This window comes from Pseudomonas sp. AMR01, from assembly GCF_041946035.1.
Lineage (GTDB): Bacteria > Pseudomonadota > Gammaproteobacteria > Pseudomonadales > Pseudomonadaceae > Aquipseudomonas > Aquipseudomonas antarctica_B.
In genome coordinates this window covers 1-57,671 of the sequence record NZ_JAUTYR010000012.1, presented here as the reverse complement: position 1 = coordinate 57,671, position 57,671 = coordinate 1, and the positions used below count along the sequence as shown (strand labels likewise).

47 protein-coding genes (1 of these 47 running past the window's edge) are annotated in these 57,671 nt (G+C 60.1%); 21 read left to right on the top strand and 26 right to left on the bottom strand.

What is annotated here, in order from left to right:
- The 3 genes from Q7C20_RS13430 to Q7C20_RS13420 all read right to left on the bottom strand — a co-directional run.
- Positions 1-553: the 5' portion of an aspartate/glutamate racemase family protein gene (locus Q7C20_RS13430; protein WP_375067934.1), read on the bottom strand. It extends 176 nt beyond the left edge of the window; 553 of the gene's 729 nt are visible here — the first part of the coding sequence; the start codon lies at positions 551-553; its stop codon lies off the left edge, out of view.
- Between the two features lie 13 nt (positions 554-566).
- Entirely contained in the window at positions 567-2,081 is a 1,515-nt protein-coding gene (locus tag Q7C20_RS13425; RefSeq protein WP_375067933.1) for an NCS1 family nucleobase:cation symporter-1, read from the bottom strand.
- 483 nt (positions 2,082-2,564) lie between these two features.
- The gene (locus Q7C20_RS13420; protein WP_375067932.1) at positions 2,565-3,299 is read right to left on the bottom strand and encodes a phosphoadenylyl-sulfate reductase; all 735 of its coding nucleotides are present in this window, start codon (positions 3,297-3,299) and stop codon (positions 2,565-2,567) included.
- Between the two features lie 149 nt (positions 3,300-3,448).
- On the opposite strand from Q7C20_RS13420, the gene thrH reads away from it, so the two are divergent.
- Positions 3,449-4,066, top strand: coding sequence for a bifunctional phosphoserine phosphatase/homoserine phosphotransferase ThrH (thrH, locus tag Q7C20_RS13415; protein ID WP_375067931.1), 618 nt, complete (start codon positions 3,449-3,451; stop codon positions 4,064-4,066).
- A 139-nt stretch (positions 4,067-4,205) separates the two neighbouring features.
- Here the strand turns inward: thrH and Q7C20_RS13410 are convergent, their stop codons facing one another.
- The 6 genes from Q7C20_RS13410 to Q7C20_RS13385 form a co-directional block, all read right to left on the bottom strand.
- Complete coding sequence (locus tag Q7C20_RS13410) at positions 4,206-4,562, bottom strand: type II toxin-antitoxin system HigA family antitoxin (RefSeq protein WP_375067930.1); 357 nt, start codon at positions 4,560-4,562, stop codon at positions 4,206-4,208.
- A complete protein-coding gene (locus Q7C20_RS13405) occupies positions 4,562-4,864 on the bottom strand; it encodes a type II toxin-antitoxin system HigB family toxin (protein ID WP_348058904.1) in 303 nt (100 codons plus the stop codon). The genes Q7C20_RS13410 and Q7C20_RS13405 overlap by 1 nt, the downstream gene beginning before the upstream one ends.
- A 230-nt stretch (positions 4,865-5,094) precedes the next feature.
- Positions 5,095-6,438: an aminodeoxychorismate synthase component I gene (pabB, locus tag Q7C20_RS13400; protein ID WP_375067929.1), complete on the bottom strand. Its 1,344-nt coding sequence runs from the start codon at positions 6,436-6,438 to the stop codon at positions 5,095-5,097.
- Positions 6,439-6,551: 113 nt separating this feature from the next.
- The gene (locus tag Q7C20_RS13395; RefSeq protein ID WP_375067928.1) at positions 6,552-7,538 is read right to left on the bottom strand and encodes an alpha-L-glutamate ligase-like protein; all 987 of its coding nucleotides are present in this window, start codon (positions 7,536-7,538) and stop codon (positions 6,552-6,554) included.
- Positions 7,538-9,070: an inactive transglutaminase family protein gene (locus tag Q7C20_RS13390; RefSeq protein WP_375067927.1), complete on the bottom strand. Its 1,533-nt coding sequence runs from the start codon at positions 9,068-9,070 to the stop codon at positions 7,538-7,540. The genes Q7C20_RS13395 and Q7C20_RS13390 overlap by 1 nt, the downstream gene beginning before the upstream one ends.
- A 5-nt stretch (positions 9,071-9,075) precedes the next feature.
- Entirely contained in the window at positions 9,076-9,612 is a 537-nt protein-coding gene (locus tag Q7C20_RS13385) for an ATP-dependent zinc protease (protein ID WP_375067926.1), read from the bottom strand.
- Between the two features lie 271 nt (positions 9,613-9,883).
- Here Q7C20_RS13385 and Q7C20_RS13380 point away from each other — a divergent pair, with 271 nt between their 5' ends.
- The 5 genes from Q7C20_RS13380 (at position 9,884) to prpF (ending at position 16,639) form a co-directional block, all read left to right on the top strand.
- A complete protein-coding gene (locus tag Q7C20_RS13380; RefSeq protein WP_348058894.1) occupies positions 9,884-10,594 on the top strand; it encodes a GntR family transcriptional regulator in 711 nt (236 codons plus the stop codon).
- The gene (gene prpB / locus Q7C20_RS13375; protein ID WP_375067925.1) at positions 10,591-11,484 is read left to right on the top strand and encodes a methylisocitrate lyase; all 894 of its coding nucleotides are present in this window, start codon (positions 10,591-10,593) and stop codon (positions 11,482-11,484) included. The genes Q7C20_RS13380 and prpB overlap by 4 nt, the downstream gene beginning before the upstream one ends.
- A gap of 36 nt (positions 11,485-11,520) precedes the next feature.
- Positions 11,521-12,648 (top strand): 2-methylcitrate synthase, encoded by a 1,128-nt coding sequence (gene prpC, locus Q7C20_RS13370; RefSeq protein ID WP_375067924.1) that lies wholly within the window; start codon positions 11,521-11,523, stop codon positions 12,646-12,648.
- A 195-nt stretch (positions 12,649-12,843) separates the two neighbouring features.
- Entirely contained in the window at positions 12,844-15,438 is a 2,595-nt protein-coding gene (gene acnD / locus Q7C20_RS13365) for a Fe/S-dependent 2-methylisocitrate dehydratase AcnD (RefSeq protein WP_375067923.1), read from the top strand.
- 10 nt (positions 15,439-15,448) lie between these two features.
- Positions 15,449-16,639 (top strand): 2-methylaconitate cis-trans isomerase PrpF, encoded by a 1,191-nt coding sequence (prpF, locus tag Q7C20_RS13360; protein WP_375067922.1) that lies wholly within the window; start codon positions 15,449-15,451, stop codon positions 16,637-16,639.
- A gap of 205 nt (positions 16,640-16,844) precedes the next feature.
- Here prpF and Q7C20_RS13355 read toward each other — a convergent pair whose 3' ends face one another.
- The 7 genes from Q7C20_RS13355 to Q7C20_RS13325 form a co-directional block, all read right to left on the bottom strand.
- On the bottom strand, positions 16,845-18,167 hold the full coding sequence (locus Q7C20_RS13355; protein WP_375067921.1) for an AAA-associated domain-containing protein: 1,323 nt from the start codon (positions 18,165-18,167) through the stop codon (positions 16,845-16,847).
- Between the two features lie 14 nt (positions 18,168-18,181).
- On the bottom strand, positions 18,182-19,927 hold the full coding sequence (locus tag Q7C20_RS13350) for an ABC transporter permease (RefSeq protein ID WP_375067920.1): 1,746 nt from the start codon (positions 19,925-19,927) through the stop codon (positions 18,182-18,184).
- Between the two features lie 263 nt (positions 19,928-20,190).
- A complete protein-coding gene (locus tag Q7C20_RS13345; protein ID WP_375067918.1) occupies positions 20,191-20,919 on the bottom strand; it encodes an alanyl-tRNA editing protein in 729 nt (242 codons plus the stop codon).
- Between the two features lie 2 nt (positions 20,920-20,921).
- The gene (locus Q7C20_RS13340; RefSeq protein WP_348059903.1) at positions 20,922-21,914 is read right to left on the bottom strand and encodes a serine O-acetyltransferase; all 993 of its coding nucleotides are present in this window, start codon (positions 21,912-21,914) and stop codon (positions 20,922-20,924) included.
- Between the two features lie 37 nt (positions 21,915-21,951).
- Positions 21,952-22,866 (bottom strand): PLP-dependent cysteine synthase family protein, encoded by a 915-nt coding sequence (locus Q7C20_RS13335; RefSeq protein ID WP_375067916.1) that lies wholly within the window; start codon positions 22,864-22,866, stop codon positions 21,952-21,954.
- A gap of 15 nt (positions 22,867-22,881) precedes the next feature.
- Positions 22,882-24,744, bottom strand: a complete 1,863-nt coding sequence (moeB, locus tag Q7C20_RS13330; RefSeq protein WP_375067914.1) for a molybdopterin-synthase adenylyltransferase MoeB — start codon at positions 24,742-24,744, stop codon at positions 22,882-22,884.
- Between the two features lie 32 nt (positions 24,745-24,776).
- Positions 24,777-25,670, bottom strand: coding sequence for a DMT family transporter (locus tag Q7C20_RS13325; protein WP_375068045.1), 894 nt, complete (start codon positions 25,668-25,670; stop codon positions 24,777-24,779).
- Positions 25,671-25,830: 160 nt separating this feature from the next.
- Between Q7C20_RS13325 and Q7C20_RS13320 the strand changes: the two genes are divergently transcribed.
- A complete protein-coding gene (locus Q7C20_RS13320; protein ID WP_375067913.1) occupies positions 25,831-27,255 on the top strand; it encodes a PLP-dependent aminotransferase family protein in 1,425 nt (474 codons plus the stop codon).
- Between the two features lie 127 nt (positions 27,256-27,382).
- Here Q7C20_RS13320 and Q7C20_RS13315 read toward each other — a convergent pair whose 3' ends face one another.
- Entirely contained in the window at positions 27,383-28,201 is an 819-nt protein-coding gene (locus Q7C20_RS13315) for a pyruvate, water dikinase regulatory protein (RefSeq protein ID WP_078738561.1), read from the bottom strand.
- Between the two features lie 178 nt (positions 28,202-28,379).
- Here Q7C20_RS13315 and ppsA point away from each other — a divergent pair, with 178 nt between their 5' ends.
- The 8 genes from ppsA to Q7C20_RS13275 all read left to right on the top strand — a co-directional run bounded on the left by ppsA (position 28,380) and on the right by Q7C20_RS13275 (position 36,477).
- Positions 28,380-30,755: a phosphoenolpyruvate synthase gene (gene ppsA, locus Q7C20_RS13310; protein ID WP_375067911.1), complete on the top strand. Its 2,376-nt coding sequence runs from the start codon at positions 28,380-28,382 to the stop codon at positions 30,753-30,755.
- A 106-nt stretch (positions 30,756-30,861) separates the two neighbouring features.
- Positions 30,862-31,851, top strand: coding sequence for an alpha/beta fold hydrolase (locus Q7C20_RS13305; RefSeq protein ID WP_348059913.1), 990 nt, complete (start codon positions 30,862-30,864; stop codon positions 31,849-31,851).
- Between the two features lie 188 nt (positions 31,852-32,039).
- Complete coding sequence (gene rraA / locus Q7C20_RS13300) at positions 32,040-32,531, top strand: ribonuclease E activity regulator RraA (RefSeq protein ID WP_049711998.1); 492 nt, start codon at positions 32,040-32,042, stop codon at positions 32,529-32,531.
- Positions 32,532-32,556: 25 nt separating this feature from the next.
- Positions 32,557-33,552, top strand: coding sequence for a zinc transporter ZntB (locus tag Q7C20_RS13295; RefSeq protein WP_348059915.1), 996 nt, complete (start codon positions 32,557-32,559; stop codon positions 33,550-33,552).
- A gap of 86 nt (positions 33,553-33,638) precedes the next feature.
- Complete coding sequence (locus tag Q7C20_RS13290) at positions 33,639-33,884, top strand: hypothetical protein (protein WP_025854229.1); 246 nt, start codon at positions 33,639-33,641, stop codon at positions 33,882-33,884.
- Positions 33,885-33,886: 2 nt separating this feature from the next.
- Entirely contained in the window at positions 33,887-34,711 is an 825-nt protein-coding gene (locus tag Q7C20_RS13285) for a mechanosensitive ion channel domain-containing protein (protein ID WP_003175519.1), read from the top strand.
- Between the two features lie 87 nt (positions 34,712-34,798).
- Positions 34,799-35,389 (top strand): RNA polymerase sigma factor SigX, encoded by a 591-nt coding sequence (sigX, locus tag Q7C20_RS13280; RefSeq protein ID WP_375067908.1) that lies wholly within the window; start codon positions 34,799-34,801, stop codon positions 35,387-35,389.
- A gap of 107 nt (positions 35,390-35,496) precedes the next feature.
- Positions 35,497-36,477, top strand: coding sequence for an OmpA family protein (locus Q7C20_RS13275; protein WP_375067907.1), 981 nt, complete (start codon positions 35,497-35,499; stop codon positions 36,475-36,477).
- A gap of 60 nt (positions 36,478-36,537) precedes the next feature.
- Here the strand turns inward: Q7C20_RS13275 and cobA are convergent, their stop codons facing one another.
- The 8 genes from cobA to Q7C20_RS13235 all read right to left on the bottom strand — a co-directional run bounded on the left by cobA (position 36,538) and on the right by Q7C20_RS13235 (position 47,909).
- A complete protein-coding gene (cobA, locus tag Q7C20_RS13270; protein ID WP_375067906.1) occupies positions 36,538-37,281 on the bottom strand; it encodes a uroporphyrinogen-III C-methyltransferase in 744 nt (247 codons plus the stop codon).
- A gap of 10 nt (positions 37,282-37,291) precedes the next feature.
- Positions 37,292-40,000 carry a molybdopterin-dependent oxidoreductase gene (locus tag Q7C20_RS13265; protein ID WP_375067904.1) on the bottom strand — a complete coding sequence of 903 codons (2,709 nt, stop codon included), beginning with the start codon at positions 39,998-40,000 and terminating at the stop codon, positions 37,292-37,294.
- A complete protein-coding gene (gene nirD, locus Q7C20_RS13260) occupies positions 40,000-40,317 on the bottom strand; it encodes a nitrite reductase small subunit NirD (RefSeq protein ID WP_078738551.1) in 318 nt (105 codons plus the stop codon). The genes Q7C20_RS13265 and nirD overlap by 1 nt, the downstream gene beginning before the upstream one ends.
- On the bottom strand, positions 40,314-42,767 hold the full coding sequence (gene nirB, locus Q7C20_RS13255) for a nitrite reductase large subunit NirB (RefSeq protein ID WP_375067901.1): 2,454 nt from the start codon (positions 42,765-42,767) through the stop codon (positions 40,314-40,316). The genes nirD and nirB overlap by 4 nt, the downstream gene beginning before the upstream one ends.
- A gap of 234 nt (positions 42,768-43,001) precedes the next feature.
- Positions 43,002-44,672, bottom strand: a complete 1,671-nt coding sequence (locus tag Q7C20_RS13250) for a protein kinase (RefSeq protein WP_375068043.1) — start codon at positions 44,670-44,672, stop codon at positions 43,002-43,004.
- The gene (locus tag Q7C20_RS13245) at positions 44,672-45,883 is read right to left on the bottom strand and encodes a nitrate/nitrite transporter (RefSeq protein ID WP_375067899.1); all 1,212 of its coding nucleotides are present in this window, start codon (positions 45,881-45,883) and stop codon (positions 44,672-44,674) included. Before Q7C20_RS13245 ends, Q7C20_RS13250 begins: the two co-directional genes overlap by 1 nt.
- Positions 45,884-46,093: 210 nt before the next feature.
- Entirely contained in the window at positions 46,094-46,669 is a 576-nt protein-coding gene (locus tag Q7C20_RS13240; RefSeq protein WP_348061252.1) for an ANTAR domain-containing protein, read from the bottom strand.
- Positions 46,670-46,682: 13 nt separating this feature from the next.
- Positions 46,683-47,909: a CmpA/NrtA family ABC transporter substrate-binding protein gene (locus tag Q7C20_RS13235; RefSeq protein ID WP_375067897.1), complete on the bottom strand. Its 1,227-nt coding sequence runs from the start codon at positions 47,907-47,909 to the stop codon at positions 46,683-46,685.
- Between the two features lie 247 nt (positions 47,910-48,156).
- Here Q7C20_RS13235 and sctC point away from each other — a divergent pair, with 247 nt between their 5' ends.
- The 4 genes from sctC to Q7C20_RS13215 all read left to right on the top strand — a co-directional run bounded on the left by sctC (position 48,157) and on the right by Q7C20_RS13215 (position 51,774).
- On the top strand, positions 48,157-49,638 hold the full coding sequence (sctC, locus tag Q7C20_RS13230; RefSeq protein ID WP_348061256.1) for a type III secretion system outer membrane ring subunit SctC: 1,482 nt from the start codon (positions 48,157-48,159) through the stop codon (positions 49,636-49,638).
- Between the two features lie 174 nt (positions 49,639-49,812).
- Positions 49,813-50,214 (top strand): winged helix-turn-helix domain-containing protein, encoded by a 402-nt coding sequence (locus Q7C20_RS13225; RefSeq protein ID WP_348061258.1) that lies wholly within the window; start codon positions 49,813-49,815, stop codon positions 50,212-50,214.
- On the top strand, positions 50,207-50,662 hold the full coding sequence (locus Q7C20_RS13220) for a transglycosylase SLT domain-containing protein (RefSeq protein ID WP_348061260.1): 456 nt from the start codon (positions 50,207-50,209) through the stop codon (positions 50,660-50,662). Before Q7C20_RS13225 ends, Q7C20_RS13220 begins: the two co-directional genes overlap by 8 nt.
- 86 nt (positions 50,663-50,748) lie before the next feature.
- A complete protein-coding gene (locus Q7C20_RS13215; protein ID WP_375067893.1) occupies positions 50,749-51,774 on the top strand; it encodes a quinone-dependent dihydroorotate dehydrogenase in 1,026 nt (341 codons plus the stop codon).
- A gap of 146 nt (positions 51,775-51,920) precedes the next feature.
- Here the strand turns inward: Q7C20_RS13215 and rmf are convergent, their stop codons facing one another.
- Positions 51,921-52,136: a ribosome modulation factor gene (rmf, locus tag Q7C20_RS13210; protein ID WP_002553055.1), complete on the bottom strand. Its 216-nt coding sequence runs from the start codon at positions 52,134-52,136 to the stop codon at positions 51,921-51,923.
- Between the two features lie 544 nt (positions 52,137-52,680).
- Between rmf and rlmKL the strand changes: the two genes are divergently transcribed.
- Together rlmKL and Q7C20_RS13200 are read left to right on the top strand one after the other, a co-directional pair.
- Positions 52,681-54,951: a bifunctional 23S rRNA (guanine(2069)-N(7))-methyltransferase RlmK/23S rRNA (guanine(2445)-N(2))-methyltransferase RlmL gene (gene rlmKL / locus Q7C20_RS13205; RefSeq protein ID WP_348061265.1), complete on the top strand. Its 2,271-nt coding sequence runs from the start codon at positions 52,681-52,683 to the stop codon at positions 54,949-54,951.
- A 149-nt stretch (positions 54,952-55,100) separates the two neighbouring features.
- Complete coding sequence (locus Q7C20_RS13200) at positions 55,101-57,485, top strand: diguanylate cyclase (RefSeq protein WP_375067889.1); 2,385 nt, start codon at positions 55,101-55,103, stop codon at positions 57,483-57,485.
- Positions 57,486-57,671 lie beyond the last annotated feature (186 nt).

Sequence of the window (57,671 nt, the reverse complement as noted above, 5' to 3'; positions counted from 1 at the left end):
CCGCCATGCCGCCGCAGCCCAGGCAGATCACTTCGGCCTTGTCTTCACTGATCGCCAGCTCGGCCTGGCGCACGATGGCTTCCATCGCCGCCAGCGGGTCTTCTTCCAACTCCAGCACCGCCATGCCGCTGGCGCGCACCGAAGCGCAGCGCTGGTAGAGGCCGGCGAGTTTCAGCCGGTCTTCAATCAGCGGCACGGTACGGTCGAGTGTGGTGACCACTGAATAAGCGTGCCCCAAAAACATCGCCGTGCTGGCCGCGGCCTCGGTGATGTCCACCACTGGCACATTCAACAATTCCTGCAAGCCTTCACGGCCATGCTCGCCATAGCCGGCCTGTATCACCGCATCAAACGGCTGGTCGTAGGCCATCACCCGGTCCATCACCGCGATGGCCGCCAGGTAGCTTTCAAAATTACCTTCCACGGATTCGGCGCCAAAGTACGGCGTGAGCCCGACGATCTCGGTGCCCGGCGCGGCCACGGCTCGCGCTTGCTGGGCGATGGTTTCGGTGATGGATTCGGTGGTGTTGACGTTGACCACGAGGATACGCATGGAATGTCCTTGATTAATGACTGACGTTATCGACTGCAATGCTTTCGCCGCTGACATCGGCGTAGAACGGCTGGCGCTTGGCGATCAGCAGGTACAGCAGCCCTGCAATACCGGCGCCAAACATCCAGGAAAACGGCGCAACGCTGGCAAACCCGGGCAACAGCGCCAGCAGAATCGCGATCAGCGCCGCAGGAACAAACGCCGCTACGGCGCGTAAATTGACCCCGCGGTTGTAGTAATAAACGCCGTTGGGGTCTTCGCTATACAGCTGCAGCACGTCTACCCGGCTTTTACGGATGAGCCAGTAATCGACCATGATCACCCCATACAACGGCCCCAGCAGCGCGCCGAGCCCGGAGAGGAAATACACAATCACCAGCGGGCTGTTGTAGAGGTTCCACGGCAGTATCAGCACCGCCAGGGTGGCGCTGATCAGCCCGGCGCGGCGAAAGTTGAGGTACTTGGGCGCCAGGTTGCTCAGCACAAACGCCGGTGCCACGAAGTTGGCCATGATGTTCACCGCCACGGTGACGATCAGGAACGCCAGGCAACCCAGCACCAGAAAGAAGGTATTCGGGATGGCGGCGATGATTTCGGTTGGGCTCTCGATCACCCGGCCATTGAGCTGGAATTGCCCGCCGCACAGCAGCACGGTGATTGCGGCGAACACCAGAATGTTGACCGGCAGGCCCCAGAAGTTGCCAACCTGGATGGTTTTGCGGCACGGCGAGGAACGGGCGAAGTCGCAGAAATTGAGGATCAGCGTGCCGTAGATGGTCAGCCACAACGCGCCGCCGGCGAAAATATTGCGCCACATTTCACCACCGCTGAGCGGCTCGCGTATCGACCAGGCAATGTTCCCGCCGACCTGAAAGTACATCCAGCCAGCCAGTGCGGCCACGGTGACCAGAATCACCGGCCCGGCGAACGCTTCATAGCGGCGTACCATTTCCATGCCGTACGCAAGGATCGCCAATTGCACAAACCAGATCGCGACAAAACATGCCCAGCCAAGCGTCGACAGGCCAAGGATAGCGTTGTGGTCGTATTCGGCAAACCCGGGATGAATCGCCGACAGCAGCACGCGGAAAACCACCGAAGCCAGGTAGGTCTGTATTCCAAACCAGGCAATCGCAATCACCGCGCGAATCAGCGCCGGAATCTGCGCGCCGTGAATGCCGAAGCTGATGCGGCTCATCACCGGAAACGGCACGCCGGTCTTCTGGCCCATGTACCCCGACAAGTTCATGAAGAAGTACACCAGCGCGGCGCCTATCCCGAGGGATAACAGGATCTGCCAGCCGCCCAGGCCCAGCGCGTACAAGCCGATGGCAAACGAATAGTTGGCGATGTTATGCACGTCGTTGGTCCACAGCGCGAAGATGCTGTAGCACCCCCAGCGTCGACCTTCGGCCTTGGTGGGCGCCAGGTCCTTGTTGTGCAGGCGCGGGCTGAGCACCAACGGGCCGGGGCTCAGGGGGGAGGAGGGCAGATCCAGTGCGACGGGGTTCGAGAGGCTTGTACGCATTCCGGCAGGCTCCAGCGCATCTGCAGCAAAGCGGCGGATGGCAAAGTGTATGTAGGTTTTGTATTTATTGTATACAAAGCGTATTTAACCTTAAGCCAACTGCGTGCCAGTTTTTGGTCTATGGAAACTGTGGTTAATTTCGTTTTTAAAGGTATGTGTAATAACCGTTTGAATCTAGAGCAATATAAATTGACCGGTTAAACAGGAATAAATTTTTGCCAGAAAGCGCTCTACTCAACAGGCATAGAGTGTGGGGGGAGGAGTGTTACGTTTTGGTGCCAAAGAATTTGGATTGCACACATAAATGGCACTGATAGTTACAAGTGTGTGTACAAGTTTATGGCCAGCACAAAGTAAATGTGGGAGCGGGCTTGCTCGCGAATGCGGTGCGTCAGACAAGAATTTTTTGACTGATACACCGCATTCGCGAGCAAGCCCGCTCCCACACAAGCCCGCACACACACATTGGTTACTGCATCAGCTTCAAGCCTTGCTGATGATATTCCCCGCATGCAGCCCGCATTCCTTCTGCGTCGCTTCTTCCCACCACCAACGGCCTTCGCGTTCATGCTGGTTCGGCAACACTGGCCGGGTGCAAGGCTCGCAGCCGATGCTGATAAAGCCACGCTCATGCAGGCTGTTGTACGGCAGCTCCAGCATGCGGATGTAACCCCAGATTTCCTCGCTGGTCATCTGCGCCAGCGGGTTGAATTTGTACAGGGTGCGTTCCGGGGTGGAGAACGCTGTGTCGATTTCCAGCGCGGCCACCTGGCTGCGGGTGCCGGGGCTCTGGTCACGGCGTTGGCCGGTGGCCCAGGCGCTCACGCTCGAGAGCTTGCGGCGCAGCGGCTCGATCTTGCGCACGCCGCAGCATTCGCCATGGCCGTCCTTATAGAAGCTGAACAGGCCCTTTTCCTTGACGAAAGGTTCCAGTTTGGCCTGGTCTGGCGAGATCAGTTCGATGTCGATTTTGTAGAAGTCGCGCACCTGCTCGATGAACCGGTAGGTCTCTGGATGCAAGCGGCCGGTGTCGAGGCTGAACACCTTGACGTTCTTGTTCAGCTTCCAGGCCATGTCTACCAGCACCACGTCCTCGGCACCGCTGAAGGAAATCCACAGGTCATCACCGAACTGGCTGAACGCCAGTTTGAGAATGTCCTGAGCGGATTTGTTGGCATAAGTCGTGGCGAGTTCAACGACGTCGAAGGCTGGGTTCATCAGGACGGTTCCTACAGGTCAATGGCGCTGAGCGCTCTCTAGACGGCGATGGTATCAAAAACCGCCTTGCGTTGCGGCGGCGAGCTTGAATCGCTAGAGTTCGGCAGTCCTTTTGCTCGCTCAACTAACAATATGAATGGGAGTGTCTTGTGGAAATTGCCTGTCTCGACCTGGAAGGGGTGCTGGTTCCGGAAATCTGGATCGCCTTCGCTGAAAAAACCGGTATTGAATCCCTGCGGGCCACCACCCGTGACATTCCCGACTACGACGTGTTGATGAAGCAGCGCCTGCGCATCCTTGATGAGCACGGGCTCAAGCTCGCCGACATCCAGGAAGTGATCGCTACCCTCAAGCCACTGGACGGCGCGGTCGAGTTCGTCAACTGGCTGCGCGAGCGCTTTCAGGTGGTGATTCTGTCGGACACCTTTTATGAGTTCTCCCAACCGCTGATGCGCCAGCTGGGTTTTCCGACACTGCTGTGCCACCGTCTTATCACCGACGAAAACGACCGCGTGGTGAGCTACCAACTGCGTCAGAAAGACCCGAAGCGCCAGTCGGTATTGGCCTTCAAGACCCTCTACTACCGCGTGATCGCGGCCGGCGATTCCTACAACGACACCACCATGCTGGGCGAGGCCGACCGTGGGATTCTGTTTCACGCGCCCGAGAATGTGATTCGCGAATTCCCGCAGTTTCCGGCGGTGTACACGTTTGAGGATTTGAAGCTGGAATTTATCAAAGCGTCGAATCGGCAGTTGAGCCTGTAGATCATTCGTAGCGGCTGATGGCCTCTTCGCGAGCAAGCCCGCTCCCACATTTGACCGCGTTTATCCTTTGGGAACCCGGTCAAAAGTGGGAGCGGGCTTGCTCGCGAAGGGGCCCAAAAAGTCACCCCACATCTTTCTGCTAAACCCCTGCCAGCAGCCGCTCATAAGGAATGCTCAAGCCCTCATGCAGTCGCTTGATCATCGACAAGCTCAGCTTGCGCTTGTGATTCAACACTTCCGACACGCGCCCACTGGTGCCGATAAACGGCTCCAGGTCACGGGCGGTCATGCCCAGTTGCTCCATGCGAAACTTGATCGCCTCCACCGGGTCCGACGGCGGCATTGGAAAATGCTCCGCCTCATACTTCTCGATGAGAATGGCGAGGATTTCCAGCTCATCTCCCTCAGGCGAGCCGATCGGCGCTCCCCAGATCTGTTCCACGCGCGCAAGCGCTGCGGTCAGGTCCTCTTGGGAATGTATCGGTTTGATGTTCATCACAGGGTCTCCGCGTTGATTTGGTCGTACTGTGCGTGGGTTCCCACGAAACGTATAAACCCGAGCTGTCGCTGATAATCGATCGCCATAATCACCCGATACTTGTTACCACCAACGTTGAACACGACTTTGCCCCCTTTGAGAATGCTCGCCGTTCTGAGCTCGGCTTTGAGCGCTTGCGGCGTCGGGTAAGTGGCCTTTTCCATATGGCGGTAAAGCTCGACCAGCGGGATTTTAGCGTCGGCATACGCCCGATGGCTTTCCCAAAATATTCGTAGGGTAGATAAAGCGATTATCCGCATCGCTGGATCCTCCCAATTTGGGAGATGATAGGAGTGATTGGTTGGAGATGCAATCCCGGAAATAATTTCTGACGAGTAGGCAGTCGCTTCATGTGATCCTTCACAGACGGCAGGTGGACAGTCGGAGCCGGACGCTATCCTCCAGCGCCGCACCTCGTCCACAGCCGATCTGATTCAGGTTTTTTCCTACTGAGTGCTTTTGCCTTCGAGAGACAGGGCTGGCTTGGCCCCTAGAGGTTTTCCAGCGTTTGTAACAACACCCGCACCTTCGTCAGCGACTCCTGATACTCCGCCTGCCACTCTGAGTCCGCGACAATCCCGCCTCCGCCCCAGCAACACACTTGGCCATCCTTGACCAGCAAGCTGCGGATCGCGATGGAACTGTCCATCTCGCCGCGCACGTCCAGGTACACCAGCGAGCCGCAGTACAACCCGCGTCGCGTCGGCTCCAGTTCGTCGATGATCTGCATCGCGCGAATCTTCGGCGCTCCGGTGATTGAGCCGCCGGGGAAGCTGCCGGCGATCAGGTCGAGGGCATCTTTATCGGCGGCCAATTCACCCGTCACGCTGCTCACCAGGTGATGCACGTTTGGGTAGCTTTCCAGGCTGAACAGTTCCGGCACTTTCACCGAGCCGGTGCGGCAGGTGCGGCCGAGGTCGTTGCGCAGCAGGTCGACGATCATCAGGTTTTCTGCGCGGTCTTTGGGGCTGGCCAGCAGTTCGGCGGCGTTGGCGGCATCTTCCTCGGGCGTCAAACCCCGTGGGCGGGTGCCTTTGATTGGGCGGGTTTCGACCTGACGCTCGCTGATGCGCACGAAGCGCTCCGGCGACAGGCTCAGCACCGCGCCGTCATCCGGCAGGCTCTGGAAGCCGGAAAACGGAGTAGGGCAGGCCTCACGCAAGGCGCAATAAGCCGCCCAGGGATCACCGACGCAGGGCGCGCGAAAGCGTTGGGCGAAGTTGACCTGGTAGCAGTCGCCAGCCTGGATGTAGTCGTGAATGCGCGCGATGGCCTGCCGGTAAGCCTCGACGGTCAGGTCCGGAGCCATGGGGCCGTGCAGTTTGAAGCTCTGCGGGGTATCGGTCACTTCACGGCTGAACAACGCTATCAGGCGTTGCTGCTCGCCGGTTGCCAGTGAAGGGTGAAACACCAGTTGGCTGGTCTGCGCGTGGTGATCGCTGATCAGCGCCCAGGCGTACAGCCCTAAGCGCGCATCCGGCAGGTGCAAGTCGTCGATGGCCAGGTGCGGCATGCGTTCCAGGTGCCGGCCAAAGTCATAGCTCAGGTAACCGATCAAGCCGCCGGCAAACGGCAATTCATAACCTGCTGGCAGCGCAGCTTCGCCCAACTGCGTCAGGTTTGCCCGCAACCGTTGCAGGAAATCACTGCCGCTCTCGTCAGGCGCCACCGTCAACGTCTTTTCCGGCCAAGCGCTCAGCAGGTCATAGCGCCCGCGTTCGGCAGCCGGGCGGCCGCTGTCGAGCAGCACCGCGCCGGGGGCGTGACGAATCGCTGTGAAATACGCAGCGGGGTTGGCGCGGTAGGGCAGCGGGTGTACGGAACAGGTCGACATGCGGGGTGGATCAGCTGTGGGCTTGGGGGAGGGGATTGTAGTCCCCTGTCGGTTTTGGTCCTAGAGGGGATGTTGGGGATAAGCAGATTGAGGGCTTGCCTGCGATGAGGCCCTCAGCCTTCCACAGCAGGAATGTGCCCAAACATTTCCTGCACAAACTTCACTCTATCTTCCGGCGTTTCGCTCACACCGGCCGCTTTCAACGCCTCCAACCGCGCCTCTACTGCATGAGTACGCAAGGTCAAACCACAGTCGTTGGCGATCTGAATATTCAGCCCAGGCCGCGCATTCAGTTCCAGGATCAGCGGGCCTTTTTCCTGGTCCAGCACCATGTCCACGCCGATATAGCCCAGCCCGCACAGTTCATAGCAGCCCGCCGCGAGCTTCATGAAACCGTCCCAGTTGGGCAGTTGCACGCCGTCCACTGCGTTGGTGGTGTCCGGGTGTTTGGTGATGATGTTGTTCAGCCAGGTCCCGCGCAGGGTCAGGCCGGTGGCCAGGTCTACGCCCACGCCAATCGCGCCCTGGTGCAGGTTGGCCTTGCCGCCGGATTGCCGGGTCGGCAAGCGCAGCATGGCCATCACCGGGTAGCCCATCAGCACGATGATGCGAATGTCCGGCACGCCTTCGTAACTGATGCTCTTGAAGATCTGGTCGGGCACCACGCGGTATTCGATCAGCGCGCGGTCGCGGTGGCCGCCCAGGGAGTACAGGCCGGTTAGGATGCTGGAGATCTGATGTTCGATTTCTTCGTGGCTGATGATCTTGCCGGACACTGTGCGGTAGCGCCCTTCAAAACGGTCGGCCACCACCAGAATGCCGTCACCGCCGGCGCCTTGGGCCGGCTTGATCACGAAGTCGCTGCGCCCGCCGATGATCTCGTCAAGCTTGTCGATGCCTTTCTCGGTGGAAATCACCCCGTACATTTCGGGTACATGCAGGCCGGCGGCCAGGGCGCGTTCCTTGGTGATGATCTTGTCATCCACCAGTGGATACAGGCTGCGCTTGTTGTACTTGAGCACGTAGTCGGCGTTACGCCGGTTGATGCCCATGATGCCCCGCGCCTCCAGGGCCTTCCAGGTTTTCCAGAAGCCGAACATTACTGGTCAGCCTTCAAGAAGGCCTTGAAACGCACCAGCTCGGTCAAGCGGTAGCCGCGATAACGACCCATGGCCAGCATGAAGCCCACCAGAATCAGCAGCACGGCCGGGAAGGTGAACACAAAGTAGATCAGCTCCGGCACGCTCATGATGATGTGGGCCAGGGAAGCGGCGAACAGCGTGCCGATCGCGACTTTCAGCGCATGGTTGGCGCCGCGTTCTTCCCAGGTGATCGACAGGCGTTCGATGGTCATGGTCAGAATCACCATCGGGAACAGCGCCACCGACAGCCCGCGCTCCAGCCCCAGTTTGTGGCTGAACAGGCTGATGGCGGCGATGAGCACCACGACGAAGGTCAGCACCACCGACAGCCTCGGCAACATCTGCAGCTTCAAGTGTTCAAGGTACGACCTGAGCGAGAGCCCCAGCGCCGTAATAATGGTGAACAGCACAATCCCGAAGCCCAGTTGCGTCTCGCGAAACGCCAGCGCAATCAGCACCGGGGTAAAGGTGCCGAGGGTTTGCAGACCGATCAGGTTGCGCAGGATCAGAATCACCAGTACGCCAATCGGGATCATCACCATGATCATGAAGGTCTGTTGGGTTTGCAGCGGCAGGCCATACAGCGAGTATTCGAGGAAGTTGGCGTCGGTGTTTTCGTCGGTCAGCTTGGCCAGGCGAATCGCGTTCATTTCGCTGTTGTTCATGCTGAAGGTGACCATGGCTTTCTTGCCACCTTCCACCGTGATCAGGTTTTCGTCGCCGGTCCACCACAGCAGGCGGTCAGCGGGCAGGCCTTGTTCGCCGGTTTCCGGGTTGAAGTACAGCCAGTCATTGCCATTGAAGCTGCGCAGCCACAGTTCCGGGGTTTGTGGCTGGTCGGCGACGAGGCGGATGGTATGGACTTTTTCCACTGGCACGTGGGCGATGGACAGCAGCAGTTCGACGATCTTGGCCTTATGCGGCGTCGATGGGTCGCCCGCCAGCAGCAGCTTCACGTTGTCGTCGTTGAGGTTATTGGTGCGCTTGATGGCTTCGGTGATAAAGGTTTCCACATCCGCCGAGTGCTGGCGGATAGGCGCCAGCAGTGCTTCGGCCGCGATCTTTTCCGGGCCTTCCACGGCAATGCTGTCGCGGAAGGTCGGGCCTTTGACCTTGACCTTCTCGCCGCTGTAACGCTTGGTCAGCACCAGGCGGTAATACAGGGTCTGGTTGCCCTTGGCGCGCCGTGCCGACCAGGTGACCTTGCGGTTACCGTCGGTGCGGTTGACGCTCACGCCATAGTTGTTCGAGATAAAACTCTCATTGAGGCTGACGAAGTCGCGGCTCAGGGGCGGCACGAACATCGAGATTTTTACCGGGTCTTTCGGGCTGGCGACGAACTCGACTTTGGCGTCGATGTTCCACAAGTCGTCGGTGGCGTCCTCGGTAACAGGAATGCCCTGCACGAAAATCTGGTAGGCGGTGACCGAAATACCCAGCAGCACCAAAAGGGTGATCAGGATTCTCAGGTGCAGGGTCAAAGAGCGCATTCGGTTTACTCGGCGGTATGAGCGTCGGCGGCGCAGGCAGGTTTGCCTGCTGCGTATTTAAGACTGGGGTCGACCAGCGCATCAAAGCGTTTCAACGCTTCGGAGCCGATCAGCAACGGGTATTGGAAAGCGCTGCGGTCAGTCAAGTTCACTTCGATGCTGCGTAAAGCAGTACCCATGCAGATATCCAGCGCAATCACTGGGCGGGCAGTGTAGTTCTTGTCCTCATCGGGGTCGTAGTCACCGGCGCGGCGCTTGATCTTGCTGACGCGGGCCAGGGGGCGTTCGATGGGGTGGGAATGGGCGGTGTCGATGGCGAGATAAAAGCGCACCCAGGATTCGCCGTTGCGCTTGAAGCGCTTGATATCGCGGGCGCTGAGGGACGCGGTCTTGGCGCCAGTGTCGAGTTTGGCGGCCACTTCCAGGTCAATGCCCGCGAGCTTTGCGTATTCGTTCAGGCCATACACGGTTTTCTCGGCGCCAATGCCAAGGGCCGGTACGAGTAACAGGCAAAACAATAAAAGGAAGGGCTTGAGTCTCATAGATCCTGACGCGGTGCAGTGCGATGTTTAATTCAAGGCGACTGGCATTACTGCGCAAACTCCCTCGTGCGCCGTTTCATCCAATGATGTCAGGCAAAAGCGGCGAGCATTCTAACATGATGCTTTTTCGGCGCCAGCGCTGGCAGGCGGCCATGCCTCTGGTGGGCGCTGGGGAGGTATTAGACGATTGTCGACAATGTGGATTTAATCTTTGACTACTTAAGGCTTATTCGCTAGTTTTTGCGGAATTGCTTTTAAAGGTGTCAACAATATGCTGGAACAAGCGGAAGCGCCGGTGGCAACGTCGGACGAATCCCAGACAATGTCGGAGAACGTCTTCCGCCGTATCCAGGCCGCCATCGTCAAGGGCGAGATCGCCCCCGGCAGCAAGATCTCCGAGCCCGAGCTGGCGCGCACTTACGGCATCAGCCGCGGCCCGTTACGCGAGGCGATCCACCGCCTGGAAGGCCAGCGCCTGCTGGTGCGCGTGCCCCATGTCGGCGCGCGCGTGGTTTCCCTGAGCCACGCCGAGCTGGTGGAACTCTATGAAATTCGCGAGTCCCTCGAAGGCATGGCCTGCCGCCTGGCCGCTGAGCGCATGACCGACGCTGAAATTGAAGAATTGCGCCAAGTGCTGCACACCCACGAGCGCGATGAAGCGTTCCAGGCTGGGCTGGGCTACTACCAGCAGGAAGGCGACTTCGATTTTCATTACCGGATAATTCAAGGCGCCGGTAACCGCACCCTGACCCAAATGCTCTGCGGCGAGCTGTATCAATTGGTGCGCATGTACCGCATCCAGTTCTCCACCACCCCTAATCGCCCACGCCAGGCATTTGCCGAGCACCATCGCATTCTTGATGCGATTGCCGATCGCGATGGCGAGCTGGCCGAATTGTTGATGCGCCGCCACATCGGCGCTTCCAAACGCAACATTGCCCGTCATTTCCCAGGCGGCGCCCCTGAAAGAGGTGAGTCATGAGTTCTAACAATAAAACTACGCCAGGCCAGCGTTTCCGTGACGCCGTCGCCAGCGAGCACCCGCTGCAGGTGGTCGGCGCGATCAACGCCAACCATGCGCTGCTGGCCAAGCGCGCCGGGTTCAAGGCGATCTACCTGTCGGGTGGCGGTGTGGCGGCTGGCTCCCTCGGCGTGCCGGATTTGGGCATTACCGGCCTGGATGACGTGCTGACCGACGTGCGCCGCATCACCGACGTGTGCGACCTGCCGCTGCTGGTGGACGTGGACACCGGCTTTGGTTCCTCGGCGTTCAACGTGGCGCGCACCGTCAAGTCGATGATCAAGTTCGGCGCCGCCGCCATTCACATCGAAGACCAGGTCGGCGCCAAGCGCTGCGGTCATCGCCCCAACAAGGAAATCGTGTCGCTGCAGGAAATGGTCGACCGCATCAAGGCCGCCGTGGATGCGCGCACCGATGACAGCTTCGTGATCATGGCGCGCACCGACGCCCTGGCGGTCGAAGGTTTGGAATCTGCCCTGGAACGCGCCGCCGCGTGTATCGAAGCCGGCGCCGACATGGTGTTCCCGGAAGCCATCACCGAGCTTGAGATGTACAAGCTGTTCGCCTCCCGCGTGAAAGCGCCGATCCTGGCGAATATCACCGAGTTTGGCGCGACGCCGCTCTTTACCACCGAACAGTTGAAATCTGCCGATGTTTCCATCGTGCTGTACCCGCTTTCGGCCTTCCGTGCCATGAACAAGGCCGCCGAGAACGTCTACACCGCGATCCGCCGCGACGGCACGCAACAGAACGTGATCGACACCATGCAAACCCGCATGGAGCTTTACGATCGCATTGACTACCACACCTTCGAGCAGAAGCTCGATGCACTGTTTGCCGCAAAAAAATAAGCGCCTCCCAAATAAATTCAAGATTGGAGAACAGACATGGCTGAAGCAAAAGTACTCAGTGGCGCCGGCCTGCGTGGTCAGGTGGCCGGGCAGACCGCATTGTCCACCGTGGGCCAGGCCGGTGCCGGCTTGACCTATCGCGGTTACGATGTGCGCGAACTCGCCGCCGATGCGCAGTTTGAAGAAGTCGCTTACCTGCTGTTGTACGGCGAGCTGCCGAGCAAAACCGAACTGGCCGCTTACAGCGCCAAGCTCAGCACCCTGCGCGACCTGCCCCAGGCACTCAAAGAAGTGCTGGAACGCATCCCCGCCGACGCCCACCCGATGGACGTGATGCGCACCGGTTGCTCGTTCCTCGGCAACATCGAACCCGAGAAAGATTTCAGCGCCCAGCATGACGTCACCAACCGCCTGCTCGCCGCCTTCCCGGCGATCATGTGCTACTGGTATCGCTTCAGCCACGACGGCAAAAAGATTGACTGCGTGACCGACGAGCCAAGCATCGGCGGCCATTTCCTGCACCTGCTGCACGGCAAGAAGCCGAGCGCGCTGCATGAGAAAGTCATGAACGTGTCGCTGATTCTGTACGCCGAACATGAATTCAACGCCTCGACCTTTACCGCGCGGGTGTGCGCTTCAACCCTGTCTGACCTGTATTCCTGCGTCACCGCCGCCATCGGTTCCCTGCGCGGCCCGCTGCACGGCGGCGCCAACGAAGCGGCGATGGAAATGATCGAGCGTTTCGGTTCAGCCGAAGAAGCCGTCGAAGGCACTCTCGGCATGCTGGCGCGCAAAGACAAGATCATGGGCTTCGGCCACGCGATCTACAAAGACAGCGACCCGCGTAATGAAGTGATCAAGGGCTGGGCCAAAAAGCTCGCCGACGAAGCAGGCGATACCGTGTTGTTCCCGGTGTCCGAGGCTATCGACAAGACCATGTGGGAGCAGAAAAAGCTGTTCCCCAACGCCGACTTCTACCATGCCTCGGCGTACCACTTCATGGGCATCCCGACGCAGCTGTTCACGCCGATCTTCGTGTGTTCGCGCCTGACCGGCTGGGCGGCGCATGTGTTCGAGCAGCGCGCCAACAACCGCATCATCCGTCCAAGCGCCGAGTACATCGGCGTCGAGCAGCGCAAGTTCGTGGCAATCGAACGTCGCTGAGTGAAGAGACCGGCGATTCTGAATGGGTAACCGAATCAAATGTGGGAGGGGGCTTGCTCCCGATGGCGGTGTGTCAATCAACACCTCTGTTACTGATACACCGCTATCGGGAGCAAGCCCCCTCCCACATTTTGATCGCATTCCACCTCTGGATCTGTCGGCTCCTTTTGTAACTACCGTGACCGAGTCCTGACGATGAACACTGAATTTCGCAAACCGCTGCCCGGCAGCCGCCTGGATTTCTTCGACGCCCGCGCGGCTGTCGAGGCAATCACTCCCGGCGCCTACGCCACACTGCCTTACACCTCCCGCGTGCTCGCAGAAAACCTCGTACGCCGCTGCGACCCGGCCACCCTCAACGCGTCCCTGAGCCAACTGATTGAGCGCAAACGCGACCTCGATTTCCCCTGGTTCCCGGCCCGCGTGGTGTGCCACGACATCCTTGGCCAAACCGCGCTGGTCGACCTCGCCGGCCTGCGCGACGCCATCGCCCTGCAAGGTGGCGACCCGGCGCAGGTCAACCCGGTGGTGCCGACCCAACTGATCGTCGACCACTCCCTGGCCGTCGAAGCCGGTGGCTCTGACCCGCAGGCCTTCGAGAAAAACCGCGTCATTGAAGACCGTCGCAACGAGGACCGTTTCCACTTTATCGAGTGGACCAAAAAGGCCTTCAAGAACGTCGACGTGATCCCGCCGGGCAACGGCATCATGCACCAGATCAACCTGGAGAAAATGTCGCCGGTGATTCAGGTGCGCGACGGTGTAGCTTTCCCGGACACCTGTGTCGGCACCGACAGCCACACGCCACACGTGGACGCCTTGGGCGTCATCGCTATCGGCGTCGGCGGCCTTGAAGCCGAGAGCGTGATGCTCGGCCGCGCGTCGTGGATGCGCCTGCCGGAAAGCGTCGGCGTGGAACTGACGGGCAAGCTGCAACCGGGCATCACCGCCACCGACATGGTGCTGGCGCTGACCGAGTTTCTGCGCAAACAAAAAGTCGTCGGCGCGTGGCTGGAGTTCTTTGGTGAGGGCGCATCCAACCTCACCCTGGGCGACCGCGCGACCATCTCCAACATGGCCCCTGAATACGGCGCCACGGCGGCGATGTTCTACATTGACCAGCAGACCATCGCCTACCTCAAGCTCACCGGCCGCGAAGACGAACAAGTCACACTGGTGGAGCAATACGCTCGCCATACCGGCCTGTGGGCCGATGACCTTAAAGGCGCGCAATACGAGCGCGGCCTGACCTTCGACCTGTCCTCTGTTGTGCGTAACATGGCGGGCCCGAGCAACCCGCATGCCCGTGTCGCTACCAGCGACCTGGCAGCCAAAGGCATCTCTGGCCAGTGGGATGACGTGCCTGGGCAAATGCCCGACGGCGCGGTGATCATCGCCGCCATCACCAGTTGCACCAACACCAGCAACCCGCGCAACGTGATCGCCGCAGGCCTGCTGGCGCGCAACGCCAACAAGCTCGGCCTGGTGCGCAAACCGTGGGTCAAATCGTCCCTGGCGCCCGGTTCGAAAACCGTGGCGATGTACCTTGATGAAGCGGGCTTGACCACTGAGCTGGAGCAACTGGGTTTTGGTGTGGTGGCCTTCGCCTGCACCACCTGCAACGGCATGTCCGGTGCGCTTGACCCGGTGATCCAGCAGGAAATCATCGACCGCGATCTGTACGCCACCGCCGTGCTGTCGGGCAACCGCAACTTCGACGGGCGTATTCATCCGTACGCCAAGCAGGCGTTCCTGGCCTCGCCGCCGTTGGTGGTGGCTTACGCGATTGCCGGCACCATCCGTTTTGATATCGAAAAAGACGTGCTGGGCCTCGACGCGGATGGCAAGGAAATTCGCCTGAAAGACCTCTGGCCGAGCGACGAAGAGATCGACGCCGTGGTCAAGGCCTCGGTCAAGCCGGAGCAGTTCCGCCAGGTTTACATTCCGATGTTCGCGATCCACGAAGACACCGGCCCGAAAGTCACGCCGTTGTATGACTGGCGCCCGCAAAGCACCTATATCCGCCGCCCGCCGTACTGGGAAGGCGCGCTGGCCGGGGCGCGGCCGCTCAAGGGCATGCGCCCGCTGGCAGTGCTGCCGGACAACATCACCACTGACCATTTGTCGCCGTCCAACGCGATCATGCTCGACAGCGCCGCCGGCGAATACCTGGCGAAAATGGGCCTGCCGGAAGTCGACTTCAACTCTTACGCAACACACCGGGGCGACCATTTGACGGCCCAGCGCGCGACCTTTGCCAACCCGAAACTGTTCAACGAAATGGTCGTTGAAAACGGCAAGGTCAAGCAGGGTTCACTGGCGCGGATCGAGCCGGAAGGTACGGTCACGCGGATGTGGGAAGCCATCGAAACCTATATGGAACGCAAGCAGCCGCTGATCATCATCGCCGGCGCCGACTACGGCCAGGGCTCGTCCCGCGACTGGGCGGCCAAGGGCGTGCGCCTGGCCGGTGTCGAAGCGATTGCCGCCGAAGGCTTCGAGCGCATCCACCGCACCAACCTGGTGGGCATGGGCGTGTTGCCGCTGGAATTTCTGCCGGGAACCGACCGCCACACCTTGAGCATTGATGGCAGTGAAACCTATGACGTGATCGGCGAGCGCACCCCGCGTGCCACGCTGACACTGGTGATCAACCGCAAGAATGGCGAACGTGTTGACGTGCCGGTGACGTGCCGCCTGGACACCGCCGAAGAAGTGTCGATCTACGAAGCGGGCGGCGTGTTGCAACGTTTTGCCCAGGACTTCCTGGAATCGGCGGCGACCGCTTAAGGGGTTAACCATGACACAGGTTCCACAAATCAGGATCCCCGCCACCTACATGCGTGGCGGCACCAGCAAGGGCGTGTTTTTTAGCCTTACGGACCTGCCCGAATCGGCGCAGGTGCCGGGCGCCGCGCGTGACGCCTTGCTGTTGCGGGTGATCGGCAGCCCCGACCCTTACGACAAGCAAATTGACGGCATGGGCGGTGCCACGTCGAGCACCAGCAAAACCGTGATCCTCGCTAAAAGCACCCGCGCCGAGCATGACGTGGACTACCTGTTCGGCCAGGTCTCCATCGACAAGCCCTTTGTGGACTGGAGCGGCAACTGCGGCAACCTGTCGGCGGCGGTCGGTTCCTTCGCCATCAGCGCCGGTTTGATCGACCCGGCGCGCGTGCCCCATAACGGCGTGGCCGTGGTGCGGGTGTGGCAGGCGAATATCGGCAAGACCATCATTGCCCACGTGCCGATCACCGACGGCGCGGTGCAGGAAACCGGTGACTTTGAACTCGACGGCGTAACCTTTCCCGCCGCCGAAGTGCAGCTGGAGTTTATGGACCCGGCGGCGGAAGAAGAGGGCGGCGGTGGTTCGATGTTCCCCACCGGCAACCTGATCGACGACCTGGAAGTCCCGGGTGTCGGCACCTTCAAGGCGACGTTGATTAACGCGGGCATTCCGACGATTTTCATCAACGCCGAAGACCTCGGCTACACCGGCACCGAGCTGCAAGGCGCCATCAACGGCGACCCCAAAGCCCTGGCGATGTTCGAGACGGTGCGGGCCTACGGCGCGTTGCGCATGGGGTTGATCAAACACCTCGATGAAGCGGCGCAGCGTCAGCACACGCCGAAGGTTGCATTTGTGGCCAAGCCTGCGGATTACGTGGCGTCCAGCGGTAAGGCGATCAAGGCCGGTGATGTGGACTTGCTGGTGCGCGCACTGTCCATGGGCAAGCTGCACCACGCCATGATGGGCACGGCGGCGGTGGCAATTGGCACGGCGGCGGCGATTTCCGGGACGTTGGTTAACCTGGCCGCGGGCGGTGTAGAGCGCAACGCGGTGCGGTTCGGGCATCCGTCCGGCACGTTGCGTGTGGGCGCCGAAGCCAGCCAGGTCAACGGCGAATGGGTGGTGAAAAAAGCCATCATGAGCCGCAGCGCGCGGGTGCTGATGGAAGGCTTCATACGCGTCCCCGGCGACGCGTTCTAACTGACCGCTCCCACGCTTTAGTAGGAGCGGGCTCTATACAGAGGGCTAATTGTGGCGAGCGGGCTTGTCCCGCGTTGGGCTGCGTAGCAGCCCCAGTCAATAAAAATGCGGTGTGTCAGACACCCGGTGGCGGCAGGTTTTGGGGCTGCTGCGCAGCCCAACGCGGGGCAAGCCCGCTCGCCACAGGGCGTTTCGACAGCCTCGTTTACATACTGCCTTCCACATCATCCAGGCTAAACGTCTCGGTATGGTCGTCATACGAAAAAATCTCCGCATACCGCCCCCACGCCACCACGCTTTCCAGGGTTTTCTGCACAAACGCTTCCGTCATCGAGTCTTCCAGTTCCTGCTCGAAGCGCACCCGTGGCGCGCGGTGCCCGCTGCGTTCCAGCAGCACGTGATGAATCCGCGCGGCCAATGGCACGTGGCAAATCAGATGCTCGGCGAACAGGGTTTTGCGTTCCTGGGTGCCGTAGTCGGCGAACAGCTTGCCCGCGTCGGTGAGGGTGATGTCGGCGCCCTTGAGTTCGGCAAAGCCCAAATGCTCGAGCATTTCTGCCACCGGGAACAGGTCATCGACCTCCAGCAAGCGCCGTTCAGCCACGGTGGGCAGGCCGGCGTGGCCGTTGTAGGGCTCGGCGGCGAGTGTTTCGATCAAACCGGCCATCAAGTTGGTGGAGACTTCCGGCAACAGGCTGCCCATTTTCAACTCGGGCAGGCCACGGCTGGCGTCGGCGCTGCGCCGGTCAGTCATCAGCGCGTAGATGTCATCAACCATCTGCCGGAACGTCGGGTCGAGGCGGTTACGCGGGTGCGCAAACGGTACCTTGATCTCGGCGACCACGCGGCCGGGGTTGGACGACAGCACCAGAATGCGGTCGCACATCAGCACCGCTTCTTCGATGTTGTGGGTCACGATCAGGATCGACTTGATCGGCAGCTGCTTGCCGCTCCACAGGTCCAGCAAGTCGGTGCGCAGGGTCTCGGCGGTGAGCACGTCCAGTGCAGAGAAAGGTTCGTCCATCAACAACAGCGTCGGGTTGACCACCAGGCCACGGGCAAAGCCCACGCGCTGGCGCATGCCGCCGGATAATTCGCGCGGGTAGGCGTTTTCAAAGCCGTCCAGGCCGATCAGGTCGATGGCCGCCAGCGCGCGCCGACGGGCTTCCTTGCGCTCGACCTGCAAGGCTTGCAGGCCGGCCTCCACGTTTTCCAGCACGGTCAGCCACGGGAACAGGGCGAAGGTCTGGAACACCATGGCCACGCCTTCGGCCGGGCCATTGAGGGGCTTGCCTTGATAACGTACATCGCCCGAAGAAGGCTGGATCAGCCCGGCGATGATGCGCAGCAGCGTGGATTTACCGGAGCCGGAGCGGCCGAGCATGCCGACAATTTCGCCTTCGTGCAGGCTCAGGTCCACGCCGCTGAGTACTTGCAGTTCTTCTTTGCCTTTGCCGAACACCCGGTTCACGTTTTTCAGCGAGTAAATTTCCGGGGTGTCGACAGTGTGTTCAGTAGAGGTAGTCATCACGGCGAGTCCCGTCAATTCAAACGAAGTTTGTTTTCAGCGATGGCGTACATCGGCCGCCAGACCGCTCGGTTGAAAGCCACCACAAAGATCGACATCACCACCACGCCCAAGGCGATTTTCGGGAAGTCGCCGGCGGCGGTGGTTTGAGCGATGTAGGCGCCCAGCCCGTGGGCGACCACGTTGTCCTGGCCCCAGGACACGTACTCGGACACGATGCTGGCGTTCCACGCGCCGCCCGAAGCGGTGATAGCGCCCGTCACGTAGTAAGGGAAAATCCCCGGCAACATCACTTTGCGCCACCACAGCCAGCCGCGAATGCGGAAGTTGGCTGCGGCTTCCTTGAAGTCATTCGGAAAGGCGCTGGCGCCCGCAATCACGTTAAACAGGATGTACCACTGAGTGCCCAGCACGATCAGCGGGCTGAGCCAGATGTCCGGATTGAGGTTGTATTGCAGGATCACGATCACAAACACCGGGAACAGCAGGTTCGCCGGGAAGGCCGCGAGGAACTGCGCCAGCGGCTGGATTTTTTCCGCCAGGCGTGGGCGCAAGCCGATCATCACGCCCAACGGCACCCAGATCAGCGAGGCGATCAGAATCAGCCCGGCCACCCGCAGCAGGGTGATCAGGCCCAGCACAAACACGTGGCCAACTTCGGTGAAGGTCACTTCGGTGCCCACGTACAGCACGATGTGATACAGCGCGTACGCGGCCATCAGCGCGATCACGGTGCCCCACACCAGATCAATCATTTTCGAGGCTGCCGGGGTTTCTGCCGGCAACGCTTTGAACGCACCGCTTCCCAAGCTGAAACGCTTGTTGCCAATGCGGCTGATGGTGCGGGTGATCGGGCGCAGAATGCGCTGCACCATGCGCGTGCGCTGAATCAGGTTCAGCAGCCAGGATTGTGGCGCGGCGCCTTGAGAAGCGGTGGTTTCCATGCGGAACTTGTCCGCCCAGGCGACCAGCGGGCGGAACAGGAACTGGTCGTACATCAAGATCACCGCGACCATGGCCAGGATCACGTAACCCACGGCGTGCAGGTCTTTCTGGGCGATGGCCAGCGCAAGGTACGAACCCACGCCCGGCAGGGTGATGGTTTTGTCACCCACGGTGATAGCTTCGGAGGCGACCACGAAAAACCAGCCGCCGGACATGCTCATCATCATGTTCCACACCAGCCCCGGCATGGCGAATGGCACGTCGAGCTTCCAGAACTTCTGCCAGCCCGAAAGGCGCAGGTTGGTCGAGACTTCCACCAGGTCGTGGGGCAGCATGCGCAGCGACTGGTAGAAGCTGAACGTCATGTTCCAGGCCTGGCTGGTGAAGATCGCAAAGATCGCCGCGAACTCGGCGCCCAGCACCCGCCCCGGAAACAACAGCAGGAAGAACGTCACGGTAAACGAGATGTAGCCCAGCACCGGCACCGATTGCAGGATGTCGAGCACCGGCACCAACAGCTTTTCAGCGCGGCGGCTTTTAGCGGCCAGCGTGCCGTACAAGAAGGTAAACACCAGCGCCGCCACCATCGCCGCGAGCATGCGCAACGTGGTGCGCATCGCGTATTCCGGCAGGTTGGCCGGGTCCAGCGAGATCACTTCACTTTGCAGCGTGGCGATAGGCGCCCAGGTTTCCCGCGCCGTCATGGAGAAAAACAGCAGAAAGCCGATGACCAGAGGCAGGGCTACCAAATCCCAACGGTTGGGCAGCAGGCGCAGAGTGGACGCTGGTAAGTAGTCACGGAATACTTTGTTCATAGGCAGCTGTTCATAGGCAGTCAGTCCTGCAGCATTCAGGGTTGCGAGGCGGTGTGGGTGTGAGCTTAGCGTTTCTACGAGCACCCACAGAGAAGGGGCGGGCGCTCTTTCTCCATGAGTCAGGGGCAGCGGATCAGGGGGCGATACGCTGTTAGCGGAATTGTACGTTTCTGAATGTTACAAACACATAAATTTGCTGTCAGTTTCCTGTACGAACAGCGAACAGCGACGGGGGTATTGGCACCTCAGTCGCTGCCGCGTCATTACTCAAACCGCAGGATCACTCGGCGGTTGTGTTTGCTCTTTTTCTCGATCTTCTCGCAGAACACCCGGCCGATTTCCTCGGTGTTGATCACATGCGTGCCGCCGCAGGGCTGGATGTCGATTCCGTTGATTTCAATCACCCGAACGGAACCCTGGATCACCGGTGGTGCAACGGCCTGAGTTCGCGTGATTTGTAGCAGGGTCGAGTACTCCGAGGCGGGCATCGACAGGGTTTTCACCGCGTGGGCCTGTTCGATCAGGGCGTTGAGGTCGCGGGTGATGGTGTCTTTGTCGAGGGTCATTTCCGGCAGGTCGAAATCCAGGCGGCCCTTGTCTGCGCTGATGCTGCACCCGGTGACTGGCGCATCAATGATCGAACACAGCAAATGCAGGCAGGTGTGCATTTTCATGTGCTGATAGCGCCGTTCCCAGTCCAGGCCCGCGTCCACCTGCACACCGGCGGTCAATTGTTCGGGGCAGTGTTCCACTTGATGCCAGATGATCGAGCGCAAAACTTGATCGCGCACGGTGCCGATCACCTCGACCCGCGTGCCATCGGCCAGGGTGAGGTGGCCGGTGTCGCCCGGCTGCCCGCCACCGGTGGGGTAGAACAGCGTGTGCTCCAGGGCGACGCCGTGCTCGCTGACGGCAATCACCCGGGCGCTGAAAGCGTTCTGGTAAGGCGCGCTGTCAAACAGCGCCAGGGTTTCCATGGTGTGCACAGACATCTTCAACCTCCGACGATCAATGGGCTGGCTTGCAACAGGTGACGCACCATTGCACTCAAGCCAGGGGGGGAGAGCAGGGTGATTTCAAATTCCGGCCCGCTGACTTTCAGGTTCAGCGGCAGGCGTGGCAGTTGCTCGCCGACATCCAGGCGCCGCAGGCGAAATTGCAGGTGGTGACGTTCCTTGACCGTGGGTTCCAGCATCAGGCCCGGTAACGGGTGAAAGTCGGCGTCCAGCACCGTGACCTTGTGGCTGGCGTTGACCTCGCCGACCACGTGCAGGCGTTCCTCCAGGGCGAAGGCGCCGAGGTAGTTGCTGTGGTCGGACTCGGTGTTTTTTTGCAACTGAATCTGGTTGACGACTTTGACTTTGGTGCCGGCCGGCACGTCCTGGGTGATGACGCAGGACGGGCTGATAAACACGTTGTCGCCGATCAGCACATAGCCCAGCACGCGGGCGCCGGAACCGACTTCGACGTTGTTGCCCAGGCGCGGGTGGCGCTTGCCGTCCGGGTTGTTGGCGATACCCCGGGCGCCGAGGGTGACGCCGCAGAGGATGTAGCAGTCGTTGCCGATCTCGCAGGTTTCGCCAATGACCGTGCCGTAGCCGTGGTCGAGCACAAAGCGTCGGCCGATGCGCGCCGCCGGGTGAATCTCGGCGCCGGAGAGGATTTTGCCCTGGTTGCTGAGCTTGAGCGCCATGCGCGAAAACACGCCGTTGATCTGATCGGGGAAATTCCACACAAGGTGCGCCAGGCGATAAAACAGCACCGCCTTGAACGAGGCGTACGACTCCAGAATCAACTCGCCGCGCCCGCGTGAGGCCGGGTCGCGGTAGGCATAGGCGATCAAGTCCTCGGCCACCGCCTGGGCGGCGTTCTGGATCAGTGGCGCCAAATGCGGTTCGAGCTGCTTCATCTGCGCAGGTGTCAGGGTCTTGATGAGATGGGTGATCAACTCATCGTGCAGCTGTTGCATGTCGATAAAGCCCCCCATGGAGGCACCCCCGCAATCTGGTCTGTTGGAGAAGTGGTTATTCGAAATTTGGCAGGTAGCTGTCGGCATTGTCGTAGACCATGGTCAGCACCACCGTTTCGGGCGGCAGTTCGGGGGCGAGTTGGGCGATGGCGACCATGTTGGCGGCAGACGACAAGCCGAGGCTGATGGCGTCTGTGCGCATGATGCGTTTCATCATGTCGATGCACGCCTGGCGCGACACCTTGAGCATGCCGTCGATCACCTCCAGGTTCAGAATGCTCGGGATCAAGCCAATCGACAGGCCCTGAATGTAATGCGGTGCGTGCCTGTTTTTCAGCAGGTCGCATTCCTCCGGTTCCACGCCCATGACACGCAGGGCTGGCCAAGTTTTTTTCAGGGTTTCGCCGATGCCGGTGATATGCCCGCCGGTGCCGATGCCGCTGACCAAATAGTCCACGCGCAAGTCACCAAAGGCGCGGAGGATTTCCGGCGCGGTGGTGTCGCGGTGGGTTTGTGGATTGGCGCCGTTGCGTTGCTGGTTGAGCATCACGAAGTTGGGGTTTTCCAGCTGTAGCTCCATGCATTTTTCGCCATGGGAGTTGTTGCCCAGGCGGCTGTCCGACAGCACCACCTTGGCGCCGTACAGGCGCAGCAGCTTCTGTTTTTCGGGGCTGTAATTGTCGGGAATCACCAGCACCACTTTGTAGCCGAGCACGTTGCCGGCCATCACAAGGCCAATGCCGGTGTTACCACCGCTGGGCTCGATGATGGTTTGCCCGGAATCACGGATCAGCACGCCGCGTCGCTCGGCGTCGAGGATCATGCCCAAGGCGATGCGCGCCTTGTGGCTGCCGCCGGGGTTGAGGGATTCAAGCTTGGCATAGACCTCGATGCCGAGGTCTTCGGAAAACTGCGCGAGGCGCACGATCGGTGTTTGGCCGATCACCTCGAGAATGGAGTTATGCAACATCAGTCAGCCCCCGGCTCAATACAACGGCATGTCGGGTTCGACGTCACGAACCCAATGTTTCATGCCGCCCTGCAGGACCTTGGTGTTGGCAAAGCCGGCGGCGAGCAAGGTGCTGGCGGCCTGTTCGGCGCGGGTGCCGGCGTAGCAGATCAGGTAGTGAGTGTTGTCGCGACTGAGGCTGTCGAGTTGCCCATCCAGCTCGGCAAGGGGGATATGCACCACGCCCGGTAATTTGCACACCTCCAGCTCGCTGGCGTCGCGCACATCCACTAGCACATCGGCGCTGCGGTGGTGTTCGAGCAGTTGTTTGAGTACGCGCGGCTTGATGTAGCGTTCCTCGGCGAGGGACGGCTGGCTCGGTACGGCATCTGCGCAGACTGCCGGTGCCAGGGTTTCACTGTGGCGCAATTCCGAGCAGCAGGGGCAGTCGGCGCGGCGCTTGAAGCGAATTTCACTGAATTTCATCGCCAGCGCATCGAAGCGCATCAAGCGGCCGGACAAGGGCTCGCCAATGCCGATCAGCAGTTTTATGGCTTCGGTGGCCTGGATCATCCCGATCACGCCCGGCAGTACGCCGATCACGCCGCCGGCGCTGCAATTGGGTGCCAGTTCAGCTGGCGGCGGTGAGGGGAACAGGCAGCGGTAGCACGGCCCACTTTTATAATTGAGGACGCTGATCTGCCCGTCGAAACGGTAGATCGCGCCGTAGACCAAGGGTTTGCCGAGTCTCACGCAGGCATCGTTGACCAGGTAGCGCGTGTCGAAATTGTCGGTGCCATCGATCACCAAATCGTAGGCGCCCACCAGTTCCAGGGCGTTGTCTGCGTTCAGGGCGGTGTCGTGGGCGTTGATCTGGATATGGCTGTTGAGGTCTTGCAGGCGCCGCTTGGCCGATTCGACCTTGGGCATGCCCAGCGTGCTGTTGCCGTGCACGATCTGGCGTTGCAGGTTGCTGCTTTCCACCACATCAAAATCCACCAGGCCCAGGGTGCCGATGCCGGCTGCCGCGAGGTACAGGCTGATGGGCGAGCCCAGGCCGCCGGTGCCGATGATCAGTACCTTGGCTTTCTTGAGGTTCAATTGGCCTTCGCGGCCTACGCCGGGCAGGGTGATGTGGCGCACATAACGCTGTACTTCCTCGTTACTGAGGGCATCCACGTCCATGCCGCCGGAAGTGGCGAGCAGCACTTCGATGTTGGCTTTTTCAGGCAACGGCTCGTCAGCGTCGATCAGTTCCTCTTCGGCAGTGAACAGGAAGTGTTCCTTGAGCTGGTTGTTCTTCTCGTGAAACAAGTGCGGGCGCAGCTGCGGGTGGTTGTTGCAGAGGTTTTCAATGACTTCGCGCAATGTCGATCCGGTGCCCTCAAGGGTGGATTCCGGCAGCTTGGCCACGCGAACCAGAATGTCTGGGAAAGAGACAGCGTTCATGGACAACTCCGTGTGCAGGTCGTTGAAAGGGTTAAGGGCGAAATGCTTGCCGTCCCAGGCAAACAGCTTTGAACCGAGGGCCTGGCCCTGGCGAACATCCACCACCAGATAGCTGACGGGGTAGATCGGCTCGCCGAGGAACAGCGCCTTGTCCTGGTCTTCGTCACTGAAATAGGCGCCGACATCCGGGTGGGAGTGGTAGATCACCACCACCGGGTTGTCAGTGCGAAACGCCTTGTTCATCAGCAAGGTGTCGGCGACCGAAAACGTGTAGCCATTGGCCGCGCTGCGCGGGTACATCTCGGGATTCTTGCGGTGCAATTCATTCTGGATGTTGCTGCCCAGGTACACACTGCCGTCGGCAAAAACAAAACCACAGCATTCCTCGGGATAGCTGCGGCTGGCGTGGGCGTAGATCTGTTCCAGGACTTTTGGGCGGAGGACGTCCATGTTTCTCTCGCGTGGCTGATGGGGTGGGAGGGTCAATTTTTCTTGGCCAGGAGTTTTTCAACCGGCAACTTGGTGATCGCAAAGCCGGCCAGCAGGATGGCCGAATACAGCATCAGGTCGCGGGAAATCGACAGGCCTTCGTACCAGGCGCCGATGATCACCGCGAACACCGGGAAGATGATGAACACGAACGACAGAATGATCGGGCTCAAGCGCTTGAGCAGCATGAAGTACACGATAAACCCGCCCACCGACGCCACCAGCCCCAGGTAGAACAGCGCGCTCCAGGAGCGCAGGGTGATGTTTTCAAAGGTCGGTGTTTCAAACCACAAACCGGCCACGAACAGCATCAGCCCGGCAATGCCGATGGGCAGGGTGTTGTAGGTAATCACACTGATGGCGGTGCCTTTTTGCTTGGTAATCACATAGCACAAGGCGTGCATGACGGCGGCGGTCAGAATTGCCAGCACCCCGAAGAATTCGGCGTGGTCCAGGTGCAGACCCTGGCTCTTGATGATCATGTAAAGGCTGCCAAAACCGATGCCGATGCCGACCACTTGGGAGAAGTAAATGCGCTCACGCAGGAACAGCGCGGAGAAAATCAGAATGAATACCGGCATGCAGCTGAACAGCAAAGCGGTGAGGCCAGAGGAGACGTGCATCTCGCCGTAGTTGAGCAGGTAGTAGGGAACGCTGAAGTAGGACAGGGTCACGAAGACAAAGAACCAGCGGCTTTCGCGCGGAAACAGGATCGGCTCGCGGCGCACCAGGGCAAAACACAGAAACAGCGGGAAGGCGATCAGGAAGCGCAGGCCCGCGGAGGTGAGCGGCGGCACGCTTTCGACGGCGATTTTGATGCCCAGCCAAGTGGTGCCCCAGCTTAGGCACACAATCAGAAACATCACGCTGGTGACCAGCCCGGCCAACCACTGTTTCTGAGTTTTTGTTTTTGTTGTGTTTTCGAGAACGGCGGACATTGGCATCGTTTATTGCTTCCCTGAGCCGGAATTGAACTCTATATTGACTGTGTATTAAGTGGTTTCATCCGGTGATTGAACCCGTAAAAACACACTATTAGGGCCAAAGATGACTGTCAAAACAAATATTGACATGGTGTCAATTATGCGTGAGGGGTTGTCCAACGGGCAGGGCGTGAAGTACAAGCGCCTGTCCGATGTCATGGAAAGGGGCATCCTTGAAGGCTTGATTGAACCGGGAAGAAAACTGCCGCCCCATCGGGTGCTTTCCGACAACCTGGGTGTGACCATTGGCACCATCAGCCGGGCTTATGGCGAATTGGAACGCCTGGGGTTGGTTGTTGCGCGGGTAGGTGACGGAACATTCGTGCGCAAACGTGGGATGGAGCGCCAGCGTGATGAAGGCTTTCGCAACGTCAGCGAGGAGCCACGCCAATACTTCGACATGAGCCGCAACATGCATATTCCTGGGCAGGAGACGGTGTTTCTCGCCCAGAGCTTCCAAACCCTGTCGACCAACGCCAAATTTCTTCAGGACATCAGCGCCTACACCCCGGACGCCGGGTTGCCGCGTTACCGCGAAGCCGGGGCGCAATGGCTGGTGCAGCGCGATTTTCATCCGATTCCCGAACAGGTCATCTGCGTCAATGGCGGCCAGCACGGGTTGCTTTGCGCAATGATGGCGCTGCTGCGCGCGGGCGACACGGTGGTCACCGAACAAATGACCTACCCGGGGCTTATTACGGCGGCGCGCATGCTCGGCGTGCGGCTGATCGGCCTGGAGATGGATGACGAAGGTGTGCTGCCGGGCGCGCTGGAAGAAGTCTGTCGAAATCACCGGGTTTCGGCGCTGTACTGCACGCCGACTATTCAGAACCCGACGACGGCGGTGCTATCGATCCCGCGCCGGGAAGCTCTGGTCAAAGTGTGTCGCGAGCACAATCTGCTGATTCTTGAAGACGAAGCCCACGGCGTGTTGGTGGAAGACCGGCCACCGCCCCTGAGTTATTTCGCTCCCGAACGTACGATTTTGATCAGCAGCCTGAGCAAGGCGGTGTCGGCCGGGTTGCGCGTGGGTTACGTGCACGCGCCGCCGGCGCTGGTCAGCCGTATTTCCGCAGCGCTGCGCTCGACCTGCTGGATGGCCACGCCGGTGACGCTGGAGCTGGCAACCCAGTGGATCGAAAACGGTACGGCGGAGTATTTGCTGCGTCAGCAGATCAACGAGATCAGCCGGCGTAAAGCGCTGGTGCGCGACCTGCTGGAGGGCCTGGAATACCGCACTCACCTCAACAGCCCGCACTTTTGGATTGAAGTGCCGGAGCCATGGCGTGCGTCGGAAATAGAGGCAGAGCTCAAGCAGAATAATTACTTGATCGCCACCGCCGAGGCGTTTGCGGTAGGACAGACGGCGGTGCCGCAGTTTATTCGGGCGAGTATTTGCAATACGTCGGGGGATGATCAGTTGTTGCGGGAGGGGTTTGATGCGCTGGCGACGGCGCTGGGGCAGGGGGGTGGGCGGTTTCATCTGTAGGCAGGTTTACCGCGTTATCGTTTATCGCAGGCAAGCCAGCTCCCACATTTGACTGCATTCCCGCGTAGGAACTCGGTCAACTGTGGGAGCGGGCTTGCTCGCGAAGGGGCCAGCCCGGGCAACACAATTACTTGAATCGACGCTCCACACCCTTCTCCACCAAAATCTTCGCCGAAATCTCTTCCACCGAAAAGTGCGTGGAATTGATGTGCGCAATGTTCTCGCGACGGAACAGATTTTCCACTTCGCGCACTTCGAACTCGCACTGGGCATAGCTGGAGTAGCGGCTGTTGGGCTTGCGCTCATTACGGATGGCGGTGAGGCGGTCCGGGTCGATGGTCAGGCCGAACAGCTTGTGCGAGTGGGCGCGCAGGGCGGCGGGCAGCGTCAGGTGTTCCATATCGTCTTCGGTCAACGGGTAGTTGGCCGCGCGGATGCCGAACTGCATGGCCATATAAAGGCAGGTTGGCGTTTTGCCGCAGCGGGACACGCCCACCAGGATCAAATCGGCCTTGTCGTAGTAGTGCGTGCGGGCGCCATCGTCGTTGTCGAGGGCAAAGTTCACCGCCTCGATACGCTCCATATAGTTGGAGTTGTGCCCAATGGAATGGGACTTTCCTACGGAATAAGACGAGTGTTCGCTCAACTCCTGTTCCAGCGGCGCCAGGAACGTGGAGAAGATGTCGATCATGAAACCATTGGAGGTCGCAAGGATCTCACGAATGTCTTGATTGACGATGGTGTCAAAAATGATCGGGCGCATGCCGTCTTTTTCGGCCGCCAGATTGATTTGTTGTACCATGGCCCGCGCTTTATCTACGCTGTCGATGTAGGGCCGCGTGAATTTGGCGAAGGTAATGTTTTCGAACTGCGCGAGCAGGCTTTGACCCAATGTTTCGGCCGTGATGCCGGTGCCGTCGGAGATAAAGAAAGCAGATCGTTTCATTTGAGCCCTGGGCCTTAAGCTGATGGCGAATCTTGGATATGATAGGCGCGATTTTGCCGTCCCGCAGTGGGCCGCATTCTCACTTATTTTCCAGGTCCAGGCCACAAACGCCGGAGAACGCTCCTACTGAGCCGCCGGCGTCCTGAGCTTTTCCAACACAGTTAGTGGAGAGATCACCTTGGTAGAGTACGTAGTTTCCCTCGATAAGCTCGGCGTCCATGATGTAGAGCACGTGGGGGGCAAGAACGCATCCCTCGGCGAGATGATCAGTAATCTTGCAGGCGCTGGTGTCTCGGTGCCCGGTGGTTTCGCCACCACGGCCCAGGCTTACCGCGATTTCCTCGAACTGAGCGGCCTCAATGCTCAGATCCACGCCGCGCTGGACGCTCTGGACGTCGATGACATCGCCGCCCTGACCAAGACCGGTGCCCAGATCCGCCAATGGATCATGGAAGCCGAGTTCCCCGAAAAGCTCAACGAAGAAATCCGTACCGCCTTCGCCACCCTGTCGGCGGGCAACCCTGACATGGCCGTCGCCGTGCGCTCCTCGGCCACCGCAGAAGACTTGCCGGACGCCTCTTTCGCCGGTCAGCAGGAAACCTTCCTTAACATCCGTGGCGTGGAAAACGTGATCCGTGCGGCCAAGGAAGTGTTTGCCTCGCTGTTCAACGATCGCGCGATTTCCTACCGCGTACACCAGGGTTTCGACCACAAGCTGGTGGCCTTGTCTGCCGGCGTGCAGCGCATGGTGCGGTCGGAAACCGGTACCGCCGGCGTGATGTTCACCCTGGACACCGAATCGGGCTTCCGTGACGTTGTGTTTATCACCGGCGCCTACGGCCTGGGCGAAACCGTCGTACAGGGCGCGGTCAACCCGGACGAATTCTACGTACACAAACACACCCTTGAAGCCGGTCGCCCGGCGATCCTGCGCCGCAACCTGGGCAGCAAGGCCATCAAGATGATCTACGGCGACGAGGCCAAGGCCGGTCGCTCGGTGAAAACCGTTGATGTGGACAAGGCCGAGCGCGCGCGTTTCTGCCTGAGCGACGCTGAAGTCAGCGAGCTGGCCAAACAAGCGATGATCATCGAAAAGCACTACAAGTGCCCGATGGACATCGAGTGGGCCAAAGACGGTGACGACGGCAAGCTGTACATCGTGCAGGCTCGCCCCGAAACCGTGAAGAGCCGCACTTCGGCCAACGTCATGGAGCGCTACCTGTTGAAAGAAACCGGCACGGTGCTGGTGGAAGGCCGTGCCATCGGCCAGCGCATTGGCGCCGGCAAGGTGCGGATCATCAAGGACGTGTCGGAAATGGACAAGGTCCAGCCAGGCGACGTGCTGGTGTCCGACATGACCGACCCGGACTGGGAACCGGTGATGAAGCGCGCCAGTGCCATCGTCACCAACCGTGGCGGGCGTACCTGCCACGCGGCGATCATCGCCCGTGAGCTGGGGATTCCAGCGGTGGTTGGTTGCGGCAATGCCACCCAGCTGTTGAAAGACGGCCAGGGTGTGACGGTTTCCTGCGCCGAAGGCGATACCGGTTTCATCTTTGAAGGCGAGCTGGGCTTCGACATCAAGCAGAACTCCGTCGACGCCATGCCCGACCTGCCGTTCAAGATCATGATGAACGTCGGCAACCCTGACCGCGCCTTTGATTTTGCGCAGTTGCCGAACGCCGGTGTGGGCCTGGCCCGACTGGAGTTCATCATCAACCGCATGATCGGCGTGCATCCAAAAGCCCTGCTGAACTACGACGGTCTGCCGCTGGAAATCAAGGAAAGCGTCGACAAGCGCATCGCCGGCTACAACGACCCGGTGGGCTTCTACGTCGAGAAGCTGGTGGAAGGCATCAGCACCCTGGCGGCGGCGTTCTATCCGAAAAAGGTCATCGTGCGGCTGTCGGACTTCAAGTCCAACGAATACGCCAACCTGATCGGCGGCAAGCTGTACGAACCGGAAGAAGAAAACCCGATGCTGGGCTTCCGTGGCGCCTCGCGTTACATCAGCGAATCGTTCCGTGACTGCTTCGAACTCGAGTGCCGCGCCCTCAAGCGCGTGCGTAACGAGATGGGCCTGACCAACGTCGAGATCATGGTGCCCTTCGTGCGTACCCTGGGCGAGGCGAGCCAAGTGGTCGACCTGTTGGCTGAAAATGGCTTGAGCCGTGGCGAGAACGGCCTGCGCGTGATCATGATGTGCGAGTTGCCGTCCAACGCGATTCTGGCCGAAGAGTTCCTCGAATTCTTCGACGGTTTCTCCATTGGCTCCAACGACCTGACCCAGCTGACCCTGGGCCTGGACCGTGACTCCGGGATCATCGCCCACCTGTTCGACGAGCGTAACCCTGCGGTCAAGAAGCTGTTGTCCAACGCCATCCAGGCCTGTAACAAGGCCGGCAAGTACATCGGCATCTGCGGCCAGGGCCCTTCCGACCACCCGGACCTGGCCCGATGGCTGATGGAGCAGGGCATCGAAAGCGTCTCGCTGAACCCCGATTCTGTGCTGGAAACCTGGTTCTTCCTGGCGGAAGGCCAAGCGCCGGCCTAAGGCCGAAACGTCAAAAGTGCCGGTCACTCGTTGAGGGTGACCGGCATTCTTATCTGTGCAGGGCGGACCTCCTTCCGGACGTCGCCCTTTTTTGTGCAAGAACATTATGCAAAGCAGCAGCAACCTGTTTCCCGTCGCCCTGATCAGCGCTGAACGTCGTGGCGACCTGAGTGAAGACGTGTACCGCCTCAAACCCGGCAACAGTCCCGACGGCACCGTCGAACTGGCCGTGACCCGCTTGGGCCGTGCCGATGTCCCGGAAAACCGGGGCACGCCGGTGATTTTGTTGCACGGTAGTTTTTCCAATCGACGCTTTTGGTATTCACCCAAGGGCATCGGGCTGGGCGCCTACCTGGCACGCCAGGGTTTTGATGTATGGATACCTGAGATGCGCGGCCACGGCCTGTCCAAGCGCAATCAAACCTACGTCAAAAATCGCGTGGCGGACTACGCGCGCTACGATTTGCCGGCGATTGGCGACTTTGTGCGTGAGCAGAGCGGGCAGGTCCCCCATTGGGTGGGCCATTCACTTGGCGCGACGACTTTGGCAGCAGCCCTCGGCGGCCAGCACCTCGGCGCGCCGTCGGTGGCGTCTGTGGCGCTGTTTGGCTGTCAGGTCAGTCGCACCCATTGGCCATTGAAAATTCCGCCGGTGGAGTGGGGCAGTCGTTTGCTGCTCAAGCGCTTTGCCCAAGTGTCTGGGCCACGGTTCAAACGTGGCCCCGAGGATGAGCCAGCCGGCGTGATGATTGAAGCTATGCGCTGGAATGGCCTGTTCGGCCGTTTTGGCGACGCTGAGCGTGACTGGTGGAAAGGCCTGGCCGAAGTCGACGTGCCGCTATTGGCAGTCAGCGCGGCCGCAGACACGCAGGATCCGGATTGGGCGTGCCGCAAGCTGTTTGAGCAAGTCGGCTCCGAACATCGCCAGTACCTGTGCCTGGGCCGCCAGCAGGGTTTTACCGGGGATTTCGGGCATGTCGAGATGTTAGTCAGTAAAGCCGCAGCGGCTGAAGTGTGGCCGCTGGTGGAACAGTGGTTGAAGGATCCGCTGACACCTTTATTTGGGGCGCAGTCCGAAGTGGCCGCCGTGCTTTGACAGAAGGCTCTGCCAAGGGCGTTTCACTCGTGCGTGGTTGCGGCTAAGATATGACGCGTTAAACGCTTCTGGTCATATTCAGTCGCGCAGTGGCTATTGCGTTGCGGCGACGCGGGTGGGATGTTCCACACCCGCATCGCCCGGCGCTTCTTTCGAAAGACACTTCTTTGACCCAAAGGAATTTTTCAATGAACCATTACGTGACCCCCGACTTGTGCGACGCCTACCCGGACCTGGTGCAGGTGCTCGAGCCGATGTTCAGCAATTTCGGCGGCCGAGATTCCTTCGGCGGCGAAATCGTCACCATTAAATGCTTCGAAGATAATTCCCTGGTCAAGGAACAGGCCGACCAGCCGGGCGCCGGCAAGGTGCTGGTAGTCGATGGCGGTGGTTCACTGCGCCGCGCGCTGCTAGGTGACATGATCGCCGAGAAAGCCGCCAAAAATGGTTGGGAAGGGCTGGTGATCTACGGCTGCATCCGTGATGTCGATGTCATCGCCCAGACCGATCTGGGGGTGCAGGCACTGGCCAGCCACCCGATGAAAACCGACAAGCGCGGGATCGGCGACTTGAACGTGGTGGTGACCTTCGCAGGCGTGACGTTCCGCCCGGGTGAATATGTTTACGCCGACAATAATGGCGTGATCGTATCGCCCAGCCCGCTGAAAATGCCTGAATAAACCGCAATAGCCGACAGGGGTGAGGATGTTCGAGGAAGAAAACGCGCAATGGGGGTTGGTGCATGCCCTGGTGCTGGACGGTAAAGGCGGTGCGCGTTCGATTGCCCGGACTGAGCTCGACGACTTGCAACTGCAGCCTCAGGAAAGCCTGTGGCTGCATTGGGATCGCAGCCATCCGCAAACCCAGACCTGGCTGCGTAAATCCAGCGGTTTGAGCGAGTTCGCCTGTGACTTGCTGCTGGAGGAAAACACCCGCCCGCGCCTGTTGCCGTTGCCGGATGCCGAATTGCTGCTGTTCCTGCGCGGGGTCAACCTCAACCCCGGTGCCGAACCGGAAGACATGGTGTCGGTACGCATCTTTGCAGCTGCCAGTCGCGTGATTTCCTTGCGCCTGCGCCCATTGCGCGCCACAGATGAGCTGCTGGTGCAGCTGGCGGAAGGCAAGGGTCCAAAAACTGCGTCTGAACTCATCCTTTATATGGCTCAGTACCTGACCAATAAAGTGCAGGATCTGGTAACTGACTTGTCCGAAATCGTCGATTCCGAAGAAGAAAAACTCGACGCCGACGAACGGTATACCCCGGAACACGGCAACGTTTTGCAGATCCGTCGGCGAGCCGCCGGTCTCAAGCGTTTTCTCGCCCCGCAGCGGGATATTTTTGCGCAACTGACGCGCATCAAATTGCCGTGGTTCTGTGACGACGATGCCGACTACTGGAACGAATTGAACAACAGCCTGACGCGCTACCTGGAAGAGCTTGAGTTGACCCGGGAGCGCGTGGGGCTGGTACTTGAGGCCGAAGACCGGCGGCTGAGCGTACGCATGAATCGCACGATGTATCGGTTCGGGATCATCACCGGGATCTTCCTGCCGATGAGCTTTTTAACAGGCCTGCTGGGTATCAATGTGGGCGGTATTCCGTTCTCCTCCAGCCCCTACGGATTCTTGATTGCCTGCCTGATGATGGTGGCTGTCGCCACCGGGCAATGGTGGCTATTTCGACGATTACGCTGGGTTTGAGCTGAATATGACCTGAACGCAGAAAGGGTCTTATGTGACCCCAGGAATTTTACCCTCGTCTTTTAATTCACTTGCGAGAGGTCTTTATGCACGATCCGTTCGAACAGTCTTTGCGTGACATGCTCAATGCTTCGCCGTCCAACCGTGACGACGACGCTTGCCTGGGTCGCGTGTTGAAAACCGCCAACCGTCAGGTTGGGGCGGGGGATTTGTTCGGCCTGCTCGGGCGTTGGGTACCGGCGTTGATGATGGCCCTGAACAATGGTTCGGCCCACGTATCACCGGTTTCCCGTCGTAAACCTCTCGCACGCACTGCTGATAAGGCTGATTGAATATGGAACTTGATCTCTGGACCCAGAGCCTGGTCACGGCGATGACCGCATTGTGGACCAAGGTGGCGAATTTCATTCCCAACCTGTTTGGTGCCCTGGTATTGGTGTTGCTGGGCTTTGTCGTGGCCAAGCTGCTCGACACGTTGCTGTCCAAATTACTCGCAAAACTCGGGCTCGATCGTTTGATGGCAGGCACTGGCCTGACCAAGCTATTGGGCCGCGCAGGCCTGCAGGTGCCGATCTCGACCCTGATCGGCAAGATCGTTTATTGGTTCGTTTTACTTATTTTTCTGGTTTCTGCGGCTCAGTCACTTGGCCTTGAGCGAGTTTCAGCTACGCTCGACATGCTGGCACTGTATTTGCCGAAAGTCTTCGGCGGCGCGCTGGTGTTGCTGGTAGGCGTTTTACTCGCGCAATTGGCCAACGGGCTGGTTCGCGGGGCAGCCGAAGGCGTGGGGCTGGACTACGCTGCGGGCTTGGGGCGAATTGCCCAGGGCCTGGTTATTATCATTAGTATTTCTGTCGCGATCAGCCAGTTGGAGGTCAAAACCGACCTGCTCAACCACGTGATTGTGATTGTTTTGATTACCGTTGGTCTGGCAGTTGCGCTGGCCATGGGGTTGGGAAGCCGGGAAATTGCCGGTCAGATTCTTGCGGGAATCTACGTGCGTGAGTTGTATCAGGTTGGGCAACAGGTGCGTGTGGGCGAGGTCGAAGGGCAAATCGAGGAGATAGGCACAGTCAAGACGACAGTGCTGACCGATGACGGTGATCTGGTATCGCTGTCCAACCGGATTCTCCTCGAGCAGCAGGTCAGTAGCCGCTAACCCGGCAAACCCTGCTAATGTACGCCGCCGCAAACCCGGCTTCCCGGGTTGTAGCGGACATTGACCTGACTGTCGGCACGACTTGTTTTGAATAAAGCCCAAACGCTGTCTACGCGCTACGACCCCCGTGAGCTCTCTGATGAGGAGTTGGTCGCGCGCGCGCACACGGAGCTGTTTCACGTAACACGCGCGTACGAAGAATTGATGCGCAGATATCAACGCACTCTGTTCAACGTTTGTTCAAGGTACTTGGGGAACGATAGAGATGCGGACGATGTCTGTCAGGAAGTGATGCTCAAGGTGCTTTACGGGCTGAAGAACTTCGAGGGAAAATCGAAGTTCAAGACTTGGCTCTACAGCATCACGTACAACGAGTGCATCACGCAGTATCGGAAGGAACGGCGAAAGCGTCGCTTGATGGACGCTTTGAGTCTGGACCCCCTTGAGGAAGTGGCGGAAGAAAAAGCGCCGGCACCCGAGGAAAAGGGCGGACTTGATCGCTGGCTGGTGCATGTGAATCCGATTGACCGTGAAATTCTGGTGCTACGATTTGTCGCAGAGCTGGAGTTTCAGGAAATTGCTGACATCATGCACATGGGTTTGAGTGCTACAAAAATGCGTTACAAACGCGCTCTTGATAAATTACGTGAGAAATTTGCAGGCGAGACTGAAACTTAGTGCGTAGCAAATATCTCTTACGTGTAGGCAAGTTCTGTTAGACTTGTCGCCGAGTTGTCCCCCGGTTTGTGGGACTGCTTTACAATCACCAGATGGGGATTTAACGGATGAAACTGAAAAACACCTTGGGCTTGGCCATTGGTTCTCTTATTGCCGCTACTTCTTTCGGCGTTCTGGCACAAGGCCAAGGCGCAGTTGAAGGCGAGCTGTTCTACAAGAAGCAGTACAACGATAGCGTTAAGCACATCGAAGACGGCTTCAACCCAGGCGCACGCATTGGTTACTTCTTGACCGACGACCTTGAGCTGAACCTGTCGTACGACAAGACTAACCACACCCGTTCGAACGACGGTACTGGCAGCCAGAAAATCAAAGGCGACACCGGCAGCCTGGTAGGTACCTACCACTTCGGTCAAGCTGGCGTCGACTCCCTGCGTCCATACGTAGAAGGCGGTTTCGGCCACCAGAGCCGTGGCAACGTACAGGCTGACGGCCACAGCGGTCGCGATCAGTCGACCCTGGCTATCGTTGGTACTGGTGTGAAGTACTACTTCACCAACAACCTGTACGCTCGTGCCGGTGTTGAAGCTGACTACGCAATGGACAACGGCAAGTGGGATTACTCCGCACTGGTCGGCCTGGGCGTAAACTTCGGCGGTAACGCTGGCGCAGCTGCTCCAGCTCCTACCCCAGCACCAGCTCCAGAGCCAACTCCAGAGCCAGAAGCTCCAGTTGCTCAGGTTGTTCGTGTTGAGCTGGACGTGAAGTTCGACTTCGACAAGTCGGTTGTTAAGCCTAACAGCTACGGCGACGTGAAAAACCTGGCCGACTTCATGGCTCAGTACCCAGCTACCAACGTAGAAGTTGCTGGTCACACTGACTCCATCGGTCCAGACGCCTACAACCAGAAGCTGTCCCAGCGTCGTGCTGACGCTGTTAAGCAAGTCCTGGTTAAAGACGGCGTTGCTCCTAGCCGTATCACCTCCGTAGGTTACGGCGAATCCCGCCCAGTTGCTGATAACGCAACTGAAGCTGGTCGCGCTGTTAACCGTCGCGTAGAAGCGTCGGTTGAAGCTACCGCTCAGTAATTACTGAGTTGTAGAAAAAAGCCCGGCTTAGGCCGGGCTTTTTTTCGCCTGAAATTTGCCTCAGGCGCTGGCTGACACGGCAACACACGCCGCCTGTGCATGGGCTGCAACGCTGCCGATCACCAAAATCGCCGGGCTCTTCAACGCAAACGCCTGCGCATCTATCTGCATTTGCTCCAGCGTGCTGCGACACTCTCGCTGCTGAGGCAGTGACGCATTTTCGATCATGGCCACCGGCATATCCCCGGCCATTCCCCCGTCCAACAGTTGTTGGCGAATTTCCTCCAGCTTGGCCACACCCATATAAACCACCAACGTCGTGCCGCCCGCTGCGAGTGCGCGCCAATTCAGGCTGCTGTCGTCCTGGGTGTGCGCCGTCACCAGCGTTACGCCACGGCTGACACCGCGCAGGGTCAATGGAATATCGCAGTTCGTCGCGCCAGCCAGGCCAGCGGTAATCCCGTTGACCAGCTCTACCTCAATGCCGCGTTCGCGCAGCCACATCGCTTCTTCGCCGCCTCTGCCGAAAATGCACGGGTCGCCGCCTTTGAGCCGCACCACGCACTTGCCTTGGCGGGCATAGCGCAGGATCAAACGGTGGATGAAATCCTGCGGTGTCGAACGGCAGCCACCGCGTTTACCCACGGTGATTACCCGCGCCAGTGCGCAGTGTTCCAGCACCGCCGGGTTGACCAGATCATCGATCAGCACCACATCCGCCTCGTGCATCCCGCGCACCGCCTTGAGGGTCAGCAGTTCCGGATCACCGGGGCCAGCGCCCACCAACCACACTTTTGCGCTCATGTTTTTCTCCTCACACATTTATTGCGATTGGCTGCGCGTTGCCTGCCAAAAGACGTTTGATTTCCGGCACACAGGAGCCACATTGCGTGCCGCACCCCAGCGTGTGTTTGAGTCCATCCAGGTCAAGGCCGCGGCCAATGCCCGCGCACACCGCGTTTTCGCTGACATTCTTACAGTTGCACAGGATTTTGCTGCTCACCGCCACACCTCCCGGCGGCGCACTCAACGGCGCCAACAGCCAGCGGCGCAGGGTGTCGTCAGCGCGGCCTTCCAGCCACAGGCTCTGCAGCCAGTGCCGCGCGAGGGTTTCACCGGCCAGTCGCAGGGCAGTGATGCGGCCTTTCTCGATCCTCACGCGTTTGCCAATTGAGCGACGCGGGTCGTCGTAAGCCATCACTGGGCCGTCGTTGAGGCCCAGCAATTCATCGATTCGGGTCAGCAGTTGCAAATCAGGTGCTTCGGTATGCGCCGCACGTATCAGCAAGGCGGGCCGTTCACGCCCGGCGAGGCTCAAGCTGACGTAGGAGAAGCCTTCACACAGCGGGCGCAGCGCTTCAAAGTGTTGCTGAATGTTTCCTTCGATCAACGCAAACAGCTGCCACGGCAGTTGCACGGCTTCTAAACGGACACCGCTGTGCTTGAGTTCCGGTTGCTTCGACAAAGGGTCAAACGCAGGCTGGGTCAGCACATTGACGCCGCCCTTGAGAAAGCGATCGCCCCAATGCATGGGCAGAAACGCCTGGCCGGGGCGCACGCTGTCATCACTGCTGACGGCAACAATGACAGTGCCGCGACGGCTCTTTAGATTGACCAAGTCGCCGTCCTTGAAACGATGGCGGCGCAATTCATCCGGGTGCAGGCTCAACAGCGCTTCACTGACATGCCCGAACAATTGCGCTGCCGTGCCCGTGCGGCTCATGCCATGCCATTGGTCACGCAGGCGCCCGGTGATCAAGGTCAGCGGGAAGCGCGCGTCACGCTGCTCCTTGGCGGCGCGGTAAGGGTCGGCGATAAAGTGCGCGCGGCCGCTATCGGTCGGGAATACGCCATTGGTGTACAAGCGCGGCGTCCCGGACTGCGCGCCCACAGGAAATGGCCATTGTTGTGGCCCGATCTGGTCAAGCAGTGCATGGCTGATGCCCGACAAGTCAAGGTCACGCCCGCGTGTCAGTACCTTGTACTCATCAAAGATCTGCGCCGATGTCTCAAAGGCGAACAGGCTGGCCTGACCTGAGCGCAGGCGTTTCTCCATACGCTGTGCGAAATCCACGGTAATCGCCCAGTCCGGTCGTGCTTCTCCCGGTGGGAGGATGGCGGGACGCACGTGGGAAATTCGACGTTCGGAATTGGTCACCGTGCCTTCTTTTTCCCCCCAACTGGCGGCGGGCAACAGCAGGTCGGCATAGGCAGCGGTTTCCGTGGTGCGAAAAGCCTCCTGCAATACGACAAAAGGGCACGCCGCCAACGCCGCGCGCACGTTGTTCTGGTCCGGCAATGATTGCGCGGGGTTGGTACAGGCAATCCACAGCGCCTTGATTTTGCCCGCCTGTACCTGCTCAAACAGTTCAATGGCGGTCAGCCCGGTGGGCGCCGGCAACGATTCAACGCCCCAGTAGTTCGCGACTTGCGCCCGATGTTCAGGGTTGGACGCTTCGCGATGACCCGGCAGCAAATTCGACAGGCTCCCGGTCTCGCGCCCGCCCATGGCATTGGGCTGGCCGGTCAGGGAAAACGGCCCGCATCCGGGTCGGCCTATGGTGCCGGTGGCCAGGTGCAAATTGATCAGCGCGCTGTTTTTCGCGCTGCCGGCGGTCGATTGGTTCAGCCCCATGCACCACAACGACAGAAAACTGCTGGAGGTGCCGAGCCATTCCGCACACAGGCGCAGTTGCTCGACGCTGATCCCGCACAGCTGCGTCACCATCTGCGGCGTGTAGTCATGCACCAAACGTTTCAGTTCAGCCAAGCCTTCGGTGTGCGCCTGGACAAACGCGCGGTCGATCCAGCCTTCCCACAGCAACAGGTGCAAAATCCCGTGGAACAACGCCACGTCCGTCCCCGGCAAAATCGCCAGGTGCAGGTCAGCCAAATCGCAGGTGTCTGTACGCCGTGGATCAATCACCACCACTTTCATCTGTGGGCGGCGTGCCTTGGCTTCTTCCAGGCGTCGGAATAATACCGGGTGGGCGTAGGCCATGTTGCTGCCGACAATCATCACGCAGTCGCTGGTGTCCAGGTCTTCATAGCTGCATGGCGGTGCATCGGCCCCCAGGCTTCGCTTGTAACCGACCACCGCCGAGGACATGCACAGCCGCGAGTTGCTATCGATATTGTTGGTACCCACCAAACCCCGCGCCAGCTTGTTGAAGCTGTAATAGTCCTCGGTGAGCAATTGCCCGGAGATATAGAACGCCACGCTGTCCGGCCCGTGCTCGGCGATGGTCTCGGCGAACACGTTGGCGGCGTGTTCCAGGGCGGTGTCCCAATCGGTGCGGGCGCGTGCCAGGCCTTTGCCCAGGCGCAATTCCGGGTACAAGGCGCGGGCACTCAAGTCGCCGGTCAGGTGCAGGCTCGAACCTTTACTGCACAGCTTGCCAAAATTTGCCGGGTGGCTCGGGTCGCCTGTTACGCCAAGGATTTGCTCGCCGTCATGCTCGATCAGCACGCCGCAGCCCACCCCGCAATAACAACAGGTGGACGCGGTGGTCTGGCGGTTCATCAACCGGCGTCCCGCAGGGCCAGCATCACCCGGCCGTTTTCCACGCGGGCGGCATGATGATGGGCGCAGCCGATGTCCGGCGCCTGGGCCTCGCCGGAGGCCAGGTCGATCTGCCAATTGTGCAGCGGGCACGCCACGCGCTTGCCGTAAATCAAGCCTTGGGAGAGCGGGCCGCCCTTGTGCGGGCAGCGGTCGTCGAGGGCGAAAACTTCGTCGTCACTCGTACGAAATATCGCGATATCGCCTTTCGGCCCGCTGATGATGCGCGAGCCCAGCGCGTTGATTTCATCGAGGGCGCAAATATCCAACCAGTTCATGCCGGCACCTCCAGCTGTTTGACGGGGATCACATCAAATTCCTTTTTCAGCAACGGCTGTTCCAGGCGTTCCTTCCACGGGTCCTGCTCGAACGACAGCGAGAATTGCAGCCGCTCGTTAAGGGCCTGACGCCGTGCCGGGTCTTCCAGCACGGCTTTTTTGATGTGTTCCATGCCCACCCGTTGCAGGTAGTGCACGGTGCGCTCCAGGTAGAAGGCCTCTTCGCGATACAACTGCAGGAAAGCGCCGTTGTATTCGCGCACCTCTTCGGCGGTTTTCAGCTTGACGAAAAACTCCGCGACTTCGGTTTTGATCCCGCCGTTGCCGCCGATGTACATCTCCCAGCCGGAATCGACGCCGATAATGCCTACGTCCTTAATACCGGCTTCCGAGCAGTTGCGTGGGCAACCGGACACCGCGAGTTTCACCTTGTGCGGCGACCACATATTGAACAGGTCATGCTCCAGCTCAATGCCCAGTTGCGTGGAGTTCTGCGTGCCAAAGCGGCAGAACTCGCTGCCGACGCAGGTCTTCACGGTGCGGATGGATTTGCCGTAGGCATGGCCGGACGGCATGTCGAGGTCTTTCCAAACCCCCGGCAAGTCCTGCTTTTTGATGCCGAGCAAGTCGATGCGCTGGCCGCCGGTGACCTTGACCATCGGCACGTTGTATTTGTCGGCCACGTCGGCGATACGCCGCAGCTCCGAAGGATTGGTCACACCGCCCCACATCCGCGGGACTACGGAGTAGGTGCCGTCTTTCTGAATGTTGGCGTGGGCGCGTTCGTTGATCAGGCGCGATTGCGGGTCGTCTTTGGCTTCGCCGGGCCAGGTGGAGATCAGGTAGTAGTTCAGCGCCGGGCGGCAGGTGGCGCAGCCATTCGGAGTGCGCCAGTTGAGGTAGCTCATGGTGCCGGCGATGGTCAGCAGGTGCTGGTCGCGGATCGCCTGGCGGATTTGCCCGTGGTTGAGGTCGCTGCAGCCGCAGATTGCCTTTTCGCTTTTCGGTTTGACGTCGGCCGCACCGCCCACGGTGTTGATCAGGATTTGTTCCACCAAGCCTGCGCAGGAGCCGCAGGAGCTGGCGGCCTTGGTGTGTTTTTTCACATCATCGACGCTGAACAACCCGTGCTCCTGGATCGCCTTGACGATGGTGCCTTTGCACACGCCGTTGCAGCCGCAGACTTCGGCGGTGTCGGCCATGCTCATGGCCTTGTCCTGGCCTTGGTGGCCTACATCGCCTAAAGCGTTTTCGCCAAACATCAGGTGATCGCGGATCTCGCCAATGGCATGGTTCTCACGGATCTGGCGGAAATACCAACCGCCATCGGCGGTGTCGCCGTACAGGCAGGCGCCGACGAGGATGTCGTCCTTGATCACCAGTTTTTTGTACACACCGCCAATCGGATCGGAGAGGGTGATGGTTTCGGTGCCTTCGCCGCCCATGAAGTCGCCGGCGGAGAACAGGTCGATGCCGGTGACTTTCAACTTGGTCGACGTTACCGAGCCCTTGTAAGTGGCAAAGCCGAGCTGCGCGAGGTGGTTGGCGCAGACCTTGGCTTGCTCGAACAGCGGTGCCACCAAGCCATAGGCGATTCCGCGATGGCTGGCGCATTCGCCGATCGCGTAGATGCGCGGGTCATAGGTTTGCAACGTGTCGTTAACCAAAATCCCACGGTTACACGGGATGCCGGATTTTTCCGCGAGTTCGGTGTTGGGGCGGATGCCAGCGGCCATCACCACCAGGTCGGCGGGAATGATGTCGCCGTTCTTGAATTGCACCGAGCCGACCCGGCCATTGCCGGCGTCATGCAGCGCCTGGGTTTGTTCGCACAGGCGAAACACCAGGCCACGGTTTTCCAGTTCGGTTTGCAGCAATTGGCCGCTGGTTTTGTCCAGTTGCCGCTCCAGCAGCCATTCGCCGATGTGCACCACGGTCACGTGCATGCCGCGCAGCATCAGGCCGTTGGCGGCTTCCAGGCCGAGCAGGCCACCACCGATGACCACCGCGTGTTTGTGGGTTTTGGCGGTGTCGATCATCGCCTGGGTGTCGGCGATGTCGCGGTAGCCGATCACACCCTGCAACGTATTGCCGGGGATCGGCAGGATAAACGGCGTCGAACCGGTGGCGATCAGCAGGCGATCGTATTCGGCCTCGGAGCCGTCTTCGGCGGTGACGATGCGTTTGACGCGGTCGATCTTCACCACTTTGCGGTTGAGCAGCAGCTTGATGTTGTTGTCCAGGTACCAGCTCAGGTCGTTGAGCACAATCTCTTCGAATGTCTGCTCGCCTGCCAGCACCGGCGACAGCAGGATGCGGTTGTAGTTGGTGTGGGGCTCGGCGCCGAACACGGTAATGTCGTACAGGTCGCTACTCAGCTTGAGCAACTCTTCAAGGGTACGTACCCCGGCCATGCCGTTGCCGATCATTACCAATTTGAGTTTTTTCATGTCGTTCTCCGCAATGGCTCGACAAATCACGCGCAAACAAAAAAAGGCGTCCCCGCTAGCAAGCTAGCGAGGACGCCTTTGTCCCTGTCCCGTTCTCTCGGGAAGCGCGACCCTTCGTCGTTGAAGGGGCGGCTATATGTGTGTTCTTGAGTTAGCTAATGCAGTGGTTGTGCCAAGTTGCCAGGCGCCCGGATTTATTGGGTGCGCCGGTAATGGCCAGTCTTATTTCGCGCTTTAGTGGTGCAACAGCCAGTACAGCAGCACCAGATTGATCAACAAAGACGCCATCGCCAGGGTTTGCCAGACCTTCAGCGGTTCGCGCTCCAGCAACGGCTTGGGTCGCACGCTGAGCTCACGGCGGTCGGCCTGTTCCAGCACCAGCAACCATTCTTCGGCGGTTTCATAGCGCTGCGCGGGTTGCGCTGCCACGGCCCGTTCCAGGCTGAGTGGCAACCAGTCCGGCAGGTCGGGGCGGTAGCGACTGGCGCTGACAGCTTGAGTGAAGCGCGGCCGTTGGAACGCCTCGATTTCACCGTAGGGATAATGCCCGGTCAGCAGGTAATACAGAGTCACGCCTACGCTGTACAAATCCTGCTGCGCCGTAGGACGCTCGCCACCGAACGCTTCGGGCGCGATAAAACTGGGTGTGCCGGGCAACAGATGGGCGCGGTCCTCGGAGAGTCCGGGGCAGTAGGCCAGGCCGAAATCCAGCACGCGCAGTTCGCCGTCGTCGCCCAGCAGCAAATTTTCCGGCTTTATATCGCGGTGCAGAATCTGTCGCCTGTGCAGCATGCCCACCGCGCGCAGCAAACGCTCGGCGATGGATTGCCATTGCGCCAGCGGCAATGGCCCCTGATGTTGGAACAGTTGCGCGAGGGTTTGCCCGGAATATTCACGCATCACGTAGTACAAATGCTGACGCCCGCTGGCGGCATGTACTTCAGGAAACGCGCGCCCGGCCACTCGCCGCAGAAACCATTCCTCCGACAGCAACGCCTGGCCGGCTTCGCTGTCCTCGTTGCGGTTGAGGGGCAAGGTTTTCAGTAGCCAGGGTTGTTGCTGGGCATCATGTACGCGGTACAACAAGGACTGTCGGCTCTGCGCCAGCAGGCTTTGAACCTGCCAACCTTCAAAGCGTTGACCAGGCTTGAGAGGCGGCGGCAACGGCCACTGCTGTAACTGCACCAGCGCATCGCCGAGGGTGGCGGCGCCGAGTGTGTCGATGCGCACCAGCAAGGCGCTTGCATTGTCAGGGCTGCCAGCCAGGTGCGCGGCATTCACCAGCGTGTTGACCGCCACATCGAGGTCGCGTTGCTCGCGCAGGATCGCGCGGATGCTGTGATCACCAAGCGTGGCCCACACGCCATCGCTGAGCAGCAGGAAACATTCGCCGGCGCGAAGTTCACCGTCCATGAAGTCCAGCACCAGGTGTTGATCTAGGCCGAGGGCACGTTTGAGCACGTGCTGCATGCCCGGTTGCTCCCACACATGGTCTTCGGTGATGCGCTGTAACTCGTCGTCCAGCCAGCGATACACCCGGCAATCGCCGACATGCGCCAGGGTGAAGCGCTGCCCGCGAAACACCAGGGCGCTGAGAGTGGTCAGCAATGGCTGGCCACCGCCATTGGCTTGCAGCCAGCGATTTTGCGCCAGCAACAAACGCTCCAGTGCCTGGGCCACGCCCCAGGTTTGCGGCGTGGCGTAGTAGTCCAGCGCCAGCGCCTGCAAGGTCGAGCGTGCGGCCAGGCCACCGTCGGCGCACTGGCTCACGCCGTCGGCCAATGCGCACAGGTAGCCCTTGCTCGCGGCCAGTTCTGCCACGGGTGTCACCACTCGCAGCGCGTCCTGATTTTCCTCTCGAGGCCCGATGGCGCTGGCCTGAGCAATGCTCAGTTGCAGGCCCATCAGACGCGGGCAGCGGTCACGGCAGCCGAACCCCAAGTGGTTCTCCAGCGACGTTTCACGCCGTGCAAGCCGAACCAGGCCAACACGCCGAGGCTGGCAAACAACCACAGGGCCAGTTGATAACTGCCGGTGCTCTGTTTGATTGCGCCCATGCCCGCCGCCAGGGCGAAGCCGCCGATACCGCCGGCCATGCCGATCAGGCCGGTCATTACGCCGATCTCACGACGAAAACGCTGGGGTACCAGTTGGAACACTGCGCCATTGCCTGCGCCGAGGCCGAGCATGGTGCAAACGAAAAGTGCCAGTGCCGCGTAGGAACTCGGCAGGTTAAAACCCACCGCCGCGATGCAAATCGCCGCCACGCTGTACATGCCGAGCAAGGTGCGAATCCCGCCGAAGCGGTCCGCCAAGGCGCCGCCCAGTGGGCGCATCAGGCTGCCGCCGAACACGCAGGCCGCCGTGTAGTAACCGGCAGTCACCGGGCTCAGGCCGTATTGGTCGTTGAAGTAGCCGGGCAGGGCGCTCGCCAGGCCGATGAACCCGCCGAAGGTCACGCTGTAGAAGAACATGAACCACCAGCTATCGCGGTCGCCCAGCGCCTTGAAGTAGTCGGCCATGGACTTGGCTTTGGGGCGTTCCGGTGCATTGCGCGCGAGCCATGCGAAGACGATCAGGGTGATGATCAGCGGAATCAGCGCGAAGCCGAAGACATTGCTCCAGCCAAACGCTGCCGCCAGCACCGGTGCGAGCAAGGCGGCAAACACGGTGCCGGAGTTACCGGCGCCGGCGATGCCCATGGCCTTGCCTTGGTGCTCAGCCGGATACCATTGCGATGCCAGGGGCAATGCAACCGCGAACGATGCACCGGCCATCCCCAGGAACAGGCCCAGCAACAGGGCTTGCTCGTAGCTGTGAATCCCGAGTTTCCAGGCGCCGAACAGCGCCGCGATCACGATCACCTGGCCAATCAGCCCCGCAGTTTTGGGCGACAGTTTGTCGGCCAGCATCCCCATCAGAAAGCGCAGCACGGCGCCCGCCAGGATCGGCGTCGCCACGACAAGACCGCGCTGTTGAGTGGTCAGGTGCAGGTCGGCGGCGATTTGCACCGCGAGTGGGCCCAGCAGGTACCAGACCATGAAGCTCAGGTCGAAATACAGGAACGCGGCAAACAGGGTCGGGGTGTGCCCGGATTTCCAGAAGCTTGATTTCATCACGCACCTCAACGGTTGGGGTCTTATAAGAAGGCCTGGTGATGGGGTCGCCGGCTGAAGGCCGCCCCACCGGCCCCATGCGCTGGGGCCAAAACGAAAAAACGCCGCCACCGGGTTCGCGAGGGCAAACCGGATGTGCGACGTCTTTGTCGTGGAGGGGCAACCGCCGTTGGTTACCTGTGATGAATGCTTAGCAAGAGCTGAGCCAGATCAGCCCAGCAGCTCGCTCATGGCGATAATCTGCTCCGCCACCTGGATCAGTTTCTGCTGGCGGCTCATGGCCTGGCGGCGCATCAAGGTGTAGGCCTCTTCCTCGTTGCAGCTCTTCATTTTCATCAGCATGCCCTTGGCCAGTTCAATGCGCTTGCGCTCGGCGAGCTGCTGGTCGCGGGCCTGGAGCTGCGCGCGCAGAGCCTGGTCGCTCTCGAAGCGCGCCATCGCCACGTCCAGAATAGGCTGCAGACGCTGGGCCTGGATGCCTTCGACAATGTAGGCGCTGACGCCGGACTTGATCGCCTGGCGCATCACGTTCGGGTCGTGCTCGTCGGTGAACATCACAATCGGCCGGGGCTGATCGCGGCTGACCAGCACCACTTGCTCCATTACGTCGCGCCCAGGTGACTCGGTATCGATCAGGATCACATCCGGGCGCACCGTTTCGACGCGTGCAGGCAGGTCGATGGTCAGGCCTGACTCATCGATCACCTCGAAACCCGCCTCGGTCAGCGCGGCCTTCAGGCGCCCGACCTTGCGCGGGGTGTCGTTGATCAACAGGATTCGTAACATATTCGTCCTCCTGTCAGCGCAAGGCTTGGCGGCCAGCGTGGTCTGCCATGGCATGCAGCCGGAAGCTGCGGGCGTAGGCGGCGGGGTCTGTGCCGTCCCAGATTTTGCCGTCGATCAGTTGGCTGCTGCGCAGGTTGTGGCTGTCCGCCGAAACACCAACGGCTGCGGCGGCCTGGCGGTACAGGTCCAGTTGCTGCACCTGACGGGAGACGCCCAGGTAATCCGGGTCCTCGCGCAACAGACCCCAGCGCCGGAACTGGGTCATGAACCACATGCCGTCGGAAAGATACGGCAGGTTCACCTCGCCGTTGCCGAAAAAGCGCAGGGCGTGGGGGTCTTGCCAGTAGTTACCGAGGCCGTCGTCATAGGTGCCGAGCAGGCGTGGCTCGATGCAGTCCAGGGGCGCGTCGAGGTAGTCGCGGGCGCTGAGCAGTTGCGCGGTAGAGCGGCGGTTTTCCTGGCTTTCTTCGATAAAACGGCTGGCCTCAAGGATCGCCATCACCAGCACGCGGGCAGTGTTGGGGTATTGATCAACAAAAGCCTGGGTGCAGCCGAGGACCTTTTCCGGGTGATCCGGCCAGATCGCTTGGGTGGTGGCCAGGGTAAAGCCTTGATTTTGCTTTACCGCGCTGGCGCTCCACGGCTCGCCGACGCAAAAACCGTCAATGCGCCCGGCTTGCAGGTGCGCAACCATCTGCGGCGGTGGCACCACCACACTGTCCACATCCTGCAACGGATGAATGCCTTGGCTGGCCAGCCAGTAATACAGCCACATGGCGTGGGTGCCTGTGGGAAATGTCTGAGCAAAGGTGAGTTTTGTTCGGCTTTGGTGCACATGGCGATCCAGTGCTTCAGGAGTGATCACCCCCTGTTGTTGCAGGCCGTGGGACAGGTTGATGCTTTGGCCGTTCTGATTGAGGCCCATCAGCACGGCCATGTCGGAAGGTGCCACGCCGCCAATGCCCAAGTGCACGGCGTAGATCAACCCGTACAGGCTGTGGGCGGCGTCCAGTTCACCGCTGACCAGTTTGTCGCGCAGGTTGGCCCAGGACGACTGGCGCTTGAGGTTCAGCGTCAGGCCGTAGGGCTGGGCAAAGCCCTGGGTGGCGGCGACCACCAGCGATGCGCAATCGGTCAGGGCCATGAAGCCAAGGTCAAGGCTGCTTTTTTCCGGGGCGTCGCTGCCATTGACCCAGGCCAGCGGATTATTCACCGGGCTGTTGCCGACCGAATCGTTCATCAACACCTACCTTTTCTCTCAAAAAAAAGCGCCGTTTCCCAGGATGGCAGTGCAGGCCATTGCAGGATAACGACGCCTTTGTCCGTAAGCCGCGCCGACGTTGGCGCGCGCTTTGATACGGAGTCCATAGCAAGGCACATGCCACGGGCGTACAGGCGCCGTCTGCCGTCAGCTTTCCATCAAGATTGAAAGCCGACGGCCTCTCAGTATGGCCGCCTCTTAACGCCAGACTGCCAGGAACCCTAAGGTGTCTATCGATTCCCCGGCCACGATGAGTGGCCACTGGTTGTGCCAGTGGCTGCTGTGCTTAGCGTTGGTGTCGTTCAACGTTCCCGCCCTGGCCGAGCGTTACACGGCGCAGAACGAAAGCTTGCACACCTTTTTCACCGCATTATCGGTGCCCTTGGGCCTGCCCGTGGTGGTGAGCCGTGAGGTGGCGCGCAAAAGCATTTCCGGCGCGTTCGACCTGGAGACGGCGCAACAGACCCTGAAAACTGTCGCCGAGCAGCAAGGCCTGATCTGGTACAGCGACGGGCAAGCATTTTATGTGTACGACGCCGGTGAAGCGAAAAGCACAGCGGTGGGGTTGCGGCATATCTCGGTCGACAGGTTGCGCAGCTTCATGCGCCGTTCGGGGCTTGATGAATCACGCTATCCGCTTCGGGAAAACGGTGGGCGCACGTTTTACGTGTCCGGGCCGCCCAACTACGTCGATCAGGTGCTGCACCTGGCGCAACTGATGGACAAGCAGCGCACCGAAGTGCGTGTAGGCGCCCAGACGTTCGGCGTGGTGCAGGTCTTCAATACTCACGTGGCGGATCGTCAATACGCCATGGGTGACGAGAAGGTCAATGTACCGGGCATGGCCTCGATGATCGAAACCTTGTTGGCCATCGAACAAAAGGATGAAACGCAGCGGCCCCGAAGTGTGCTGGCCGACAAGAGCCTGGTGGTCATCGCTTACCCGGACTCCAACAGCTTGCTGGTCAAGGGCAAACCTGCCCAGGTCAAGGCGTTGGAGGAGTTGGTGGTCGAACTCGACAAGCCCAAGCGCGCGATTGAGGTGTCGTTATGGCGCGTGGATGTAGAGCGTGACGCGCTGCAGAAAATGGACGTGGCCTGGGCGCAGGACAGCAGCCCAACATCGTCGGCAACCCATGTGGTCGAGCCTCTGGAAGATAACCGCTTGATGGCGCAACTCATCGCGCTCGAGCGCCGCAAAAAGGCCAGGATCGTCGCGTTTCCGGTGATTCTCACCCAGGAAAATGTGCCGGCGGTGTTCCAGGATTACCACACCTTTTACCTGCCAACGTCCGAAGGTGAGGGCGGTGACCGGCAGCCGTTGCGGTATGGCACGCACGCGAGTGTGCTGCCGCGCTTTGCGCAAGCCAACCAGATCGAAATGCAGCTGACCCTTGAGGATGAACGGCAGATGGGTGGCAAACCCAAGCCAGACTCGGCGGCGGTGGGCCGAGTAGGAATCAGCACGGTCGTGCGCGTACCCCAGGGCCGCCGCCTGTGGTTGGGTGGTTTTCGCCGTGAGGATGAGGGCGCTGTTCGCGGTCGGCGTGCTGAGGTACGGCTGTTTGTGCTTCAGGCGCGAGCGGTTGGCAACGAGCCCGCGATGCTGGCCGGCGCAATCGGGCCTCCGCCTCTGACGCAGAGCCAGTATGAGCGCGTGCAACGGGCGTTCGTGCGGGAAAACCGTGAAGTTCCGGCAATGGAATGACCTTGCCTGTTGGTGGTGGCGCAAAGTCCTACGAAGTAACAGCCAAAAGCCTCGATCAAATGGGCTTTTTCCTAGCGTTGTCCGGACCTCAGGTTTTTATAGTCGCCGCGTTGGCGTATCGGCCGTTTGTGGAAGTAGGGAATTTAATGTCAGTTGTCAGATGCAGAGGTGTGTATGACCCTCGACAGTGATGGGCTGACGGCCTCACGGTGTTTTGCCGGCTGGACATTGCATGTCGATGGCCGGTTGACCGCAGAGGACGTGGATATTCAATTGCCGCCCAAGGAGTGGCACGTGCTGCGGTTGCTGTTGGCTTCCGACGGAGCATTGATGACCAAGGACCACTTGCTTGAGATGGCCTGGCCGCGTGGCGAAGTCGCCGAGGAGTCGCTCACCCGCTGCATTTATGCACTGCGCAAGCACCTCAAGAAAGACAAGGGGTTTATCAAGACGATCTATGGCCGGGGCTATCGCTTTACCTGTGCCGTGAGCATTGAACGACGTGCCTCCCGCCTGGCAGGACAGGGTGGGACGCAACGCATCTGTTTGGCGTGTGGCCAGGTGAAACATGATTAAAATTCTGGGCAAAAGTGTGCTGTTGAGTGTGCTGCTGAGCGGCCATCAGGTGTGGGCCAGTTGTTGGGATGAAGTGGCTCGCCGTTATGACATCGAACCGGAGTTGCTGCAGGCCATCGCAGCGGTTGAGTCGGGTTACCAGGCGGACTTGACGAACTCGGGCAATAGCGATGGCTCGCGGGATATTGGCCTGATGCAGATCAACAGCATGCATCTGCCGCGCCTGGCCAGGCAGGGTATTACCGAGCAGCGACTGCTGCGTGAGCCGTGCCTGTCGGTGGAAGTGGGCGCTTCGATTCTTGCCGAATTCATCCAGCGTTTCGGATACAACTGGACCGCCGTGGGTTCCTACAATGCAGGGGCTTCACCTGACCGTCAGGCGCTGCGCCTGCGTTACGCAGAAAAAATCTGGGCGCGCTATGAAGCACTGGTTGCGCAGCGCCGCTGACGATTGGGCGGCACGCCTCGCGCCCGAGGCGCCACCCCGGCTATAATCGGCGCCACCTTTTGTCGCCATCCGAGTCTCGCCCGCCCATGTATACCTTGGCCCGCCAGCTGTTGTTCAAACTCTCCCCGGAAACTTCCCACGATCTGTCCCTGGACTTGATCGGCGCAGGCGGTCGTCTGGGGCTCAATGGCCTGGTATGCAAGGCTCCGGCAAAAGTGCCGGTATCGGTAATGGGCCTCGACTTCCCCAACCCGGTCGGGCTGGCGGCGGGCCTGGACAAGAACGGCGCGGCCATCGACGGTTTTGCGCAATTGGGCTTCGGTTTTGTTGAGATCGGTACGGTGACGCCGCGTCCGCAGCCGGGCAACCCAAAGCCGCGGATCTTCCGCCTGCCGGAAGCCGAGGCGATCATCAACCGCATGGGTTTTAACAACCTGGGCGTTGATCACCTGTTGTCGCGGGTTCAGGCGGCCAAGTACACCGGCATCCTCGGCATCAATATCGGCAAGAACTTCGACACGCCGGTTGAGCGGGCCGTCGATGATTACCTGATCTGCCTGGACAAGGTCTACGCCCACGCCAGCTATGTCACTGTCAACGTCAGTTCCCCCAACACCCCGGGCCTGCGCAGCCTGCAGTTCGGCGATTCGCTCAAGCAACTGCTCGAAGCCTTGCGCCAGCGCCAGGAAGACCTGGCCGTGCGTCATGGCAAGCGCGTGCCGTTGGCCATCAAAATCGCCCCGGACATGAGTGATGAAGAAACTGTTCTGGTTGCCCAGGCGCTGGTGGATTCGGGGATGGATGCAGTCATCGCGACCAACACCACACTGAGCCGTGTTGGCGTCGAAGGCCTGGCCCATGGTGACGAAGCGGGCGGCTTGTCGGGCGCACCGGTGCGTGACCAGAGCACACATATCGTCAAGGTGCTTGCTGCCGAACTGGCAGGGCGTTTGCCGATCATCGCCGTAGGTGGCATCACCGAAGGCAAACATGCGGCCGAAAAGATCGCCGCCGGTGCCAGCCTGGTGCAGTTGTACTCGGGCTTTATCTACAAAGGCCCGGCGCTGATTCGCGAGTCGGTCGATGCAATTGCGGCCTTGCCAAAAGCCTGAGCTCACTCTGCAGGGTATTGATAAAGCAACTCCCATTAAAAAGGGCTCCCTGAAGGAGCCCCTGGGCCGAAGCCCGCCGCCCGGATGGGGCGCGCGTGGTTAAGTCATTGCCTATTCGTGTTTATGTCGGAATTAAATGCCCTTGATTAACCGACGGCGTGAAGTTCGTTGAGTCTGTGGATGCCCGCAGTGCCAGTCATACCGTCCCAGTTGTCGCCGCGTCCCTCTCGCCAGCCGTTGATCCAGGCTTGGCGTACCGACGGTAGAGTAAATGGGCAAAGCTCACGGGATTTGCCATGAACGCCATATTGATATCCGCGTAAAAATGCTCTTTCCAACGGATCACGCTTAAGTCTTCTCATAGGGTGTTTCCCTCACTTGTTGACTGTCTTGATATCCTTCGGCCTCGGGGGAGGCCGGGCAGAGTTTTTCTGCCGTTGGTGGGCTCGCTGCCGGCGTGGCGAGCCTATGTGTCGACGTCGATACGGCGTCAACCTGTGTTGAGTTCTAACCAATAGGTCACATGGATTCAATGATCGTTTTGTCATAAGCACGTAACAATAACGATGCTATAGCCATAAGCTGGGATGGCTTTTCGCCCCTTTTCATGGGCAAACCCAGCTATGATGTGCCCTGCAAAGACGATGGGTTTAATCCTTTAGTGAGAATGCCCTCCCGTTGCAGTCGGTTATTATTCGACGAAGGGTCAGAATATTTCATTTTGTTGCTTTATCTTCGTCATCAGAAAGCTTTATCTGCCCCGTCAAACAGGCTCAAGCGCCCGTTAGACGGGGTGGGACGGCACATTCGTGCCACGCGAGCACTCTTCAAGAAAAGTGCTTGATTGAAAACCGAGCCGGCGATGCGTCGCCCGTTCATTTATTGCTGAAAAGCCTGGAATGCCCCATGTCGGACCGTTTTGAACTCTTCCTCACTTGCCCCAAGGGCCTCGAAGGCCTGCTGATCGAGGAAGCCGTCGGGCTTGGCCTTGAGGAAGCCCGCGAGCACACTTCGGCTGTGCGCGGCATGGCTGACATGGAAACCGCTTACCGCTTGTGCCTTTGGTCGCGTCTGGCCAACCGCGTGTTGCTGGTGCTCAAACGCTTCCCGATGAAGGACGCCGAAGACCTCTACCACGGCGTGCTGGACATTGAGTGGGCCGACCATATGGTGTCCGACGGCTCCCTGGCCGTGGAATTCAGCGGCCATGGTTCGGGCATCGACAACACCCACTTCGGCGCGCTGAAGGTCAAGGATGCCATCGTCGACAAACTGCGTACGCCGACCGGCGAGCGCCCGTCCATTGACAAGATCAACCCGGACCTGCGCATCCACCTGCGCCTGGACCGTGGCGAAGCAATCCTCTCCCTCGACCTCTCCGGCCACAGCCTGCACCAGCGCGGTTACCGCCTGCAGCAGGGCGCGGCACCGCTGAAAGAAAACCTGGCCGCGGCCATTTTGATCCGTGCCGGCTGGCCGCGCATTGCGGCTGAAGGCGGCGCGCTGACTGACCCGATGTGCGGTGTGGGCACCTTCCTCGTGGAAGGCGCGATGATCGCGGCCGACATGGCGCCCAACCTCAATCGCGAACTGTGGGGCTTCACCACTTGGCTGGGTCACGTGCCAGCGCTGTGGAAAAAGCTGCACACCGAAGCGACTGAACGTGCGGCCATCGGCATGAACAAGCCGCCGCTGTGGATTCGTGGCTACGAAGCCGACCCGCGTCTGATCCAGCCGGGCCGTAACAACATCGAACGTGCAGGCCTGAGCCACTGGATCAAGGTGTATCAGGGCGAAGTCGGCACCTTTGAACCGCGCCCGGACCAGAATCAAAAAGGGTTGGTGATCTGCAACCCGCCGTACGGTGAGCGTCTGGGTGATGAAGCCAGCCTGTTGTACCTCTACCAGAACCTCGGCGAGCGTCTGCGTCAGGCGTGCATGGGTTGGGAAGCGGCGGTGTTCACCGGCGCGCCGGACCTGGGCAAGCGCATGGGCATCCGCAGCCACAAACAGTACTCGTTCTGGAACGGCGCGTTGCCGTGCAAACTGCTGCTGATCAAGGTCAACCCGGACCAGTTCGTCACCGGCGAGCGCCGTACTCCGGAGCAACGTCAGGCCGAGCGTGAGCAAGCCGCTTACGATCAAGCGCCGACCGAGCCGGTAGAGCGCCAGTACAACAAGAACGGTAACCCGATCAAACCTGCGCCGGCGCCCGCGCCAGTGGTAGAGCAGGCGCGTTTGAGCGAAGGCGGGCAGATGTTCGCCAACCGCTTGCAGAAGAACCTCAAGTTGTTGGGCAAGTGGGCCAAGCGTGAAGGCGTGGATTGCTACCGCGTGTATGACGCCGACATGCCGGAATACTCCATGGCCATCGACCTGTACCACGACTGGGTCCATGTGCAGGAATACGTCGCCCCGAAATCCATCGACCCGGAAAAAGCCTCCGCGCGCATGTTCGATGCCTTGGCGGCGATTCCCCAGGCGCTGAATATCGACAAGAACCGCGTGGTGGTCAAACGCCGCGAGCGTCAGAGCGGCACCAAGCAATACGAGCGTCAAAGCGCACAGGGCAAGTTCACCGAAGTCAGCGAAGGCGGTGTCAAGCTGCTGGTCAACCTCACGGATTACCTGGACACCGGCCTGTTCCTCGACCACCGCCCAATGCGCATGCGCATCCAGAAAGAAGCGGCCGGCAAGCGCTTCCTCAATCTGTATTGCTACACCGCCACCGCGAGTGTGCACGCAGCCAAAGGCGGCGCGCGCAGCACCACCAGCGTCGACTTGTCCAAGACCTACCTGGACTGGGCGCGTCGCAACTTCTCCCTTAACGGTTTCTCCGACAAGAACCGTCTGGAGCAGGGTGATGTGATGGCGTGGCTGGAGGCCAGCCGCGATGAGTTCGACATGATCTTCATCGACCCGCCGACCTTCTCCAACTCCAAGCGCATGGAAGGCATCTTCGACGTGCAGCGCGACCACGTGCAGTTGCTCGACCTGGCCATGGCGCGCCTGGCCCCGGGTGGCGTGCTGTACTTCTCGAACAACTTCCGCAAGTTTGTGCTCGAGGACAACCTCAGCGAGCGCTATGCGGTCGAGGAAATCAGCGACAAGACCATCGACCCGGATTTCGCGCGTAACGCGAAGATTCACCGGGCCTGGAAAATCACCGCGCGCTGATCCCTGCCTCAGGTTGCACCAAAAAGCCGCAAGCCCCGACTATTCGAGGCTTGCGGCTTTTTTGCGCTGGTCAAACACAACACCTGTGGCTATAACTGAACGCCTAGCCAAAGTGACACCCCCGCACGCTGGCGATGTGAGTGTTGCCTATGCCGATGCAAGCCGTACGCCCGAAAATCCTTGGCTTTATCAGTGAGCAGGCGTCGGCTTGGCTGGTGGCGTTGGTGGTGCTATTGGCGGGTTGCGCGCTGACAGTGATCGTCGCCTGGGTAACGGCTGACCTCTATCAACAACAGATTCGCCAGCGTTTCCAGTTGCTGGTGAACGAGCGCTATACCCGCCTTCAGGAACGCTTCGATGACCAGGAGCAACGCCTGGTCAGTCTGCAGCGATTTTTCGTCAATTCCAGTGAAGTATCACGCGCAGAGTTCGATGGGTTCGCCCAGCCCTTGCTGCTGCGCACCCATGCCTATGCCTGGGCGCCGCGGATATATCGCGATCAGCGCAGCGGTTTTGAACAGGAGATCTCGCGTCAGCGCGGCCGTCCGTTTGCCATTCGTGAACTGAATGCGTCGGGTAAGTTGGCGCCCGCTTCCGAGCGCGACGAGTATGTGCCTGTGCTGTATAGCCAGACCCAAAGCCTGCTGGGTTCGCCCTTGGGGTTTGATTTGTTGGCCCAACCCCTGCGGCGCTCGGTGCTTGAACGAGCGCAAAAAAGTGGAAAACCGGCGGTGTCTCAACCGATGCAATTGGTCGGTGTGGAGCCGGCTTATGCTGCCGGTGTGTTGCTGGTGGCGCCCGTCAGCAAGTCCAATGACTTACAGCCCTATGGTTTCGTGATGGCGGTGATCAGCATGCGCCAGCTGGTCGCCGATGGCTTGCCCAAGGCTGACCGCGACAACCTGGTAATGCAGATCGTCGACACCTCTGACACCCAGCAGCGCGTGCTCTACACGTCCAGCAATGCGCCGGGCAGCACTGACCTCACGGCTGCGCGCCGTCTCACCTTGGGCGATCATGTGTATGCGCTGACCTTGCGCGCCAGCCAGGTGTTCGATCGGCCCAATCATTCCTCCAAGAGCACGATCCTGGGCATGGGTGGGCTCCTCAGCGTGCTACTCAGTGCGTTGTTGTATGTTTTGGTCAGTCAGCGCCAGCGCGCATTGAAATTGGTGGAGCAGCGCACCGCGCAGTTGCGTGGGCGTGAGCAGGAGTTACGGGGTGCCCATGGGCAATTGCGCAGCGTACTGAATGCGGCGACCCAGGTCGCGATTATTGCCACTGACCTGCGCGGCGTGATCAACACCTTCAATGCCGGCGCTGAACGGATGCTGGGTTACACGCCTGAGCAGGTGCTGGGCCGCATGACCCTCGAAAGCCTGCACCTGGCCTCGGAACTCGACGCGCGCGCCGCCAGTTTGAGTGTGACCCTGGGCAAGCGTATCCCGCCCAGCCAGGCGATGCTGGTGGAGGTTCCGGATAAACTGCACGAGGCGCGCGAGTGGACGCTGTTGCGTGAGAACGGCAGCCCTTTCACGGTGAACATGCTGGGCACCGTATTGCTCGATGACTATGGCCTGTGGATTGGTCACTTGGCGATCTACCTGGACGTCACCGAGCAGAAACGTGCTTATGAGGCGCTTGCGGCGCGGGACCGCTTGCTGAAAAAGCTCAGCTCCCACGTACCCGGCGGGATCTTCCAGTTCACGCTGGAGCCTCAGGATAATTGGCGGTTTATCTACGCCAGCGATGGCATGCGCGATATCTATGAAATAGAACCCGGGTTGTTGCAGCAGGATGCGAGCAAGGTGTTCGAGCGTATCCATCCTCAGGACGCCGAGCGGGTGCGGGCGTCTATTCGTTTGTCGTCGTTGCAATTGAGTCATTGGCGTGAAGAGTATCGCGTGCTGCTGCCGCAACGGGGCCTGCGCTGGATACGTGGTGAAGCTACGCCGGAAGAGTTACCGAGCGGCGGTACGCTGTGGCACGGTTATGTGTCGGATATTTCCGATCTCAAGCGGGTTGAAGAGGAGCTGCGGGCGCTGTCCATTACCGATTCGCTGACGGGGATTCATAACCGGCGGTATTTCCATGATCGTCTGAAGGCTGAGATGCTCAGGCTTAACCGGGCTTCGGGGGCATTGTCGTTGATCATGCTCGACATTGATCATTTCAAGCGCATCAATGATCAGCATGGGCATGGGGCGGGGGACGGCGTGTTGCAGGAGGTGTGCAGGCGTATCGCTTTGCGTCTGCGTCGCACTGATGTGTTCTGCCGTTTGGGAGGGGAGGAGTTTGCGGTGTTGTGCCCCACTACTGATGGGGAGCAGGCTTACGGTGTCGCCGTTGAGTTGTGGCAGTCGTTGCGCGGTGAGCCGATGCATTCGGTGGGGGTGGTGACTGCCAGTTTTGGTGTGGCCAGTTGGCGGGTTGATGAGGGCGTTGATGGGCTGCTGTTGCGGGCGGATTCGGCGGTGTATGCGGCCAAGCAGGCGGGCAGGGATCGGGTGGAGGCTGAGCGGTTATGGGTTTGATCTGCGGTGGCGGGGGGGGTACATATCCGTTGTTTGGGTAACGGCTGAAATCGGTTCCGCTCTTACAGCGGCTCACTTTTGGAAAGACCCAAAAGTAAGCAAAAGGTCTTCGCCCCACCACTCGGCACCTCGCTGTGGCTCGGTGTGCCCGCACTCCGGCTTGAATCCGTGGGCCGCCGCGATGGG

Bases quoted from the DNA above. Each gene is read 5' to 3' on its own strand.
- Q7C20_RS13405 (WP_348058904.1), bottom strand. From the start codon at position 4,864: ATGCGGATAATCGCTTTATCTACCCTACGAATATTTTGGGAAAGCCAT.
- Q7C20_RS13235 (WP_375067897.1), bottom strand. From the start codon at position 47,909: ATGAACGATTCGGTCGGCAACAGCCCGGTGAATAATCCGCTGGCCTGG.
- Q7C20_RS13215 (WP_375067893.1), top strand. From the start codon at position 50,749: ATGTATACCTTGGCCCGCCAGCTGTTGTTCAAACTCTCCCCGGAAACT.
- rlmKL (WP_348061265.1), top strand. From the start codon at position 52,681: ATGTCGGACCGTTTTGAACTCTTCCTCACTTGCCCCAAGGGCCTCGAA.
- Q7C20_RS13225 (WP_348061258.1), top strand. From the start codon at position 49,813: ATGACCCTCGACAGTGATGGGCTGACGGCCTCACGGTGTTTTGCCGGC.
- acnD (WP_375067923.1), top strand. From the start codon at position 12,844: ATGAACACTGAATTTCGCAAACCGCTGCCCGGCAGCCGCCTGGATTTC.
- Q7C20_RS13355 (WP_375067921.1), bottom strand. From the start codon at position 18,167: ATGACTACCTCTACTGAACACACTGTCGACACCCCGGAAATTTACTCG.
- Q7C20_RS13390 (WP_375067927.1), bottom strand. From the start codon at position 9,070: ATGCGCTCTTTGACCCTGCACCTGAGAATCCTGATCACCCTTTTGGTG.
- cobA (WP_375067906.1), bottom strand. From the start codon at position 37,281: ATGAGCGCAAAAGTGTGGTTGGTGGGCGCTGGCCCCGGTGATCCGGAA.
- Q7C20_RS13350 (WP_375067920.1), bottom strand. From the start codon at position 19,927: ATGAACAAAGTATTCCGTGACTACTTACCAGCGTCCACTCTGCGCCTG.
- Q7C20_RS13265 (WP_375067904.1), bottom strand. From the start codon at position 40,000: ATGAACCGCCAGACCACCGCGTCCACCTGTTGTTATTGCGGGGTGGGC.
- Q7C20_RS13425 (WP_375067933.1), bottom strand. From the start codon at position 2,081: ATGCGTACAAGCCTCTCGAACCCCGTCGCACTGGATCTGCCCTCCTCC.
- Q7C20_RS13320 (WP_375067913.1), top strand. From the start codon at position 25,831: ATGACTGTCAAAACAAATATTGACATGGTGTCAATTATGCGTGAGGGG.
- Q7C20_RS13285 (WP_003175519.1), top strand. From the start codon at position 33,887: ATGGAACTTGATCTCTGGACCCAGAGCCTGGTCACGGCGATGACCGCA.
- Q7C20_RS13305 (WP_348059913.1), top strand. From the start codon at position 30,862: ATGCAAAGCAGCAGCAACCTGTTTCCCGTCGCCCTGATCAGCGCTGAA.
- Q7C20_RS13245 (WP_375067899.1), bottom strand. From the start codon at position 45,883: ATGAAATCAAGCTTCTGGAAATCCGGGCACACCCCGACCCTGTTTGCC.
- moeB (WP_375067914.1), bottom strand. From the start codon at position 24,744: ATGGACGTCCTCCGCCCAAAAGTCCTGGAACAGATCTACGCCCACGCC.
- Q7C20_RS13250 (WP_375068043.1), bottom strand. From the start codon at position 44,672: ATGGGCCTGCAACTGAGCATTGCTCAGGCCAGCGCCATCGGGCCTCGA.
- Q7C20_RS13290 (WP_025854229.1), top strand. From the start codon at position 33,639: ATGCACGATCCGTTCGAACAGTCTTTGCGTGACATGCTCAATGCTTCG.
- prpF (WP_375067922.1), top strand. From the start codon at position 15,449: ATGACACAGGTTCCACAAATCAGGATCCCCGCCACCTACATGCGTGGC.
- pabB (WP_375067929.1), bottom strand. From the start codon at position 6,438: ATGTCGACCTGTTCCGTACACCCGCTGCCCTACCGCGCCAACCCCGCT.
- Q7C20_RS13340 (WP_348059903.1), bottom strand. From the start codon at position 21,914: ATGGGGGGCTTTATCGACATGCAACAGCTGCACGATGAGTTGATCACC.
- Q7C20_RS13200 (WP_375067889.1), top strand. From the start codon at position 55,101: ATGCCGATGCAAGCCGTACGCCCGAAAATCCTTGGCTTTATCAGTGAG.
- Q7C20_RS13345 (WP_375067918.1), bottom strand. From the start codon at position 20,919: ATGTCTGTGCACACCATGGAAACCCTGGCGCTGTTTGACAGCGCGCCT.
- Q7C20_RS13385 (WP_375067926.1), bottom strand. From the start codon at position 9,612: ATGAGACTCAAGCCCTTCCTTTTATTGTTTTGCCTGTTACTCGTACCG.
- Q7C20_RS13275 (WP_375067907.1), top strand. From the start codon at position 35,497: ATGAAACTGAAAAACACCTTGGGCTTGGCCATTGGTTCTCTTATTGCC.
- nirD (WP_078738551.1), bottom strand. From the start codon at position 40,317: ATGAACTGGTTGGATATTTGCGCCCTCGATGAAATCAACGCGCTGGGC.
- Q7C20_RS13395 (WP_375067928.1), bottom strand. From the start codon at position 7,538: ATGTTCGGCTTCTGGAAAACCTGGAAGGCCCTGGAGGCGCGGGGCATC.
- Q7C20_RS13420 (WP_375067932.1), bottom strand. From the start codon at position 3,299: ATGAACCCAGCCTTCGACGTCGTTGAACTCGCCACGACTTATGCCAAC.
- nirB (WP_375067901.1), bottom strand. From the start codon at position 42,767: ATGAAAAAACTCAAATTGGTAATGATCGGCAACGGCATGGCCGGGGTA.
- Q7C20_RS13410 (WP_375067930.1), bottom strand. From the start codon at position 4,562: ATGAACATCAAACCGATACATTCCCAAGAGGACCTGACCGCAGCGCTT.
- Q7C20_RS13315 (WP_078738561.1), bottom strand. From the start codon at position 28,201: ATGAAACGATCTGCTTTCTTTATCTCCGACGGCACCGGCATCACGGCC.
- Q7C20_RS13380 (WP_348058894.1), top strand. From the start codon at position 9,884: ATGCTGGAACAAGCGGAAGCGCCGGTGGCAACGTCGGACGAATCCCAG.
- Q7C20_RS13295 (WP_348059915.1), top strand. From the start codon at position 32,557: ATGTTCGAGGAAGAAAACGCGCAATGGGGGTTGGTGCATGCCCTGGTG.
- Q7C20_RS13335 (WP_375067916.1), bottom strand. From the start codon at position 22,866: ATGTTGCATAACTCCATTCTCGAGGTGATCGGCCAAACACCGATCGTG.
- rmf (WP_002553055.1), bottom strand. From the start codon at position 52,136: ATGAGAAGACTTAAGCGTGATCCGTTGGAAAGAGCATTTTTACGCGGA.
- prpB (WP_375067925.1), top strand. From the start codon at position 10,591: ATGAGTTCTAACAATAAAACTACGCCAGGCCAGCGTTTCCGTGACGCC.
- Q7C20_RS13240 (WP_348061252.1), bottom strand. From the start codon at position 46,669: ATGTTACGAATCCTGTTGATCAACGACACCCCGCGCAAGGTCGGGCGC.
- rraA (WP_049711998.1), top strand. From the start codon at position 32,040: ATGAACCATTACGTGACCCCCGACTTGTGCGACGCCTACCCGGACCTG.
- Q7C20_RS13220 (WP_348061260.1), top strand. From the start codon at position 50,207: ATGATTAAAATTCTGGGCAAAAGTGTGCTGTTGAGTGTGCTGCTGAGC.
- prpC (WP_375067924.1), top strand. From the start codon at position 11,521: ATGGCTGAAGCAAAAGTACTCAGTGGCGCCGGCCTGCGTGGTCAGGTG.